Below are 57,671 nucleotides of genomic sequence, written 5' to 3'. Positions count from 1 at the left end.
ACCCAGACCCGCTTGCCAGTAAAATCAAAGGCCATTGCTTGTTGCTCCTTGCTCATCACCACACCATCTCCACGCTCTCTTCATCCTCGGCAAGCAGGCCGTCGAGGAAACGGCAGAAGTCGTCGAGACGCGGGTGATCGAACACGTCGGAGACCTTGACCTGCACCCCGAACTCGGCGCCGAGCCGGTTGACTATCTGGATGGTCTGCAGGGACTGGCCCCCCAGTTCGAAGAAGTTGTCCGTGGGCGCCATGGTGGCGAGCCCCAGGATCTGCTGCCAGATGGCGCCGACTCGGTTCTCGGTCTCACTGCCCAGGGTCAGGGCTTCGCCGCCCGCCTGGTAGGCGACCAGCAGGGCCTTGCGATCCAGCTTGTTGGAGCCGGTGCGGGGCAGCTGGTCATAGTGGCGATAGTCGGTGGGGATCATGGCGGCGGGCAACACCCTGGCGAGCTGCGCCTTGATGACCCGGCTGTCGCGCTCCGGCCCCGCCACGAAGGCCACCAGCCGGCGCACGCTGCCGATGCTCACCCCCTGCACGCAGGCCTCGTCCACCCCGGGCAGGGCCAGCAGCTGGGCCTCCACCTCGCCGGGCTGGATGCGATAGCCGCTTATCTTGAATTCGTTGTCGCGCCGACCGAGGTAGACCAGCCGGCCGGCCACCAAGCGCACCCGATCGCCGGTGCGATAGACGGGCATCTGCTCCGCGCCAACCCGCAGAGTGCCAAAGCTCCCTTGCACACCGCCCACGTAACCATTGGCCAGTTGTGGGCCGAGCAGCACCAGCTCTCCTTCCTCGGCAGGTTGCTCCCCCGCCCCCAGAATGAGCGCCTGCATGCCGGGCAGCGGCAGGCCGATGGGCAACTTGGCCTGGCTCGGGTCCTCCTGTTGCAGCTCATGGGTGGTCACCACCACTGTGGTCTCGGTGGGGCCGTAGGTGTTGAACAGGCGCACATCGGAGCGGCCCTGGCGCTGCCACTGGGCCAGTTGCTCGGGGTAGACAGCCTCGCCGCCGATGATGACGGTGGCCAGATTGGCAGGAATGTGGGCCTGACCCGCCGTCAGCGCCACCACCCACTCGTTCCAGAACGCGGTGGGCAGGTCGAGGTGGGTGATCCCCATCTGCTCCACCCCGGCCGCAAAGGCGGGCATGGATTCGAGCAAGGCGTCGGTGCGCAGCACCAGGGTGGCACCGGCGCTCAAGGTGGCGAACACCTCCTCGATACTGGCGTCGAAGTTGAAGGGGGCGAATTGCAACATCCGCGCCTCTTCATCCAGGTGATAGCGGCAGCGGGCGGCGGCGGCGAAGTGATCCAGCGCGCCGTGGCTCACCGCCACCCCTTTGGGCAGACCGGTCGAACCCGAGGTGAACATCAGGTAGGCGACGGCGCGGCCGGCGGCCGGCTGGTTGAGCCGATCACCGCTCACCAGATCCCCCGCCAGCAGGGTGCGCCCCTCAAACAGGCTGGCCAGCTTGTGGCGGTACTCGGCCTGGGTGATCAGGGTCTTGACCTCCCCCAGCCGCAGGATATGGCCCTGACGCTCCAGGGGCTGCTCGGGATCGAGCGGCACATAGACGGCGCCCGCCAGCAGCACCGCCAGCTGGGCGAAGATGGCCTGGGGGGTACGCGCCAGCATGACCCCCACCTTGTCGCCGGGGGCGACGCCTGCGGCCTGCAGGGCGGCCGCCATCTGTTCGGCTCTGGCCAGCAGCGCCTCATAGCTGAAGCGGGCCTCTCCCTGCTCCAGCGCTATCTTGTCCGGGGTCTGAGCGGCGAAGTGGCAGAGCGCCTCCAGCACCGGCCGCACCTGGAGAGCTTCATGGGAGGGGCCGGCGATCAGGGCGCTGGCTCGCTGCTCGGCCAGCCAGTCGGCCTTGAGGGTCCCCAGGGTCTGGGCGGGCTCGGCCAGCCAGCGGCCCAGCAGGGCAAACAGGGTATCGGCGATGGCTGCCAGATCGGCCTGCTGGTAGCAGCCGGGGTTGGCGTCCAGATCCAGTCTGGGCTGGCCATCGACGCCGACCTGCACCTCGATAGTGAGATCCTCCACCGGGCCGGCGCTGATGTTGAGAATATGGGCAGATAACGGCCCGAAGCGGCGAGCGTGATCGAACGGCATGATGTTGACCAGCGGGCCGAACAGGCGCTTGTCGCCCCCCACCAGGCCAAGGTCACGGCGCAGCAGTTCGTAGCGGTAGTGCTGATGTTTGCGCACCCCGCGCTTGGCCTTGGCCACGGCGCCGGCGGCCTCCGCCAGACTCAGCCCCTCTTCGAGCTCCAGAGCAAGGGGGGTGATGTTCATCTGCATGCAGGGCACGGTCAGCGACGCCGAGCCGATGCGGTTCATCATCATCAGGCCGAGCAGGGTCTTATCCTGGCCGCTCGACAGCGACAGCTGGGCAGAGAGGCCGGCCAGCAGCAGATCGGGCCAGCCCAGCTTGTGCTCGTCGGCAAAGCCGGTCAGGGATTGCCAGAGCGCCGCCGGCAGCGGGCGGCTCTCGCGGATAAATTCGGCGGCAATCGGTGCGCGGGTCTCGCCAAAGGACTTCACCTCGGGCCAGCCTTGCAGCTGCTCCTGCCAGAAGGCGCGGGCGGCGTCGTTCTTGCCGCTCTGCTCGCGGCTCGCCTCTTCTGCCAGCACTTCAGCCAACGAGCCGAAGGGAGATGGGGAGTTCATCTCACCGGCCAGCCCCTGTGCATACAGTTCGGCGATGCGCTGGAACAGCAAGGTGGTGCCAAAGCCGTCGAGGGCGATGTGGTGCACGCAGCTGTAGAGATAATCGCGTCCGGGGCCGCGCAGCAGGGCGAAACGGCAGGGCGCCTCTTGGGTCAACTCGAACGGGCGGCGCAGATCGGCCCAGGCCCAGGCGCGGGCCAGCGTCTCGTCATCGTGCTCGAGGGAGATTTCTTCATAGGCCAGGGGCAGCTCATGCGAGACGAAGCAGACCGCCTCCTTATCGTCTTCGAAGTGGCCCTTGAGCGCCTCGCACTCCCCTACCGCCTTGGCAAGGGCCGCGGCCAGCACGGCCGCCTCGACCTTGCCGTCGAAGGCGATGCACTCGGCGGTGTTGAACATCGCCTTGTCGTCGTTGAGCAGATGTCCGGACCAGAGCCCCTGCTGGGGGATGGTCAAGGGGAAGCGGTTCATGGGGTCACCTCCAGCGCCTGGGCTGCCAGCCTGGCCTCGATGAGGCGCCACCAGCCGTTGAGGGTCGGCAACTTGGCGAGATCCACGAAGCCGAGATCCACCCCGGCGGCGCGCCACTCGGTGAGCAGGGCCATGATCCGCACAGAATCCAGACCGTAGTCGATGAGGTTCTCGTCGGGGTCAAACTCATCTTCGTCCTCGTCGATATGACTCAGCAGCCGCGCCTTGAGCCCCTCGTAGGTCAGCAACGGATTGGTCAGCAAGGGATTGGTGGGCTGGGCGGCAGAAGCGGAAGCCGGAGCAAGGGTCAGCACCTCCTCGCAGCGGATCACCTTGCCGCAGCGGGTTGCCACGTAGTCGAGCGCCATCTGATGATCGGCCAGAGAGAAATCCGCCACCCCGTCCGCCAGGAAGAAGGGCTGGATGTCGCGCATGAAGGCGTCGCAGGCGGTCATCATGCAGCCGATATGGCCGTAGATGCCGCCGATGATCAGCTGATCCCGTCCCAGCGCTTTGAGCATCTGCTCCAGCTCGGAGCGCTGGAAGGCGCTGTAACGCCACTTGACCAGCACAGTATCGTCCCGCTCTGGGCGCAGGGCTGCCACCACCTGCTGCTGCTCGGGCCGCTTGTTGATACCCGGGCCCCACATGTCGTTGAGCAGGGCGCGATCTTCAGGGGATTGATCCTTGGGCTGGGCGGTGTAGAAGACCGGGATGCCGAGGGCCTTGCACTGCTTGCGCACGGCGGCCAGCTGCTCGGTGAGCGCCGCGATCAGCGGGCTGTTTTCGCCATAGAAGGCGGTGAAGTACTCCTGCATGTCGTGGATCAGCAGGGCGGCGCGTTTGGGCTCCAGGGTCCAGTCGACCTTGTTGGCCTTCCATTGGCTGGGCATGGCGTAATTGTTCAGGGTTGGGATAGCCATAACGTCATGATTCCTTACTAGTTTTTATGCTGTAGAGGCTGGTTGGCGGCGATGGCGTGCGCAATGCGCGCCCGCAGCCCCTGCTTGTCAATCTTGCCCACCGCCGTCATGGGCAGGGCGTCCAGAGTTTCGAAACGGTCGGGCAGCTTGAAGTCCGCCACCCCGCGCTCGCGCAGAAACTTGCGCAAGGCCAGCGGCTTCAAGGCGGGATCCGTGCTGACGATAAAGGCGCAGCTCTTCTCCCCCATGGCGCTGTCAGGCATGGAGACCAGGGCCGCATGGGTAATGCCCGGGTGGTGCAGCAGCTGGTTTTCCACCTCTTCCGCCGCGATCTTCTCGCCGCCCCGGTTGATCTGATCCTTCTGCCGCCCCACCACGGTGAGGTAACCATCGGCATCCTGTACCACCAGATCGCCGGAGCAGTAGAAACCCTCGGCATCGAACACCCGGGCGTTGTGGGCCGGGCTCTGGTAGTAGCCGCGGAAGGTATAGGGGCCGCGGGTGTGCAGGGCGCCAGGCTCGCCGGGGGCAACCAGATTGCCCGCCTCATCGAGGATGCGCACCTCGTCGTCCGGGCTCATGGGGCGGCCCTGGGTGTGAATGACCTTCTCGTCGGGATCAGAGAGCCGGGTGTAGTTGACCAGCCCTTCCGCCATACCGAACACCTGCTGCAGCCGGCAGCCGAGCAGCGGCCCAATCTTGCTGGCCACCGCCTCCCCCAGCTTGGCGCCGCCCACTTGCAGCAAGTCGAGGCTCTCGAGCTGAGTGCGCGCTGTGGGATCCGCTTCCGCTGCCTGCAGCCAGAGCGAGACCGCCGGCGGCACCAGCGAGGTGAGATTGACCCGGTGGCGGGCGATCAGCGGAAAACAGCTGATGGGGCTGGGATCGGGTGCGAGCACCACGGTGCCACCCACCTCGAACACCCCGAGGGCGCCAGGGGAGCTCAGGGGGAAGTTGTGGGGCGCCGGCAGGGCGCACAGATAGCGGGTATGTGGGTCAAGGCCGCAAATTTCGTTGCTGCGGCGCACGCTGTAGTAATAGTCGTCATGGGTGCGGGGGATGAGCTTGGGAGTGCCGGTGCTGCCGCCGGAGAGCTGGAAGAAGGCCACCTCGTTCGCCGGGGTCGGGGCAAAAGAAACGGATGGGGAGCTCCCCTCATCCCCCTCGCCGAACCAACGGGTCAGTCCCAGCGCCCCTGCGTCACCATCCAGCAGCACCAACTCGGCGCCGATGCTTGCCAGCAGCTCGCTCTCGCGCCCCTTGCTCGCAAACAGCGGATGAGCCAGCGAGCCGATAAAGAGGCGCGGTGTGATCTGCTCGGCATAAGAGAGGAGCTCCAGCCGGTTGTGGCTAAAGAGCGCGTTGACCGGCGCAATGCCGGCCTTGAGCAGGGCAAAGAACACCAGATAGAACTCGGCCACATTGGGGAGCTGCACCAGCGCGGTATCCCCCACCCCCAGGCCGTGGCGGGCCAGATTTGCGGCCAGCAGGCTCGAGGCGGCGTCCAGCTCGCCATAACTCAAGCGACGCCCGCCGCAGAGAATGGCCTCGGCGTCGGGGGCCAGCTCGCACTGACGCGCCAGCATGGCGGTCAGCGGCTCGCCGCGCCAATAGCCCTTGGCGCGGTACAGCTGGGCCAACTCTTCGGGCCAGCGGGTATAGGGCAGGAAGCGGTTGGTATCGCTCATTGCGCCACCTCCAAATCCAGGCCCAGTGCCTTGAGCATGGTGCCCAGCTTGGTGCCGGTCTCGGCCCACTCCATGGCGGGATCCGAGCCCGCGACGATACCGGCGCCAGCAAACAGCTCGACCTGATGGCCATCGAGCACGCCGCAGCGGATCACCACAGCCCACTCGCCGTTGCCCTGGCTGTCGCACCAACCAACGATGCCGCTGAACAGGGCTCGCCGGAAGGGCTCCTGCTCGCGGATGAACTGGCGGGCCAGATCAGTGGGATAGCCGCACAGGGCCGGGGTGGGATGAAGCTGGCAGGCCAAGGAGAGCACCGATGCCTCACCGCCGTGCAGCCGGCCGGCGATGGGGGTGCCCAGATGCCAGAGGGTATCCGTGCTCATCAGCGAGGGATGAGCGGGGATCGCCAGCTCGCGGCAGTGGGGGGTCAGCACCCGGCGGATCTCGTCGATCACGAGGCGGTGTTCATGCTGATCCTTGCGAGAAGCCAGCAGATCCCGGGCCACCATTTCATCTTGCGCCGGTTCGCTCGCCCGTCTGGCGGAGCCCGCCAGCGGATGGGTGAACACCTCTCCCCCGCTGACCCGCAGCAGCAGCTCGGGGCTTGCGCCCAGCAGGCGGCGGTCCTGGCCGAGCGGCAGGGAGAAGTGGAAGGCGTGGGGATTCTGGGCCATCAAACGGGCCATCACCTGCTTAGGATCGGCAGGCTGGTGCAGGGTAAGGGTGAGTTTGCGCGACAACACCACCTTGGCGAGCCGGCCTTGTGCAAACGCATCCAGCGCCGCGCTGACCGAGGCCTGAAATTCGCTGGCCGGCGGGGTGCTCTGCACCGAGATGACCCGGTTGGCCTCGGGGGCCTGCTCAGCCGCTGTCACCGATGACGGCTCTGTCGGGGCCAGTTTCTCGCCCCGCTCATAGCGGCCGGGCACATAGAGGCAGGAAGCCTCTGCCGGGTCGAACGCAAAAGCACCGATGAGCAGGGGGTTGCTCTGGCCGGCAGCCCTGGCTGCATCGAGGGCCAGGGTTATCTGCTGTGCCAGCAGGGGCCACTCGCAGGCGGGGGTGGTGATGGGTTGCCCCAGGTCAGTGGCACTGATCGTGCCCTGACCCGAGGTAAACAAGAAATCAGGCGACATCTTCGCCTCGGCAGGTGTGCCATTGTCCATTACTCGAGTCTTCACGTAACACCCTCAAAGAAGATTCAAAATGATAATGATTATCAATTTGACTTTGTGCGGCGGTAAAATACTCGCTTTGAAATCGCGGGGTCAATGGGATTTTGCATCGTTAAAACAGGAGCTTGTCTGTGGGTACTTCAGAGATGACGCCAGGGCGGGCCTGCTGGCGGTGAAGGGAAACAGCTACTCGAATGAAAACGGATTGCCATCCCCATATGGGGGATGCGACAGAAACCGGTCAGGGCGGCCCCACTGGCGGCCAACCCGCTTTGCCTCTAAGATGGCGCCACCTCTTGTGACAGCCCCGAAAATGGAACCCTCCCATGTTGAAACACCTGCTTCTGCTTCCCTTCGCCCTGCTGCTGGCGGCCTGCTCGCTGACCCAGTACAGCGTCAGCGAAGGGGAGATCAACCAGTACCTCAAGGAGCGAGTCGCCTTCGAGAAACAGCTGGGGATCCCCGGCATCATGTCGAGCAAGATCCGCCTCGATGACATGCAAAGCCGCATCGGCCGCAGCCAGGCCGACAAGGTCGAGCTGGATGCCGCCGGCGAGCTGCAGGTGGCGAGCCCCCTTGGCAGCCAGCAGATGAAGATCCGCCTCTCCCTGCGGGCACGCCCGGACTATGTGGCCGAGCAGGGCGCCATCTATCTGCGCGATCTCGAATTGCTCTCCGTCAAGACAGAGCCAGCGGACGTGGGCACCGCCCTCTCCCCGCTCTTGCCCACCTTCAACCAGTCCCTCTCCCTGTTCCTCTCCCAGACCCCCGTCTACCGGCTCGATGGCAGCCGCCAGAACGAGGCGCGGATCAAGGAGAAGGTCGAAGCCCTCAAGGTGGAGCCGGGCCGACTGGTCATCCCCTTCAAACTGATGTGACACCTGCCGCCGCGCCTCTCCTCTTCACCCCACCGGGGCGCGGTTTTTTTCTTCTCAAGCCCCGCCCTTTGCCCCATAATGCACACCATTCTCATTTAGATTCATGAGAAGCGTCATAATAAAATCAACAATATGGTGAGAAGGACATGAGAAAAACCGTACTGGTGCAGGCGATCGCCTGCGCACTCCTCAGCAGCGCCGCACAGGCTGCCGTCAAGGTGGAGGACAAGACGTTCAACACCGCCGCCAACATGCTGGCCTACACCGAATTCGAGCTCTCCGGCGAGCCGCTGGCCGAGGCCCTCGGTCTGGATCTGGATGTGCTGGACGCCAACCGCGCCGACGAGCCGACCCCGTTCGACTTCGCCGCCGGCATCGAATCCTATGAATACTCCGAAGAGGCAATGTACGCCCTCAACTACCAGTCCGGCATGGGCCCCCATCTGGTAAACGGGCCGCAAAACCAGGCCCGTGGCGGCACCCTGGCCGACCTGGGCAAACGGGTACTGGCCATGGCAGAGGCCGTCGGCTTCCCCGCCGATGAAATTCCCCAGGGCATGTATCCCCTCTCCCTGCCCTACGCCTCCGCCAACCCGGAGTTCGCCCAGGCCGTGAACGCCACCCCGGTCAACGGTGACCAGATCACCATCAAGACCGCCAAGGGCAACGAGAAGAGCGTCAAGACCCAGGTCCCCGCCTACTTCCGCGACTACGCTACCCTGCGCTGGAGCGGCAGTGACAACCTGCTGGTCCCGGCCGCCGTGGGCGGCATCCTGCTCAAGGAGGTGATGTGGTCCCAGGACTTCCTGGGGGGCATGCACGTGGCCGAGACCGATGAAGAGGTGGAAGCCGCGTCCGCCACCATGGATCAGGACGGCAAGCACAAGCTGGGGGTTTCTGCCGCCGACGGCTTCAACGGCATGATGCTGACCGAGCAGTCCATCGACAAGCTCGCCATCCTGCAAGGTCAGCTCGGCTTTGACGGCAAGACCCTGGGCGCCAAAATCACCCCGCAGTACGATCCGGCCAAGGGGGTTGTCTACTTCCCTCATCAGGTGAAAGTGACCGAGACCAGCAAGAACGACGCCGGTGCCATCGGCAAGCTGGAGGTCGTGGACGGCTCCGCCCAGTTGCGCGACGCCTGGATGCTGCTGTGGCCCCTCTCCGAGTTCTACGCCTTCAGCGATCAGCGCACGGCCAACACCAATCAGAACCCGGCCTTCCACGCCGTGTTTGACGGTGCCCCGTTCGCCGCCGCTCCGGCTGCCAACCAGACCAACGATCTGGGCAAGGCGGTGGCGGGCAGCGATGCCTTCTCCCTGGCCCTGAACCTCTCCAACCTCACCTTCAAGAACCTGCTGGCCCTGCACTTCGAGCCCAAGGCCGGCACCCTGGTCGACAGCTGGCAGGCTGGCAAACAGGCCGGGCACGTCACCACCTTCGACGCCGCCTACGCCCTGGTCGCCCTGCAGATCTTCCAGCGCGCCCAGGATGCGCTGCCGGTGGGTTACGCCGCCGGTGACAATGGCGAGCTGAACCTCAAGACCCCGCAGGGTGAGCAGGCGATCGCACTGGTCCGCAAGCAGGCTGATTTCATCCTCGCCAACCTCAAGGGCAAGAACGGCCTGGTCCATGACGGTCTGACCCTGGGCGGCAAGCTTGACGCCGGTCAGTCCATCGACGCCCAGTTCGCCGCCATCCGTGGCCTGACTGCCGCCTTCCTGGCCACCTCGGATGCCAAGTACCGCACCGCGGCGCGCGAGCTCTTCATCGCCGCCGACAAGGCCTACTTCAATGCCAAGGCCGGTACCTGGCTCGCCGGCAAGCAGGGTGAATACACCCCCTGGACCCAGGCCGCCATCTCCGGCGCCCTGCGCTCTGCCATGCTGAACCTGCGCAACGAAGGGGCCGAGAAGGCACCCGAGCTGGAGCTGGCACAGCTGACCCAGCGCTACGTGAGCTGGTTCCGCGGCACCGTCAACGGCGGCATGCAGATGGCCGAGTGGATCGGCGACTCCGGCGAGAACGTCATCGAGGGTGCCGGCAGCGACACCGACGAAGATGGTGTCCCGCAAGTGACCGCCGCCGGTGGCAAGCATGGCACCGCCATGGTGATGGCCGGCAAGGCCCTGGTCAGCGAGAAATAAATCGACCACCAATAGAAAGGGAGCCCAGGGCTCCCTTTTTTTGTCTGTGTCGACGAAGTTAGCCGAGCTTGGCCAGCATCGGCTTGGTCACCAGCACGATGCCCTGCTCGGAGCGGTAGAAGCGGCGTGCATCCTCGTCCGCGTTCTCCCCCACCACCAGGCCGTCTGGCAGCTTGCACCCCTTGTCCACCACCACCCGGCGCAAGCGGCAACCAGCCCCGATCTCGACCCCAGGGAAGATCACCGCCTGATCCAGGGTACAGAAGGAGTGCACCCGCACGTTGGTGAACAGCACCGAGTTGAGCACGAAGGAGCCGCTCACGATGGAGCCCCCCGCGAACATGGAGTTGATGGTCATGCCGTGCTGGCCGTTTCTGTCCTGCACGAACTTGGCCGGGGGCGACATGTTCTGGCTGGTCCAGATGGGCCAGTTCTCGTCATAGATGTCGAGCTCGGGCACCACGGAGGCAAGGTCCATGTTCGCCTCCCAGAACGAATCCAGGGTCCCCACGTCGCGCCAGTAGGGTTTTTGCCCCTCCTTGGCCCCGACACAGGACATGTTGAACGGGTGGGCAAAGGCCTTGCCCTCCCCCACGATGCGCGGGATCACGTCCATGCCGAAGTCGTGCTTGGACTCCTGGTTGTGGATGTCCTCTTCCAGCAACTGGTAGAGGTACTCCGCCTCAAAGATGTAGATGCCCATGGAGGCCAGCGAGCGATCCTCGCAGCCCGGCATGGCGGGCGGATTGGCCGGTTTCTCCACGAAGGCGCGGATCTTGCGTTGCTCGTCGATGTCCATCACGCCGAAAGCCGATGCCTCACAGCGCGGTACCTCGATACAGGCCACCGTCACTTTGGCACCGAGGCGCACGTGGTCCAGCAGCATGGCGGCGTAGTCCATCTTGTAGATGTGATCCCCTGCCAGCACCACTATGTACTTGGGACCGTAGTCACGGATGATGTCGACGTTCTGGTAGATGGCGTCTGCGGTGCCGCGATACCAATGCACCTCGTCCACCCGCTGCTGGGCGGGCAGCAAGTCGATGAACTCGTTCATCTGGTAGCGCAGGAAAGACCAGCCCGATTGCAGGTGGCGCAACAGGCTGTGGGACTTGTACTGGGTCACCACACCCACCCGGCGGATGCCGGAGTTGATGCAGTTGGAGAGCACGAAGTCGATGATACGGAATTTGCCGCCAAAGTGGACGGCGGGCTTGGCGCGGTTATCGGTCAACTGCTTCAGGCGGCTGCCCCGTCCCCCTGCGAGCACCAAGGCCATACTCTGATTCAATAGTTGCCGTGCTTTGGCGGTGTCTACGGGTTCTAGCAACATATCTACCTCTGCTCTGTTGGGGCTGTTTTCAACCCATCTTCGCTTTTTTTACAGACCATGAAAGTGTTTTCACTCACATTTAGTTGCATTCCGCCGGCGCTTTATCGTGGAGTTGCGTGAGTACTCATGTTTTGCGCCAGCGACTTGGTTAGAATTTCTACATCATGAACATCATCAAGGATGAAACGATGTTGAATAAACATGAGGGAAACCTGCTGCTGGTCAGCGCACTGGTCTGCATTCCCATGCTGCTGTTGCAGGGAGTGCTGCTCGCCCCCCCCGCCTCACCGCTCACCCTGCTGCTGGTCCTGATGACCACCCTGACGGGATTCGCCCTGCTGCTCTTTCTCACCCACAGCGTGCGCCGTGGGGAAAAGGCAAGGCAGGAGCAACGCTGGCTGCTGGCGCTGCAGCAGCGGGATCCCGCCATGCTCGACAGCGTACAGGCACAAACGGCTCTGCGCCAGCTCCTTGCGTCCTTCAATGAGGCCGAGATCGATGCCCACCGCCAGATCACCGAATTGCACAATCAGGCGACCCGGGACGAGATGACGGGCCTTGGCAACCGCCACGCCTTCCGGCGCGATCTGACCGAGCTGCTGCAACAGGAAAACACCCAGACCGCCATCCTGGTGCTCATCCGCGCCACCGAGCTCGGGACCCTCAACGCCCAGCGCGGCTTCCAGTCCGGGGATGCCTACATCCGGGACATCGCCGCCCTCATCAGCCACACCGTCAGCCGCTTCCCGGGCCACCGGGTCTATCGCATCTCGGGGGCCGATTTTGCCGTCCTGCTGCCTCCCCTGGCCCAGATCCCGCCCCATCTGCTGGGACGGGATCTGAAGCTCGCCTTCGATCGCTATCAGCACGATCACGAGCTCGAGAGCGCCGCCTACTCGGGCATGACCCGCTTGAGCAGCGAGCAGAAGATAGAGGCCATTCTGGCCCGGGCGGATCTCGCGCTGGCCCGCGCCCAGACGGAGGTGGTCAATGGCTGGGCCATCCAGCAGAACGACGAGGTGGTCGAGGTGCAGGGTCAGCGTCACTGGACCCAGGTGCTGACCGATCTGCTGGAGCAGGAGAGCATCAGCTTCACCTGCCAGCCCATCCAGCCCCTGCATCGCGGCATGCTCGCCTACCACGAGATCTATCCCCGTTTCAGCAGCAGCGACGGCACCGTGCTGCCAAGCGATACCCTGCTCGCCATGGCGCAGCGGCTGGACATGGTACTGCGCCTGACCCAGATGGTGATCCGCCATGTCATCCGCCAATACCGCGCCTTCGGAGGCCACAACAGCCGATGGGGTCTCAATCTGCCGGGCTCCCTGCTGCAAAACAGCGCCTTTCTCATCTGGCTGGATCACCAGTTGCAAAAAGACCCCGACATCGGGGCCAATCTGGTGTTCGAGCTCGACGAGGAGCACCTGGAGCGCAACCTGACCGGGTCCAGGCGGCTGTTCGAGCTGCTCAGGCGCCACGGCAGCCGCTCGGCCATCTGCAACTTCGGCAAGGGGATCGGCTCCTTCAGCCTGTTTCGCGAGCTCAAACCCGACTACATCAAGCTGGACCCCGGTCTCATCACCGAGCTGGAGCAGGATCTCACCAACCAGCAGTTCGTGCGGATGATCGTCGACGTCTCCCATCGCATGGGCTGCCTGGTGATCGCGGAAGGGGTGGAACAGATAGGCCAGAAGCAGATGCTGCAGAGCATGTATGTGGACGGCTTGCAGGGCTACCTCATCGCCCGGCCCCAGGAGCTGGGACCGGAGATCGGTCAGATGGGGATCTTCACGGAGACGGTTTCAGCTTCAACAGGGTCAGAATGATGTCGTTGAGCTGGCGATAACGCTCCAGCTCCTTCTGATCGTAACGGGTCGCCAGCATGGTCGGGTTGTGGCGATGTTTGAGGTAGCGGTTGATCTGCAGGCGGTTGAACCCGGCCACCTTGTAAATCTGGCCGAGCAGGGCATTGAGCTCGTCGTCCGCCAGCCCGGCCCGGGTCAGGTAATCGGGTTGAGACGGGCTCTCCTGGCGGGCCGTGACCTTCTCCAGCTGGCCACGCTCCTGCAAATAGGTGAGCCACTGCTCCACGTAAAGCGGCTTGCAGCCCCCCAGCAGATTGAAGTACCCCACGGCATCGCAGCGGCACCCGCTCAGCAGCACCAGGGCCAGCTCGTCGCTGTCACACTGAAAGCTCACCGGGCCGCTCTGGCTCCAGTCCAGCGCCTGCACCTGGATCCTCCCCTGCGCCCCCGCCTTCGTGGTCACGTCAAAGACAAACATGGCACCTCCCGATCGGCAAAGGGTTGATGATGACCCATCCCCGGAACGGGTGCAAAGGCAAATCGCCTTTCATGGCCCATGGCGGCCATAAAAAAACCGGCCCCCCGAAGGGGGCCGGTTCATCACAATCCGGCAGGACGGCAGGCTCAGGCGTCCAGTTCCACCAGCGCCTTGGCCAGCTCGATGGGCTCGAGCTCCTGACCTTCCAGATCGGCGTTCCAGTTCGGGCCGACCAGCACATCGTCCTCGTCCAGATCGTTGATCCAGATGTCCAGGAACTCTTCGAGCTCGATCACTTCCGGCTCGTAATCCGCCCACTCGTCCACGCAGTGCAGGCGGGCATCCCCTTCGGCGGACCAGAGCGGCATCACGTCCGCATCTTCGAACTCGGCGGAGCGGCACACCACCCAGTCTTCACCGTAGCGCAGACCCCACACCTGACCCGACTCGCGGACTTCTTCGATGAACAGCTGGAAATTGGCGTCAAGATTGTCAGTTAGTTTGCTCATGGGGTCTCTCTCTTGCAAAGCAATGGCAGGCTGTCGGCCAGGGCTGGCCGAGAATGGGGCAGATGGTGTCCCAAAAGCCCCCCAGACTCAAGCCTTATCCCGAAAAAGCGGGGATAAAGGCCGTCAGATGCGATATTTCGCCACCAGGGCCCCCAGCTCGTCGCAGGCCAGCGCCAGTTGCCCGGATGCCTGCTCGGTCAGCCGGTTCTGGGCCAGGGCATCCGCCGCCAGCTGGGTGATGGCCACCAGCCGCTGGTTGATCTCCTCCGCCGCCCGGCTCTGCTCCGCCGCCGCCGTGGCAATCTGCCCATTCATCGCAGTAATGGTGTGGACGGATCCATCGATGGCATTGATGGCGACATCCGCATCGCCGGCCCTGTCCGCCGTCGCGCGGGAGAGCTGCTGCAACTGGCTGATGCCGCTGACCACCTTGCCGGCCCCCTCCTGCAGCCGCTGGATCATCTGCCGGATCTCGTCGGTGGAGCTGTGGGTGCGGGTCGCCAGGGTACGCACCTCGTCGGCGACCACCGCAAAGCCGCGCCCCTGCTCCCCGGCCCGTGCCGCTTCAATGGCGGCGTTGAGGGCCAGCAGGTTGGTCTGCTCCGCCACCCCGCGAATGACGTCGAGCACGGAGCCAATCTGCTGAGTCTCCTGCTCGAGGCGGCTCACCGCCTGCACCGTCTCCACCATCTCGTCCGCCAACTGGCTGATGGACTCCCGGGTCTGGACCACCACCTCGCGGCCATGCTGGGCCAGATTGAGGGCCGAGTCCGCCGCGTCGGCGGCCTGGGCCGCGTGCTGGCCCACTTCGCGGCTACTCACCGTCATCTGCTCCATGGCGCTGGCCACCCGCAGGGTATCCTGCTCCTGGCCGGTGACGATGGCGCCTGTACGCTCCACCACCTCGGCCAGCTGGTGGGCATGCACCCGGTTCTGATCCGCTATATGCTGGCTGCGGGCCACCAGCTGCGCCATCTGGCTGGCGAAGAGGTTGAAGTTGATGCTGAGCTGGCTCAGCTCGTCACGCCCCGACTCCGGCAGACGTACCCGCAGATCCCCCTCCCCCCTGGCGATGTTGCCAAGGGCCGAGACCGAGCGGGAGAGGGGCACGACGATGCTGCGCACAATGAGGCCGACCACGGCAAACAGCAGGAGGGCCAGCACCAGCCCGATCCCCAGCAGGGTGTGCAGCACCTCCCGATACTGGGCCTCGACGTCGTCCACATAGACGCCGGTGCCGATGATCCAGTCCCAGGGGGCGAAGCGCTTGATGTAGGAGATCTTGCGTACCGGTTCGTCCACCCCCGGCTTGGGCCAGTAGTAGGCCACCTCCCCCGCGCCCTGGGCCCGGGCCAGATCGGCGAAGGCGACGAACAGCCTGAGCCCCTGCTTGTCCTCCACCCCGGAGAGATCCTTGCCGTCCAGCTCGGGTTTCATGGGGTGCATCACCATGGTGGGGTGGCTGTCGTTGATCCAGAAGTAGTCATCGTTGCCGTAACGCAACCCCTTGATCAGCGCCAGCGCCTCGGCCTTGGCGCTCGCCTCGTCCAGCTCCCCCTTGCGCACCCTGGCTTCCAGCCCCGCCACCAGACTGTAGGCGGTCTCCACCTGGGCCTGGGTCTGGCGGCTCTTCTCCCCCATCAACCCCTGCTGATAGATCTGCAGGCAGAAGAACAGCAGCAGTCCCAGCAGCGCCAGCACCATCAGGGTCACCAGCGACAGACGCCGACCGATACTCCATTGTCTCAACATACCCTCGCCCCGCAGCAGCTACATATCCTTAACACAAGGTATGCCGCCGCGACGCGGGCTGTCCACGATGTCAGCAAAAGCGATGCCAAAAACATGATCCAGCCCCAAAAACAAGAAAGGGTGCCCAGTGGCACCCTTTCTCGTGGTCGACAGGAAGAGGTATCACCGCTCCCAGTACACCTCTTCCAGGCTGTCTTCCTTCTCCGGCAACCCGCGGGAAAGGCGCGGGCTGCTCTGGGCCAGCACCTCGTAGCTCACCCGGTTGGCGTACTTGCACACCTGGGCCAGAGAGGAGTAGGTCAGGAATTCCGAGAGATGCTTGGCGGAGTTCGGCACGTTCATGCGGTGGTAGGCGTTCGCCACCATGTCGTGCAGCACGGCGGACAGCGCACCGTCCCCTGCCCCGTTGGTGTTCTTGATCTTCTCCGGGCCGCCCATGTAGGGGGAGATGTGGGAGTAGATACGCGCAGGCTTGCGGCACTTGTCCCGGGCCATGGGGCGGCTGAACTCGTACATGTTGAATTCGGGGATGACGCCGGGCAGCAGGGTGTGGGTGGTCTCGCGCTTGTAGTCCTCGTCGGTGTAGCTCGCCATGTAGAGGCCGATGGGGCCGGCGGTGCAGAGCACCATGTCCGCCCAGTCCAGCGCCTTGTCGGCCGCGCCGAGGGGATCCTTTATCCCGGTCAGGGCCTCCGCCTCGTCCTCGTTCATGGCGAGCACGGTCACGTTCTCGCTGATGAAATCGCGCCACCACTGGGGATTCTCGTCGATGACGAAGCGGGTGCCCAGGGTCAGCACCACGGGCACCCCGGCCTCACGGGCATAGCGCACCGCGGCCATGGCGGCCTCCTTCATGGGGGTGCCGTCGGCGCCGCGCACCAGGTAGGCGGTGATCACCAGGGCCGAGGCCTCCTTGATGATGGTCTCGGGGATGTGCGCCACGTCCAGGTGATCCATCTTGCCGGCGTTGATGCCAAAGCTGCGCTCTCCCCCTTCGGTGATGAAGGTGAAGCAGCGCCCGACCGGGCCGTCCACCGGCTGCAGGTAGTCGAGGTTGACCCGGGAGGAGGTGTTGCACAGATAGCGGTAGGCATAGCTGCCGATGCGGATGTCCTGGCTCATGACGCCAAGCAGGATGGAGTGGGAGTCCGCCAGCACGGAGTAGTTGTGCATGGTGTTGCCGATGGTGCCACCGGCAAATTCGCTCACCACCATGTTGTTGGCCTTGAGCTCGTCGTAGACCATCTCCGCCACCTCGTCGGAGATGAGCATGGAGTGGCCCTTGCTCAGGCCGTACCGGTTCAGGAAGTCTTCGTCCACATGGGCTTCGATATCCACCAGAGTCTGATCGATGCCCACTACATAGGCCTTGCCCAGTTCGGTGAGCTGGGAATTCTGCGGGATCAGGGGATCACGTCTGTCGACCGGGAAGTAGTGTTTGGACTTGCGCTGACCGGGAAATTTCATGGCAATCTTCTGTGCTCTGGGGAAAAGAGGGGCGGGATTTTAACACAATCCACCACGCCGAAAAGTCGCACGATTGAATTTTGAGGTCAGTATAGACAAGGGTTTGCGAGGAAAACGTTTGACTTGGCTGCCACAAAAAACCACCCCGTGGCGGGGTGGTGTTGCGGGATGACATTCAGCTTGCCGAGAGCCCCTGCGCCAGGGCCAGCACCGAGAAAATCCCCAGCGACAGCCAGAAGAAGAGGGTGCCGAAGAGGCGCGGCATGTTGGGAGCCCTGGGGATCTGGATGCCGATGGCATGCAGGATGCGACCCACCAGCAGCAGCACACCGCCCAGGTGCAGCCAGAGCGACCCGACCCCCGCCAGTTCGCACAGGGCCATCAGCAGCAGGGTGAGAGGCACGTACTCGGCAAAGTTGCCGTGGGCGCGGATCGCGGCCAGCATCTCGGGGGCTTCTCCCTCCCCTATCATCACCCTGAACTGGGCGCGGCGCTTGACCACCCAGAAGGAGAGCAGCAGGAACAAGAGCCCGAGCAGGCCGGCGTAAATCAGCGTGATATGCATCATCAGGACACTCCTTTATCGTTGAATCCGAACGTCCGCCACGTCGGGCGCCGGATGAGAACGGCCATCATGCCAGCTCGCGACAGATGAGGGAAACCATCATGCGGATATGGGCCTGATCGCTGTTGAGGGCCGGGATGTATTCAAACTGCTCGCCACCGGCGGCCATGAAGATCTCCCGGTTCTGCACCTGGATCTCCTCCAGGGTCTCGAGGCAATCCGCCGAGAAGGCCGGGCAGATGACATCGAGCCGCTTGACGCCGCGAGAGGGCAAGTCGCCCACGGTCAGGTCCGTGTAGGGCTTGAGCCACTCCTCCTTGCCAAAGCGGGACTGGAAGCTCGCGGTCCACTGCTCCGGGGCCAGCCCCAGCGCCTCCGCCAGCAGGGCGGCGGTGCGCCTGCATTGATGACCATAAGGATCCCCTTCCCGCTCGTAGCGCTCGGGAATGCCGTGGAAGGACATCAGCAGATGCTCCCCCTGGCCGTGCTGCTCCCAGTGGCGACGCACGCTCATGGCCAGCGCCTGGATGTACTCCGGGTGGGCATGGTAATCGCGGATGAGCCGCACCACCGGCAGATTGCGTTCGGTTTTCATCGCCCTGGCCCAGGCGTCGAATACCGAGGCGGTGGTACTGACCGAATACTGGGGATAGAGCGGCAGCAGGATCACCCGGTTGACCCCCTGGGCCTTGAGGGCCTGCCAGCCATCGGCCAGCGACGGGGCGCCATAGGTCATGGCGAGCGCCACCGGCACCTCGACCCCTTCCCGCTTGAGCTCGTGCTCCAGGGCCGCGCGCTGCTGCTGGCTGATGACCATCAGGGGGGAACCCTGCTCGGTCCATACCTGCTGATAGAGCTTGGCCACCTTGGGGGAGCGGGTCGGCAGGATGATGAAGTGAAGCAGGGGGCACCAGAGGTAGCGCGGCAGGTCGACGACCCGCTGATCGTGCAGAAACTGGCTGAGAAACGCCTTGACCGCCGCCGTGGTCGGCGCGGCCGGGGTACCCAGATTGACCAGCAAGATCCCGGTTTTCGTGGTCACGTTAGCATCCTGTCGTTCTGTGTCGTGGGAATGGAATGCAAGAAAGGGCCCGGTATGGACCCTTTTCTCACTCTCGTAGCCAGCCGGCGAACGGCTGCGTCCTGCCGGCCCTGAATGGCTTAACCGAGAATGGCGGCCAGTTGCTGGCTGACCAGATCCACCGGCTGGGTGCCGTCGATCTTGACGTAACGGGTGTTGCCCGCTTCCGCTTCTTTGCCGTAGAAACCGATGAGCGGCGCGGTCTGCTGATGGTAGACATCCAGACGCTTGCGCACTGTGGTCTCTTCGTCGTCGGCACGGATCACCAGATCTTCACCGGTCACGTCATCCTTGCCTTCCACTTTCGGCGGGTTGAACACCACGTGGTAGGTACGGCCGGAGCCGGAGTGCACGCGGCGGCCGCTCATGCGCTTGACGATCTCTTCGTCCGGCACGTCGAACTCCAGCACGAAGTCCACGGTCACACCGGCATCCTTCATGGCTTGCGCCTGGGGAATGGTGCGGGGGAAGCCGTCCAGCAGGAAGCCGTTGGCGCAATCCGGTTGCGCGATGCGTTCTTTGACCAGGCCGATGATGATGTCGTCGGAGACGAGCTGACCTGCGTCCATCACGGCTTTGGCCTTGAGGCCCAGCTCGGTACCCGCTTTGATCGCCGCACGCAGCATGTCGCCGGTGGAGATCTGCGGAATACCGTGTTTTTCCATGATGAACTGAGCCTGGGTACCCTTGCCGGCGCCCGGAGCTCCCAACAGAACAATGCGCATACACGCTCCTAGTTGATTGGTTATTCAATTCTTGAGAAGGCAAAAAACTACACGTTTTCGCCCGTATTAACAAGCTCGCCCCGTGTGAGTGGCCAGATTATCACCACACTCCCGCCCCGTCTCTGCGACCAAAGACGCAGACGACGACCACAAAAAATGATTGAAAATGCAGCAGCGCACCAGAGGGGAACGGCCAAAAAAAAGCCCACTGTCATGCAGTGGGCCAATCACAATCACATCACGCCTGGAGTAGCAGACGGTTGATACGGGAGACGAAGCTCGCCGGATCATTGAGACCGCCCTGCTCCGCCAGCTGGGCCTGCTCGTGCAGGAGGGAGACCCACTCGCCAAACAGGCTCTCATCCTCGATGGTGCCGAGCTTCTTCACCAGGGCGTGGTCGGGGTTGAGCTCCAGGATGTACTTCTGCTCCGGCACCGGCTGACCGGCGGCGCGCATCAGCTTGATCATCTGGGTGCTCATGCCGTGGGCGTCGGTGACGATGCAGGACGGCGAGTCGGTCAGACGGTGGGTGACGCGCACCTCTTTCACCGCCTCCCCGAGGCTCTTCTTGACCCGCTCAACCAGACCGGCGTTGGCTTTTTCGGCCTCTTCCTGCGCCTGCTTGGAGGCGTCGTCTTCCAGATCCCCGAGATCCAGTTCGCCACGGGTGACGGAGACCAGCTGCTTGCCGTCGAACTCGGTCAGGTGGCTCATCAGCCACTCGTCCACCCGCTCCCACATCAGCAGCACTTCGACGCCCTTCTTGCGGAAGATCTCGAGGTGCGGGCTGTTCTTGGCAGCGGCATAAGAGTCGGCGGTGATGTAGTAAATCTTCTGCTGACCTTCCTTCATGCGGCCAACGTAATCCTCGAGCGACACGGTCTGGGCTTCGCCCTCGCCGGCGGTGCTGGCAAAGCGCAAGAGCTTCGCGATCTCTTCCCGGTTGGCGTAATCCTCGGCCGGGCCCTCTTTGAGCACATTGCCGAACTCGCTCCAGAACTTGGCGTACTTCTCGGCATCCTCTTTCGCCAGCTTGTTGAGCATGGTGAGCACGCGCTTGGAGCAGGCCCTGCGCAAGGAGGCGGTCACCTTGTTGTCCTGCAGGATTTCACGGCTGACGTTGAGCGGCAGATCGTTGGAGTCCAGCACCCCTTTCACGAAGCGCAGGTATGTCGGCATGAACTGCTCGGCGTCGTCCATGATGAAGACGCGCTGCACGTAGAGTTTCAGGCCGTGCTTCTGTTCGCGGTTGTAGAGATCGAACGGCGCACGGGCGGGGATGTAGAGCAGGCTGGTGTACTCCTGGGCCCCTTCCACCCGGTTGTGACCCCACAGGAGCGGATCTTCGAAGTCGTGGGCGACGTGCTTGTAGAACTCCTGGTACTCCTCGTCCTTGATGTCCTTCGGGTTGCGGGTCCAGAGCGCGGTGGCGCGGTTGACCTGCTCCCACTCCCCCGGGGTGCCGACGATGGTTTCACCGTCTTCTTCCCGATCCGGCGTGCCCTCTTTGTACATTTCCACCGGCACGCTGATGTGGTCGGAGTATTTGCTCACCACGGAGCGCAGACGCCAGTCGTCCAGGAACTCCTCTTCATCGCTGCGCAGGTGCAGGATGACGTCGGTGCCGCGACCGGCTTTGGTCACGTCAGCCACGGTGAAGGAGCCTTCCCCTTGTGATTCCCACTGCACGCCCTGCTCCGGCGCGGTGCCTGCGGCGCGGGAGACCACGGTCACCTTGTCGGCCACGATGAAGGCGGAGTAGAAGCCCACCCCGAACTGGCCGATCAGCTGGGAATCCTTGCCCTGGTCACCGGAGAGGTGCTTGAAGAACTCGGCGGTGCCGGACTTGGCGATGGTGCCCAGGTGCTCGATCACCTGGTCACGGGTCATGCCGATGCCGTTGTCCGAAATGGTCAGGGTCTTGTTCTCTTTGTCCACCACCAGGCGCACGCGCAACTGGCCGTCGTTTTCGAACAAAGAGGCATCGGAAAGCGCCTTGAAGCGCAGCTTGTCCGCCGCATCGGAGGCGTTGGAAATCAGCTCGCGCAGGAATACTTCTTTGTTGGAGTAGAGGCTGTGAGCCATCAGGCTCAGCAGTTGTTTGACTTCAGTCTGAAAGCCGTGGGTTTCGGCGTGAACACTTTGGGTCATCGACCAGTCCTCAAAACGTCGGGTTGAACAGATTCCCAAGCTAGATGGGGTTGGCCTTTCAAATATCAAGGGGCTTGCGTGCAAACTTGAGAGCAAAATTGCACACCGGCCCCTCGCTTGGCCCACACAGGCAACCCCCTCCCGGCCTCCCCCTTCACAAGGGGGAGGTGCACTGCCATCCCCTGTCTGGCGAGGAGGGTCAGATTGGGATCGAGTGTGGAGCCAATAACGGGGTCAGCCTTGCTCTCCCCTGCCAAAGGGAGGACTGAGGTGGGGTTCGTTGCTTTCTCCCCTGCCAAAGGGAGGAGTGGAGCAAGATCCATTGCTCCCTCCCCTATCAAGGGGAGGGCCGGGTTGGGTTCGTTGCTTTCTTCCCTGCCAAAGGGAGGAGTGGGGCAAGATCCATTGCTCCCTCCCCTGCCAAGGGGAGGGCCGGGGTGGGGTTCGTTGCTTTCTCCCCTGCCAAAGAGAGGAGTGGGGCAAGATCCATTGCTCCCTCCCCTATCAAGGGGAGGGCCGGGGTGGGGTTCGTGGCGTCTTTAGCTCAGGCGCTGGCGCCCCATCAGGGAGTGGGAGAGCGTGGTGCCATCCACCAGCTCCAGCTCCCCGCCCACCGGCACACCGTGGGCGATGCGGCTCACCTCCACCCCGGCGGTGCGGGCCATGTCGGCGATGTACCAGGCGGTGGCATCCCCCTCGATGGTGGGGTTGGTGGCGAGGATCAGCTCCTTGATCTGCTCCTCCTTGAGGCGGCGCTCCAGGATATCGAGCCCCAGCTCCTCGGGGCCGATACCGTCAAGGGGCGACAGGTGGCCCATCAGCACGAAGTAACGGCCGGAGAACTGGCCGGTCTGCTCGATGGCGGCCACGTCCGCCGGGCTCTCCACCACGCAGAGCAGGCCGTTCTCCTCGCGCTTGGGATTGGCGCAGATCTCGCAGCGATCGTTCTCGGTAAAGGTGCGGCAGTGGCTGCAATGACCGATTTCGGTGAGCGCCCGGTTGAGCAGGGAGGCCAGACGCAGACCGCCGCTGCGCTCGCGCTCGAGCAGGGTGAACGCCATGCGCTGGGCCGATTTCGGGCCCACGCCCGGCAAGACCTGCAGCGCCTTCATCATCTCATCGAGCAGGGGACTGAATTTCATGGGGATATCCTTTAACGCCGCGCCGAAGGAGTGATTCGGCCCGCTTGCCTGACGCGGTGCCGACTCCTCCATCCGAACCTATCTTGTTGGCGCAGGACTATACCCGAGCCGGCCCCGGGCGCCAATGGCCGGATCCCCGTCGGGCGGAGCAGGGCAGCCTTGCACTCAGGGCTGACTCAGGTTCGCAAGTGACCCGTCGCAGCCACCAACAAGTACGGCACCCGATGCAGAAATCGGGATCCGCAGCCTAATGCCGTTATTAGGGAGAGAGCCTAGAGGGTTCTATATCACCGGCCGGTCACAACTATTGACGCGACAAGGTGATGAATTCGACACCCGGATGACAGTCCCTGCCCCATCGTGCGGCAGACCGCTCGACGACATGCCTACGACCCATTGATGAAATGGCGGCAACAGGGCGCAAGACAGCGCCAACAGGCCCTGGAGAAAGTAGATCGGCGACAAAAACGTTTAGTTTTTCTATTTAAAATGTGTAAGTCGTAAAGAAAAACAGAACAAAAAAGCTCCCCTGTTGACTCATTTGTTGAGCAAGGTCCGGTTTCCAACACCTCCCGCTACTGTTTTTTAATCGACGAGATAGCATGTCCCAGATGGCAACCAACTCTGCAACGAACATTTCCTCGCACGAATCTCTTAGCAGGGCGTTTTTTACATCGGAGTAAACATGGGATTTTATATAAGGAAGAGCATTGCTGTTGGCCCTTTTCGTTTCAATCTATCAAAATCTGGTCTAGGTGTTTCTGCTGGTATTAAAGGCCTAAGAATTGGAACAGGCCCAAGGGGAAACTATGTCAGAATTGGTACGAAAAATATTTACTACCGTTCCACTATTGCTAGTTCTCCATCTGAAAGCTCTTTGATTCAAGATATAAACCAGCACGTTACAAGTGATCCCCATCATTACACTCATGAACCGCTAAAGGAAATTGATTCCGCACATGTCACACAGATCGTTGATTCATCTTCATCAGAGTTACTCAACGAGCTAAATGATAAACGAAAGAAATATAGAATGTGGCCAATCGTTTTTATTACGTCCTTAGGGCTTACATATTTATTGAATAATATGGAGCTACCAAGATGGGTTGTGCTTTCCACATTAGTATTGGGTTTGTTTTTCACTTGGGTATCTCATACACGAGATATGCTGGCTAAGACAACTGTGTTGTTCTATGACTTTGAACCAGAAATGGAGACTACATATAATAAACTGTTCCAAGCAGCTGAACGCTTGGAGAAATGTAGAAAAGCTTGGCACATATCGGCCTCTGGTAAGGTCCTTGATAAAAAATACCATGCGGGTGCCAGTAATCTAGTAGACCGCAAAACAACAACAATTCAGATCTCTGAGCCTCCATATTTACAAACGAATGTAAAAACTGTCGCACTTGCCGTTGGTCGTCAGACTTTGCATTTCTTCCCTGACCGAGTTCTGGTTTACGATGCTGCAGGAGTCGGAGCAGTAAGTTATCAAGCACTCCTTGTGACGGTACGTGATAGGCGGTTTATTGAAGATGAAACCGTTCCAAGCGATGCATTGATTGTTGATAAGACGTGGAAGTATGTAAATAAATCTGGTGGGCCTGACCGCAGATTCAAAAACAATCACGAGCTACCAATCTGTTTATATCAAGAAATGACGTTTACCAGTTCTACAGGGCTTAATGAATTAGTCCAATTATCTAAACGTGGCCCTGCTGAGGACTTTAAAAATGCTCTTTCTGCTCTAGCAACCAGCCTGCCAAAGGAAACATAAGAATATTAATTTGTGAGATTCATTGGTCATAGAACATCGTATTTATTTTTTCGATTAGTGCCGTAGGGTGCAATAAGCGCAGCGCATTGCACCTCTTGCATTTTTTAATTAGTGGTGCAATTCACTTCGTTCATTGCCCCCTACATTCCCACCCTCTATTTATGCCCTCACTTTATAGTGGCTGTCTTTACTGCGGTCACTTCTCTTCCCGACGATTCTCCATCCAGCCGATGAAATAAAGACTCCATTGCTACCCAAGCCTTCCCTCTCTGTCGCTCCTGCCGATAATTTATTGGTCAACATTTTATCGCCCGTTTTTCAACCCGTTTGATTGAAAAGACTGGCTAAAAATGGCTGCTTAGCAAAAACAAACACTTGCTCGCTGCACGGGGGTCTATTTCAATCAAGGAGTAATTAATAACCTCGTTCAAAAGTCTTTTTTGATTATTTATACCTGAACATACTCCCACAGACTCTGTGTCATCATAAGCTGAATCGCAGATAAACAGACTGTGTCCATGATGAGCCTCCTATTTATATCCAGCTAACCCCCGCTCCCATCGCAATCCTGAAGATCCTCCCGAACGACTATCCGTGAACTCCCGGTAGTGCGGGGCCCCTGTGTTGGCAGCCATGCCACCGGCAATCTGACAAGATAATTTCATGAACTGTACTAACAAACCCGCCCTGTCCGGCGTCATGCTGGCGGCGATCGGCGTGGTCTATGGCGACATCGGCACCAGCCCGCTCTATACCCTGCGCGAGTGCCTCTCCGGCCAGTTCGGTTTCGGGGTGGAGCCCGCCTCCATCCTGGGCTTTCTTTCGCTTATCTTCTGGCTGCTGATCCTGGTGGTCTCGGTCAAGTACCTCTCCTTCGTGATGCGGGCGGACAACGCGGGCGAAGGGGGCATTCTCACCCTGATGTCGCTCGCGACCCGCAACACCCCGGAAAAATGGACGCCGGTGCTGATCATCCTGGGGCTGATTGGCGGCAGCTTCTTCTATGGCGAGGTGGTGATCACCCCGGCCATGTCGGTGATGTCGGCCATCGAGGGCCTGAAGATAGTGGCGCCTTCCCTGGACGCCTACATAGTGCCGCTCTCGGTGCTGGTGCTGACCCTGCTGTTTGCCATCCAGAAACACGGCACCGCCGCCGTGGGCAAGCTGTTTGCCCCCATCATGCTGATCTGGTTCCTGACCCTGGCGACACTGGGCCTTCGCAGCATCCTCCACCACCCCGAGGTGCTGGGTGCGCTCAACCCAATCTGGGCGCTGCGCTTCTTCATGACCTATCAGAGCGCCTCCTTCTTTGCCCTGGGCGCCGTGGTGCTGGCCATCACGGGGGTGGAGGCGCTCTATGCGGACATGGGCCATTTTGGCAAGAGCCCCATTCGCCGCGCCTGGTTCATGGTGGTGCTGCCGTCCCTGGTGCTCAACTACTTCGGCCAGGGAGCCCTGCTGCTCGGCAATCCCGAAGCCATCGCCAACCCCTTCTTCCTGCTCGCGCCCAAGTGGGCCCTGCTGCCCCTGCTGCTGCTGGCGACGCTCGCCACCGTCATCGCCTCCCAGGCGGTGATCTCCGGGGTGTTTTCCCTCACCCGGCAGGCGGTGCGGCTCGGCTATCTCTCCCCCATCCGCATCGTGCACACCTCTGAGCAGGAGTCCGGCCAGATCTATATTCCGGTCATCAACTGGCTGCTCTATCTCTCTGTGGTGATCGTCATCATGAGCTTCGAGCACTCCAGCAACCTGGCGGCGGCCTATGGCATCGCCGTGACCGGCACCATGGTGCTCACCTCCATACTGTCGTGCTCGGTGGCCCGCCACAGCTGGCACTGGCGCAAGCCGCTGGTGGCCACCCTCTTCGCCCTGCTGCTCGCCATCGACGTGCCGCTCTTTGCCGCCAACCTCGCCAAGATCTTCTCCGGCGGCTGGCTGCCGCTCACCCTGGGGGCCGTCATGTTCACCCTGATGACCAGCTGGAAGAGCGAGCGCTTCCAGCTTATTCGCCGCCTCAACGAGCACGGCAACTCGCTGGAGCCCATGATAGCGTCGCTCGAAAAATCCCCGCCGACCCGGGTGGCGGGCACCGCCGTCTATCTGTCGCGGGTGGTCAACGTCATCCCCCATGCGCTCTTGCACAACCTCAAGCACAACAAGGTGCTGCACGAGCGCGTCATCCTGCTCACCCTGAAGGTGGAGGAAGTGCCCTATGTCCACAACGTGCGCCGGGTCTGCATCGAGCAGCTCTCCCCCACCTTCTGGCGGGTGGTGGCGAGCTACGGTTGGCGCGAGACCCCGAACGTGGAGGAGATCTTCCACCGCTGCAACGCCGAGGGGCTGAGCTGCCGTATGATGGAGACCTCCTTCTTCATGGCCCACGAGTCGCTGATCATGAAGGAGCGCCCCTGGTACCTCTATCTGCGGGGCAAGCTCTTCATGCTGCTGCAGCGCAACGCCCTGCGGGCGCCGGATCAGTTCGAGATCCCGCCCAACCGGGTGATCGAGCTGGGATCCCAGGTGGATATCTGATGGCGGGCGCTGGGCCCAAGGCCATGGCACGCAAGAGGGAGGCAACCGCCTCCCTCTTTCATTGCTGATCGCCTCTCTCTTCCGCCCGGGATCTCGAGCCGCCGGGGGACGTGGCGCCCCTCACAGGATCGCAAAGAAGCGCCGCATCTGGCACTCAAACCGGTGCGAGATCAAGGTAATGGGGGCCACTGACCCGATAAACTTGGCCCCCGTGACAGGGCGAGGGCCTCCTCTGCCTGTCAAGGCTACGCCCCTTCTATCGCGACGCAGCCCGTTGCCCCCCGTTCGTTGCACCCGATGGCCCATGCCGTGGCGGCAGGCCAGTAGATGGGAGTTCGATATCGCATGACATCCCCCAGGATGATCGTCGGATGGCCGCCCCTGTCGGCCCTCCCCAGCCTCCCTGTCATGAGGGAGGGTTCCCTGCCCCCCGTTTATCAGGGAGGGGCGCTGGCCCCTCTTTGGATGGCGCCATGACCACGTCGACACGCCTTCGACTGCGCCGGGAATTTCATATAGACGGTATCGTGCAGGGGGTCGGCTTTCGCCCCTTCGTCTATGGGCTGGCGCTGCGCCACGGCCTTGCCGGCTATGTGTTGAACGATGCCAACGGCGTCACTATCGGCGCCGAAGGATCGCCCGAGCAGCTGGCCAGCTTTGCCCGCGAACTGCGGGAACTGGCGCCGCCACTTAGCCGCATCGATCATTTCAGCGAGCGGGAACTGCCCCGAGATCAGGATCCCGACTTCGATGACCAATTCCATGGTCAGTTTCGAATTAAAGCCAGCCAGCAGCAGAGCGCCGCCACGGTCGCCATCTCGCCGGATCAGGGGATGTGCGAGGCGTGCGCCACGGACGTGGCCAACCCCAACGATCGCCACCATCGCTACCCCTTTACCAACTGCACCCACTGCGGCCCGCGCTACACCATCATCCGCAGCCTCCCCTACGACAGACCCCATACCGCCATGGCAGGCTTTGCCATGTGCCCGCGCTGCGCGGCGGCCTATGAAAACCCGCTGGACAGACGCTACCACGCCCAGCCGGTGAGCTGCCCCGAGTGCGGGCCCCACCTCAGCTGGCGCAGCGGCCATGGCGAGGCGCTGGCCGAGCACGAGGATGCCCTGCAAGCAGCTGCCCGCGCCCTGCAAGCGGGCAAGCTTATCGCGGTCAAGGGGATGGGGGGTTATCACCTGATATGTGATGCCCGCAATGAACAGAGTGTGGCCAGATTGCGAACGCTCAAGCGGCGCGCGCGCAAGCCGCTGGCGGTGATGATGGGCTCCCTTGCCGAGGCCAAACTGCATGTCACCGGCAGCGAAGACGAGTGGAAGCTGCTCGCCTCTCAGGCCAGACCCATCACCTTGCTGCGCAAGCGCAAAAATGATGATCGGCTCTCAGAATCCCGACTGACAACCGCGCCGCTGGCCGAAGGGATCGCCCCCGGCATCCCCTACCTTGGCGTCATGCTCCCCTATACCCCGCTCCATCAGCTGCTGCTGGACGCCAGCGCCATGCCGCTGGTGGCCACCAGCGCCAATGGTCGCGGCAGCCCAATCCTGATCGACTGTGAGGCAGTAGTCAGGGAACTCGGCAGCGAGATTGACGGCATCCTGGATCACAACCGCCCCATCCTGCACCCGTGCGACGACAGTCTGGTGCAGTGGGCAGGCGGGCGACGCCAGACGTTGCGCCTCGCCCGGGGCTATGCCCCCTGCACCCCCAGCCTGCAAGAGGCGGTCGGGGTGCCGCTCTTGGCTGTCGGGGCGCAACAGAAGAACCAGCTGGCGCTCGCCTTCGGCCGCCAGCGCATCTACAGCCCCTATATCGGCGATCTGCACAGCCTGCCGATGCAGGAGCACTTCGAGCAGACCCTGGCGACCTTTCGCGAACTCTACGATCTCAACCCCGAACTGCTGGTCTCGGATCGCCACCCGGGCTATCTCAGCCATCAGTGGGCCAAAAGCTATTGCCAGAATCAAGGTACAACCCATCTCGAGGTGCAGCACCATCACGCCCACCTGCTGGGGGTGATGGCCGAGCACAACATCACGGGCCCGGTGCTGGGTGTTGCCTTCGATGGCACCGGCCTTGGCGATGACGGCACCCTCTGGGGCGGCGAGCTGCTGATCGCAGACGTTCAGGGATTTGAGCGGGTTGCCCACCTTGCCTCCTTCAAGCTGATCGGCGGCGAAGCGGCCATCCGCGAGCCGGTACGTCAGCTACTGGGGCTGCTGTTTGAATCGCATAGCCCTGAGGAGATCAGTGCCCTCGATATTCCGCTGACCAACAAACTGCCCCTTAAGCGGATCAGCAACCTGCACCAGCTCTGGCATCTCGGTCGCAACGCCCCCTACACCAGTTCCATCGGTCGACTGTTCGATGCGGTGGCAGCGATCTTGGGAGTGATCGACACCCCCGATTTCGAGGGCGAAGCGGGGCTATTGCTGGAGGCGGCTGCCTTGCAGCTGGCCCCCGATGAACAGTCCTTCCCCCTCGCCTTTGACCTCAGCCAATCAGCGGAAGGGCCACTGCAGATCGAGTGGGCCGAGCTCATCAATACCCTTGTCAGCGAGCGGCGCAAAGGCACCACCACCGCCAGCCTGGCCGCCGGTTTTATCCGCGCCATCAGCGCTCTGGTCATCGCCCTTGCCGAGCGCTTCCCCGGCTATCCGGTGGTACTCGGGGGCGGCGTCTTTCAAAACCGGGTGCTGATGGATCAGCTGGTGCCCGCGCTCGAAGCAGCCGATCGGCAGGTATTGACCAGCGAAACCCTGCCGCTCAATGACGGTGGCATCGCCGCCGGTCAGCTCTGGTTTGCCATCCACCATCTTGCCACGCACCAGCCTGTCACAACCGGTTGTGCCACCTTGTCGGAGTCCTGAAATCCATGTGTCTATCCATCCCCTCTCAGGTAGTGCAGCTGCACCCCGAAGATAACTGCGTCACCGTCGACACCCTGGGGGTACAACGGCGCGTCAGCTGCATGCTGCTCGAAGAGCCCCTCCAGGTGGGCGACTATGTGCTGCTCCATATCGGTTTTGTGATGAGCAAGATTGACGAAGAGGAGGCGCAGGCCAGCCTCGAGAGCTTCCGCCAGATGGTGGCCCTTATCCCTGCGCAGGATATCTTGCCATGCTGACCTTGAATGATCTCTTTCAGGGCTTTCGCCAGCCCGAGGTGATCCGTGCCCTCGCCGCCCAAATTACAGAACTGGCCAAGGATCTGCCCGAGCCGCTGCGGGTGATGGAGGTGTGTGGCGGCCATACCCACACCATCATGAAGTACGGCCTGCACCAGCTGCTGCCCGCCTGCATCGAGTTTGTCCACGGCCCCGGCTGCCCGGTCTGCATCATGCCAAAAGAGCGCATCGATCAGGCCATCGAGCTGGCTAGCCAGCCCAGCGTCATTCTGGTCACCCTGGGGGACATGATCCGGGTGCCGGGCTCCAAAGGCACGTTGGCCCAGCAGCGGGCCAAGGGGAGCGATATCCGCCCGGTCTATGACCCCCTCGATGCCCTGCGCATCGCCCGTGAGAACCCGGACAAAACCGTGGTCTTCTTCGCCATCGGTTTCGAGACCTCTACCCCCATGACCGCCGCCTTGCTGGCTGCGGCTGAAGCTGAGGGGATTGAGAACCTGCTGTTTCATATCAACCATGTGCTGGTGCCCCCCGCCATTCATGCGGTGATGGCCGACGGAGTGGCCAAGGTGAATGCCTTTATCGGCCCCTCCCACGTCAGCGTCATCACCGGCGCCGATATCTACCTGCCCATCGTCGATCGCTATCAGGTGCCTGTGGTGGTGAGTGGCTTCGAACCGGTGGATGTGATGGAGGCGTTCTTGATGATGGTGCGCCAGAAGGTGGAGGGTCGCTACGCGCTGGAGGTGCAATACAGCCGCGCCGTCACCGCCAGCGGCAATAAAGCCGCCCAGCGGCTGGTTGACCAATATTTTGAGACCCGCGAGCACTTTCGCTGGCGAGGCCTTGGGGATATCAACGCCTCCGCCCTGCGCCTGCGCGATGCCTTTGCCAAGCGCGATGCGGAGCGCCACTTCCAGCTTGATCAGACTCCCATCGATGACCACAAGGCGTGCCAGTGCGCCGATATCCTGCGCGGCCTGGCCAAACCGAACCAGTGCAACGTCTTTGGCCGGGGCTGCACCCCGACCCAGCCCATGGGCAGCTGCATGGTCAGCTCCGAGGGGGCCTGCAATGCCTACTACCGATATATGGGGATCCAATGAGAGAAATTCAGTTAAGCCACGGTGGTCGGGTGGTGAGGAGAGATGAACCAGCCTGTTTCTGCAATCTTGTGGAGAACCAGACCCGATGAGAGAAATCCAGTTAAGCCACGGCGGCGGTGGCGTCGAGATGAACCAGCTGATAAGCCACCTCTTCTTTCGCCACTTTGGCAACGAGATCCTGCTGCGCGGCGAAGATGCCGCCCTGCTGCCGGTAGAGGGCCCCGTCGCCTTTACCACCGACAGCTTTACCGTCTCGCCGCTCTTCTTCGAGGGGGGGGATATCGGCAAGCTGGCCATCGCCGGCACGGTCAACGATCTCGCCATGATGGGGGCCAAACCGGAATACCTCAGTTGCAGCTTTATTATCGAGGAGGGGTTCCCCTACGCCGATCTCGCCCGCATCGTCGAGTCGATGGCGGCCGAGCTTGCCAACAGCGGCGCCCGCATCGTCTGCGGCGACACCAAGGTGGTGCCCAAGGGGGCGGCCGACAAGATCTTTATCAACACCAGCGGGGTCGGCACTTTCCCGCTGCCCGAACAGAGCCGGGGCATTTCGGTGCGGAGCCTCAAGGCCGGTGACGCCATCCTGGTGTCGCGAGATATCGGCAGCCACGGCGCCTGCATCCTGATGGCCCGTGACGCCCTGCAACTGGGATCCGATCTCAAGAGCGACTGCACCACCCTCTGGCCGCAGGTCGAAGCGCTGCTAAAAGCGGGTATTACCCCTCACGCCCTGCGCGATGCCACCCGCGGTGGCCTTGCCGCCGTGCTCAACGAGTGGAGCAGTGCCTCCCAGGTGGCCATCGAACTGGAGGAGTCCGCCATCCCGGTGTGCGATCCGGTGCGGGGCCTGTGCGAGCTCTACGGTTTCGAGCCCCATGATCTCGCCAACGAGGGAACCATGGTGCTGGCCCTGCCTGCCGAACAGGCGCAGGACGCACTGGGCATCTTGCGGCAATTCAACCCCGCGGCAAGCCAGATCGGCGTGGTGCAGGCGAGCGATCGCCACAAGGTGATCCTGAGCAACCCTTGGGGCAGCCGCCGCTATCTGGAGCTGCCGCAAGGGGAGCTGCTGCCGCGGATCTGCTGAGCGGCCATGCCGTTCCGTCAATGACAGGGAGGAGTCACTGCTCCTCCCCATATCGGTTAAGGAGCCACCATGCACGAAATGTCTCTGGCCATGGCAGCCATCGATCTGGCGGCCGAGCAGGCCACCCAGCGGGGGTTTACCAAGGTGACCGCCCTCTGGCTCGAGGTTGGCAGCTTCTCCTGCGTCGACCCGGACACCATTGCCTTCTGTTTCGAGGCGGCCGCCAAGGGCACTGCCGTCGAAGGGGCCCAGCTTCACTTTCAGCACCAGGCGGCCGAGGCCTGGTGTTACGACTGCAACCAGACAGTCACCCTCACCGAGCGCGGGCAGGCCTGCCCCGAGTGTGGCGGATACAAATTACGAGTCGCGCAGGGTGATAGCCTGCGCATCACCGACATCGAGGTAAGTTGATATGTGTAGCGTATGCGGATGCGGCCAGGCGCGGATCGCCGGCCATGAGCACGATCATGAGCATCATCACGAACATGAACATCACCATGAACATGGTCATGAACACGACCATCATCATGCTCATGACGCCCATCACCATCATGATCACGAGCAGAGCGCGCCGCGCACCCTGATCATTCACCACCACTATCACCATCAGGGGGATGTCCATCACCACTACCACGGGGTGCGGGCTCCCATAAGCCACGAGGGGCATGATCACCCGCATGAGCACCACCATGATCACAGCCATGACCATGACCATGACCATGACCATGACCATGACCATGACCATGACCATCAGCAGGGTGATCTGCACTACGGCAAAGGGGAAGCGGGATTGTCGGTGCCCGGCATGGGGCAGCGCCAGCTGATCGCCATCGAGATGGATGTGCTGGCCAAGAACAACGCCTTGGCCGCCCACAACCGCGAACACTTCGACGAGGCGGCCCAGCTGGTGCTCAACCTGGTATCGAGCCCGGGTTCAGGCAAGACCACCTTGCTGTGCGAAACCCTGCGCCAGCTGGCCGACAAGCGCCCCTGCGCCGTGATCGAAGGGGATCAGCAGACCAGCGCCGATGCGGATCGCATCCGTGCCACCGGTGTCCCTGCCGTGCAGATCAACACCGGCAAGGGCTGCCATCTGGACGCCAAAATGGTCCACGATGCCTGCCACCAGCTGCCCGCCAATGAAGGAGGCATCCTCTTTATCGAGAACGTGGGCAATCTGGTCTGCCCAGCCAGCTTCGATCTCGGCGAGAAGTACAAGGTAGCGATCCTCTCCGTTACCGAGGGGGAAGAGAAGCCGCTGAAATACCCGGACATGTTTGCCGCCGCCCAGCTGATGGTGATCAACAAGATCGATCTGCTGCCCTATGTCAGCTTCGATGTCGCCCGCTGTATCGAGAACGCCAAACGGGTCAACCCCTATATTCAGGTGATCCAGGTCAGCGCCACTACAGGCGAAGGGATGGATGCCTGGCTCAACTGGCTGGCCAGTGCCTGAATCAGAACCGGTTAAATGCCGTTACCAGTGGCGGATAACAAGAGAGGGAGGCTGATGCCTCCCTCTCTTTTATCTGCGAACCTTGTCGGCCGTGCTATCTGTTCGGAGTCGCCAGCGTCCCCTCACCCTGACCCTCTCCCCAGGGAGAGGGAACCGGTTTGTGGATGCTGGCAATAAGTTCGAAGTACGCGCACTGCGAGCATAACAACCAGCTTGTGCCCCCAAGCTTGGGGAGAGTCACCGTCTGCTCCCTTCTCCCCTTGCGGGAGAAGGGCTGGGGATGAGGGGGAACCAACTCTCAAGCTGCGCTTTCGGCCAGCTCCCCAGATTCGGGTTGCACCTCACCAAAGCGCAGCACCCGATGGCAGATCTGGCGCAGCAGTGCCTGCTGGTGACTGAAGATGACCATGCCAAGCCCGCGCTGCTCGCATTCAACCATCAACTCCCGCCAGAGCTGGCGCTGAATCTGCGGATCCAGCTGGGCGGTCACCTCGTCGGCAATCAGCAGTCGGGTGCGGGGATCGAGGGCGCGCAGCAGCGCGATGCGGGCCAGCTCACCACCGGAGAGCTGGCCGGGTTTACGACCGAGCCATTCAGGCTTGACCATAAAGCGGGCAAGCATGGCGTCATCGGGGCGCCATACATCCCAGAGCGCCTGCCCGGTGGTGCGATAGGGATTGAAGGTGAGTTCCGGGTGCTGGGGTACCAGCTGGATGGGGTTATAACCTTTTACCTGTTGAGGTACTGGCTGCCCATCCAGCAGGATCTGCCCGCCGGCCCCAACCGGTTGCCAACCGGCCAATACTCGCCCCAGGGTGGTCTTGCCATAACCACTCGGGGCGGAGATACCGAGCCGTTCGCCCGCTTTCACCGTCAGCGATAACCCCTGCCAGAGGGGACGTTCCCCCTGCGCGATAGTGAGATTTCGTACTTCCAACATCAGGAAACCTCCGGCGCAGAGAAGAGCGCATTGAACTCGGGCAGTGCCTGCCAGTGGGCGCGGAGCATCTCGCTCCCCTGCCCCTGGCGCAGATGGTGGCAGCTCAAGGTATCGCTCACCTGCCCCTGATGCAGCGCCACGATGCGATCGGCAAAGCGCGCTGCCAGCGCCAGATCGTGGGTGACCCAGAGGATGCCGCTGCCCTGATTGGCCAATTCACGCAACTGGCCGAGCAGCAGACAAGCCAGCCCCTCGTCCAGCCAGGCGGTGATCTCGTCCGCCAGAATGTAACGGGCGCCGCCAAGCGCCGCAGTGCAGGCCAGAATGCGCTTGGCCATGCCGCCGGAGAGCTGGCGCGGGAATCTGTCCAGGGTGGTCGCGGGCAGCTGGTAGCGCAGCAGTTGCTCGCCGAGCCGCTCGCGAGAACCGCTCTGGCCGCAGAGGCGTGCCGCACGGCCCAGCTGGCGCTCCACCGTCAGCAGCGGATTGAGGGCGCTCACCCCCTGCGGCACATAGCAGAGGGTGTGACCGCGCAGACGGGCACGACTGGCATCGCACAGGGGCGTGCCATCGAGGGAGATTGTGCCGCGCATCCGCAGATTGTCCGGCAGCAATGTCAGGGCGCTTTGCAGCAGCAGGCTCTTGCCCTCGCCGCTTCCCCCCACCAGCGCCACTATCTCCCCTGGCGCCAGTTGCAGGCTGATATCGGTCAGCAAAGGCTGCCAGCTGCGCCGCCCCAGCCAGGAGTAGTGGGCTGCCTCTATGGTCACCTGATCAAAACTCAGCATGGTTCACTCCTGTGCCACAACAGCTGTTGCAACGCGCGGGTAGCCTGATCAAACAGCAGAACCAGCAGCAGCAACATCAGCCCCGGGAAGAGGGCCAGCCACCAACCGCCACCGGCCAGATAACGCAGGGCATCGGCCAGCAGCAGACCCAACGAGGCCTCGTGGGCCGCCAGGCCAAAGCCGAGAAAGCTCAAGGCCGCGCTGTGCAGCACCGCATGGGGAAACATCAGCAAGGTGCCGATAAACCACTGGGGCAACAGCCCCGGCAGCAGGTGGGTACGCCAGCGACGCAGCGCTCCCATCCCCTGACAGCGGGCCAGCACCACATAGTCGCTACAGGCGATCCGCCGCGCCTCGGCGCAGAGAATGAGCGCCAGCTTGGGCCAGTGGGTCAGCGCCACCGCCAGGATCACCCCGCGCATACCGCCCCCCACGGTAAAGCAGATCAGGATCAAGAGCAGCATATGGGGCAGCGCCAGCATGGCGTCGATCACCATTCGCACCGCAGCATCGCATCTGGGATGGATGAGCGACACGCTTGCCGCCACCATGGCCAGCAGGCCACTGCAGAGAGCCGTGCTGATGCCCAGCTCCAGACTGGTGAGGGTGCCCTGAAAGGCGCGCAACCAGAGATCCCGCCCCATCTGATCGGTGCCGAACCAGTGAGTCAGCGAGGGAGGTTGCTGGCGCGCCAGCAGATCCATTGGCACATCCTGATGAGAGAGGCTCCAGCCGTAAGTGGCCAGCAGCGCCAATCCGAGCAGGGCAAAAACCAGCCGCAGTATGGAGGGAAGCGGATTAAACAGCATGCTCCCCCTCCCAACCCCGATTGATACGGGCCAGCAGCAAACTGGCCACCGTGTTGCCAATAAAGACCAGCAGGGTGCAGAAGAGCACGATTCCCATCAGCAAGGGGATATCGCCCCTGAGCCCCGCATCCACGGTGGCCTGGCCGAGCCCTGGGTAGGAGAAGACCTTCTCTGCCAAGAGCGATCCGCCGATCAGCTCGCCTAGCGAGGCAAACTGCAGACAAATGGCTGGGGTCAGGGCATGGCGCAGCACGTGAAAGCGCAGCATGGGCCAGCCACCATCCCCCTGAGCGCGGGCGTAGCGAATAAAATCGCTCGCCAGCACCTCGGCCACCCGCCCCCGAGTATGCAGGGCAATGTTGCCTACCCCGAGCAGCGCCAGGGTAGTCACTGGCAGCAGCAGATGGCGCGCTCGCATAGCCCAATCAACCTCATCGGCCGCAAGCCCCGGCGTCCAGGCGCAGCAGACCGGCAACAGTGGCCAGTGCACCGCAAACAGGGCAAGCAGCAACAGGCCGACCCAGAAGGTGGGCAGGGAGGCGAGCAGGTAGGCAAAGCGGCAAATCAGGCGATCGGGCCAGCGATTGAGATAGCGACCGGCGCAGAGGCCCAGCAAAATCCCGAAAAAGCCGGAGAGCAGCCAGGCACCCGCCAGCAGCAGGAAGGAGGCGGCAAAGCGCTGGCCTATGACTTCACCCACAGGTGCGTTGTAGAGCATGGAGTAACCGAGATCCCCATGCTGCACCTGGGTAAACCAGTGCCAGTAGCGCAGCCAGAGCGGTTGATCCAGCCCCCAGCGAACGGCGATGCGGGCGTACTGCTCCGGCGGCACATGGAGCAGATCGTTGCCGATATAGGCTTTGATGGGGTCGATGGGGGAGTAACTCAGCAGCACAAAGGTGGCGACCGAGACCAGACATAACAGCCCTGCCAGACGCAGCAGGGCTTTTAGAGTGGCAGTCATCATAGTGGACGAACTTAACGGCACGTCCACCGCCAATCCTGCAGGTTGTTGAGGAGTGACCAGCTACCGTGGATTTCCGGCGCCCCCTTGCCAAGGTCGATGCAGCGATTGGCCAGATAGGTGTGCTGCACATTGAGCAGCCAGGCCCAGGCGGCATCTCCCTGCACTCCGGCGCCAGTTTTGCCATCCCACTCCACCTGCTGCCAGAACGGCACGGCCGCCTGCCAGTTCGGGGCATCCAGCGCCTGCTTGAGGTGACCATCCACCACCGGATTGCTGTAATAACCCGGGTTGTAGAACTCCACGCCACCGGAGCCGCTCTGGTAGTGGTGATAGAGCTCCATGGGATCCAGACTCCCCCACCCCATCAGCACCGGGTTGGCGTGCATCTCCCGCTCCACCTGCTCCCAGCTGCCGGACTTGAGGCTCACCTCGAGGCCAATGGGCCCCAGCATGGCCCGCACCGCTTCCGCCAAATCCCGGCGGGTGCTGTCGCCACTGGTGTACCAGAGGGTAAAAGCAGCGCGCAGATTGCCCTTGTGGCGAATGCCGTCACTGCCCCTCTTCCAGCCGGCCTCGTCGAGCAGGGTATTGGCGTGGGCAGCATCGCCATCCTTGAAGGCGGTGGCTTTGTTCAGCCAGGGCAAACCTTCCACCGCGCTGTAGGCGGGGATGGCATGTCTTTCCAGCAGCTGATCGGCCAGCAGCTTGCGATCGATGGCGTAGTTGATGGCGCGGCGCACCGCCACATCCGAGGTCACGTCGTTGCCGATGGGATAACCCTTGGCATCCTTGCCACCCGCCGGCGGAATAGGGAAGACGATGCCGCGATTCTCGACACTCGGCCGCACCCACAGCTTGAGGGAGGCAGGCACGGTGGGCGCCAGTGACGGGGCAATGCGCACTAGGTCGAGCTGGCTACTCTGGGCCGCGGCGTAGGCGCTCTCTTCATCGATAAAGACAAAGACCAGCCGTTTGAAGTCATTGTTGCCGCCGGCGTAATAGGGGTTCGCCTCCACCACCAGCTGTTGACCGGGCAGGAAGCTCACCAGCCGGTAAGGGCCGGCACCGACCGGCTTTTGGGCATAGGCTTTTGCGTCGTAATCCTTCTTCGACACTATCCCCAAGGATCCCAGCACGTTGACAAAGGTGCTCTGGGGGGCACTCAGGGTGATGGCAACCTCGGTGGGCGAGAGCACCTTGGCCGAGACAAAGTTGCCCATGTCGATCTTGCCGCCACCCTGGGCTGCGCTGTTGTAGGTGAAGGCCACATCCTCGGCGGTGAGGGGCGCGCCGTTGGAGAATTTCAGATCAGGCTTGAGGGTAATAAGCCACCCCTTGCCATCCGTGCTCGGGGTCACCGATTGGGTGAGCACGTTTTGCCAGCTGAGATCGGCGTTTTGTTTGAGCAACGGACTGTGCAGCAGCAGGTAGCTGCCGTGGCTCCAGCCGAGCAGAGGGTCAAACCCTTCGGTGGGCTCACTGCCGATGGCGAGCTTGAGTTCGGCGGGGACGGGCTGGGCAGCCAGCGCCATGGTAGAGAAACCGCCCGATAGCAGGGCCAGCAGGAGGGTGGCAACCACAGGGGCGCCATAAAGGCGAACCTGACTGCGGGGATGACGGGGGATGATCATAAGACTCCTTATCCATCTGAACCACCCGACGCAGGGGCGCCGGGCGATACATCGAACGAGGGGGCCGACAGGGGCCCCGAACTATGGCGGATGCGCCCTGGGGCCTAGGACTCGGTGGCGCCGAGTCCCAGGCCGCGACGGGCACCGAACAGGCGGCGCCGGCTCAAGTTCACGCCGCCCTCCCCCTGCTGCACCGGAAGCGAAAGCAGCATCTTGAGGGCGCTGCTCACCAGCGCCCGCCCCTCCTCGGCCCCCAGATGCGGGTCGATGGGGGACATGAGCGAGCAGGCCAGCAACTGCCCCGTCTCGGGCAACTCCCCCACCATAAAGGTCAGGTTGCCGCAGGGGAGCTGCAGGGCGAGGCGTTCGCTGCTGCTACGCACCGGCCAGAGCTGATCCGGCCCCGGCAGCACCACCACGCTCAGCATCCAGGGGGTGAGCACGCAGCCAAGCCACTGCCCTTCAAACAGGGTGCACTCTGCGACTATGGGCATGGCCGGGTGATAGAAGGGCAGCACCTGCATCTCCTGCTGCGCGATCCGCTCGTACTGGGCTACCAGCAGAGGCGCGGGATCGCTTGCAAAACCGGCAAACTCCTGCGCCGTCTCCGGTAATATTTCCGGCACTCTCTCAACCTCGTTCACAATGGATTGCGCCATGTGCCCTCCCGCGCTTGTTCAGCTTTCTCCTGCTCAGAGAGCGGGATGGCTGGGGCACCGACACTGGCCAGCAGGGTCAAGATCCGATCCGTCGCCTCCCCCAGCGCCGCCACCACCACGGGAGTGAGGCCGATGCGGGGCTCCAGGGATTCGGGCTCGACCCCGATCAGGGTGAGCCGCTTTGGCGACTCCCCCGTCATGTGCAGCGCCGAGAGCACATCCGCCAGCCCCAGCTGGTGCGGGGAGATCTTGCGGCCAAACAGGGTCGGGATCTCCTCATCCTTCAGGGTCACCACGGTACCCGGTGGATTGCCGCTGCGCACCGCGTCCGCCAGTATGATGTGGTCGCGACTGGCCATCGCTTCGAGCAACTCCATGCCGGCGGTGCCGCCATCAAGCAGCTCGATGCCGGGGGCGAAGCGGTAGTCGCGCTCCAGCCCCTCGACGATGCGCACGCCGACGGCCTCATCGCTCAACAGCAGGTTGCCCACGCCCAGGATCAGGGTGTTCATCACAGCACCTTCACCTGAGTTGTTTCACCACTCTGGGTATCCACCACGTGCACCGCGCAGGACATGCAGGGGTCGAACGAGTGGATGGTGCGCACTACTTCCAGCGGCTTGGCCGGATCGGCCACCGGGGTGCCTACCAGGGATTGCTCGTAGGGGCCGGGCTCGTCGTTGAAGTTGCGCGGGCCCGAGTTCCAGGTCGATGGCACCACCGCCTGATAGTTCTCGATCTTGCCACCCTTGATGACTACCCAGTGGGAGAGCATACCGCGCGGCGCCTCTTCAAAGCCCACCCCGCGAAACTCCTTGTCCGCCGGGATCTCGGTCTTGATGTAGGCGCTGAAATCCCCCTTGCCGATGTTGTCCACCAGCGCCTTCCACTGATGAGACAGGGTGTCTTTGAGCACGCAGCAGCGCACCGCCCGGCCGATGATGCGGCCCAGGGTGGAGTGCAGCTGTTCGGTCTTGATGGCTGAGCCGGTGAGCGCTTTATAGATGCCGTTCAGCTGGTCGAAGTGTGCCACCGTCTCCGGGTGCTTGGCGGCGAGCTTGACCAAGAGGTCTGCAAGCGGCCCCACCTCCACCACCTTGCCGTAGAAGGTGGGGGATTTGACCCAGGAGTATTTGCCGTCATCATGCCAGCCGGTGTAATCGGGCTCGGTCTTGCCCTCCCAGGGCTTGAGGGGGGCGTCATCCTTGTACCAGGCATGCTTGTTGCTCTCGGCGATGCCGTCCATCAGCCAGCCATCCTGATGGCTCTCGATGGGGCGATAACCAGCCAGATTGCCATTCTCGATATAGCCACCCGGCATCAGGAAGCTGCCGCCGTCACCGTCGGTGGGCAGCTCCGGCACGCTCAGATAGTGCTTGGCCCCCTGCCCCAGGTTCAGCCACTCGGGGTAGTGCGCGGCTATGATGGCGGCATCCACCTTGTAGACCTGCTCGATAAACTCGCCGAGCCGGTCGATAAAGCTCTTTACGTAGAGCAGCCGCTCGAGGTTGAGCACGCTCGGCGCATCCAGGTTGATGGGGTTGGCCACGCCGCCCACCGCCAGATTCTGAATGTGGGGGGTCTTGCCGCCCAAAATGGCGACGATGCGGTTGGCATCGCGCTGGCACTCCAGTGCCTGCAGATAGTGAGCCACGGCGATGAGGTTCACCTCCGGGCTCAGTTTCATCGCCTTGTGGCCCCAGTAGCCATTGGCGAAGATGCCGAGCTGGCCGCTCGCCACCAGGGCGCGGATCTTGGCCTGCACCTTGGTCAGCTCCTCGGCGCTGTTGAGGGACCAGGTCGATACCCCCTTGAGCATGTCCGCCGCTTTTTGCGGATTGGCCTCAAGGGCCGCGGTGATATCCACCCAGTCCAGCGCGGAGAGCTGATAGAAGTGGACGATGTGATCGTGGATGTTGTGGGCCGCAATGATCAGGTTGCGGATGTACTGGGCGTTGACCGGCACCTTGGCGCCGATGGCGTTCTCCACCGCCCGCACCGAGGCGATGGCGTGAATGGAGGTGCACACCCCGCAGATGCGCTGCACTATCATCCAGGCATCGCGCGGGTCGTTGCCCTTGACGATCTCCTCCATCCCGCGCCACATGGTGCCGGACGACCAGGCCTTGGTGACGACGCCGCCTTCGATTTCACAGTCGATACGCAGGTGACCCTCGATGCGGGTGATGGGGTCTATGGTGATACGTTGGCTCATACGTTGGCTTTCCCTCGGGCCTGATAATCTTGGTGAACACGTTCAAGTGATGGCAGTACCGGCAGCAGCCGGATCAGCAGCAAATAGGCACACACCTCGATGGCGACGAAGCCCAAGGAGATCAGCACTTCCGCCGCGGAGGGGAAGTAGTGGTAGCCATTGCCGGGGTTGAAGGCGAGCAGGGAGTAGTCCAGTCGCCAGAAGGCGGCGCCCAGCAGCATGCTGAGAGCTCCCAGGAACAACATGCGCGAATCGCGGCGGCTCTTGTCCCAGTGGAACACCAGCAGCGGGAAGATCATCAGCGCGATCTCGCTCCAGAACATCAAGGCATAGCGATTCCACTGGGAGAGGTACTCCGACTTGTCGTTGATGACGATCTCGGCAAAGCGCAGCGCCACGAACAGGATCAGGAAGATGTCGATCACCTGGGTCAGCTTGTAGAAGAGCGATTTCTCGTTGGGGCCGCGCCCCGCCAGCCCCGCCTGCACCAGGGAGCCTTCAAACACCACGATGGAGAAGCCCATGATGAAGGCGGTCAGAAGCGAAAAGACCGGCAGCAGCTCGTAGCTTTGCCAGAGCGGATGGATCTTCTCCCCCGCCACTATCATCAAAGAGCCCATCGAGGATTGGTGCATGGTGGGCAGCAGGGCCCCCAGCGCCAGGATGAAGAACATGACCTTGTTGAGCCGCGCCATGGAGACCTTCCAGCCGAACTTCTCCATCAGCACGGGGGCAAACTCCAGCGCCATCACCCCGATGTAGATCGTCATGCAGACCGCCGTCTCGAACAGCACCGAGGAGGTGTTGAAGAAACCCGGAATGTAGAAGTAGGGCAGGTTCCAGTAACGGCCGACGTCGATGGTGATGGAGAGGCCCCCCAGTGAATAGCCGAACAGGCTCGCCAGCAGGGCCGGTCGCACCAGGGGGTGATACTCGCCCCGGTTGAAGACGTAGACCGCCCAGGCCAGCGCCCAGCCGCCGCAGGCGAAACCGGTGCCGATCAGCAGATCGAACGAGATCCAGAGTCCCCAGGGGTAGCCGCCGTTGAGATCGGTGACCGAGCCCAGCCCGAAGATCAGGCGTTTGAGGATCAGCATGCCGCACAGGATGACGAACGGCGCCAGCACCATGACCGGCCAGCTGACCAGCCTGCCCCCCAGCGGATGTGCCTTGTGATTACTCATGATCCTTGCCTCCCGATTGCTTGTCATGGCCCGCGTGCGAGTCATGATCGTCGCCATCCTGATGATCCTTGGTGTTACGGCGAATGAGCACCGAGAGCCCGGTCAGCACCACCAGCGGCAGCACCATCCCCTTGTAGAGGGTGTGCTGGATGTGCTCGGAGCGCGCCCCGGAGGAGAGCTCCGGCAAGTCAGGCATGTCGAGCTTGGTGTAGGGCACCCCGGCCAGCACCAGCACCTGGGTGCCGCCCCCCTCCCTCTCGCCATAGACGTAAGGCTGGTAGTTGGGCACTTCATGCAGGTAGGGATCGTTGGCGCTGAAGGTCTGGCGCGGGTAGGCATATTCGCTGCCCGGGGTGGCCAGCAGCCGGCGCTTGGCCTCGGCCATCAGCGCCTCGCGGGTGCCGAAGATGACGGCGCCGGTGGGGCACACCTCGACACAGCCGGGCAATTTGCCCTGATCGATGCGCTCAAGCCCCTTCTGGTTGCAGAGCTCGCACTTGTGGATCGCCCCGAACGGGTTGTCGTAGTCATATTTGGGCACGTCGAACGGGCAGCCCACCATGCAGTAGCGGCAGCCGGTGCAGACGTCCGGGTCGTAATGGACGATGCCGGTCTTGGGATCCTTGGTCAGCGCCTGCACCGGGCAGACGGAGACGCAGTTGGGATCGACACAGTGCATGCACTGCTTCTTGATGTAGGCATAGCCATCCACCAGCTGATCCTTGTGCTCACCCGTGCCGCTCTTCCACACCTGAATGATGTTGTTGGTGTAGGGGCTCAGCTTGTCGTTGTTGGACCAGGTCGCTTCCCCGGCCGGATTGGCCGGGTTGCCGTTGAGGCGCTGGCACTCCGCCACACAGGCCTGGCAGCCGATGCAGAGGGTGGAGTCGTAGAGCATGCCGAGCGCGCCGGGAATGGGCGGCTTGTTCTCGGCCGCCGCCAGCGCGGTGCCGGAAACGGTGGTGCCCGCCGCCAGCGCACCGACGGAGGCGAATTTGAGGAAGTTGCGTCTGTTCACGGTCACTCCTCCCGTGAGGTGTGCTGCCCGGCTTCATGGCGCTTCTGCTGGCGACCGAGCTCGCGCACCGTCATCAGACTCACCCCGACCAGCACCCCGAGCGCCCCACCGATAAGGCCGGTGGCGGTGGGCGACATGTGCCCTCCCTCCTGAATGGCCACGTCGGGCTTGTTGACCCGCGGGGTGGGATTCTCCACCTTGGCGAGCTGGAAGATCCCCTTGCTGAAACCCACGCCCTGCTCGTTGCAGCCGTAGCAGGGATGGCCTATGCCCACCGGCCAGATCCCGCCACCCACATCGCAGAACTCCAGGGTCGAGCAGTTGCCGTAGGTCTCCGGCCCCTTGCAGCCCAGGTGATAGAGGCACCAGCCCTGACGGTGGCCCTCGTCACCGAACTCCTTGGCGAAGCGACCAGCGTCGAAGTGCGGACGGCGCTCGCAGTTTTCGTGGATGAGCCGTTCATAGGCAAACAGCGGCCGCTTCTTGGCATCGAGCGCCGGCAGCTTGCCGTAGGTGATGTAGTAGGCGACCGTGGTGAGGAAGTTGTGGGGATTGGGCGGGCAGCCCGGGATATTGATAATCGGCGTACCGAGGTTGCCGAGGGCCTCCTCCAGGCTGACGGCACCGGTCGGGTTGCCGCCACTGGCAGGCACCCCGCCCCAGGCGGAGCAGGAGCCGATGGCGATGACGGCAGCCGCATCGGCAGCCGCGCGGCGAATATGGTCGACAATGGGCTCACCGGCCACCATGCAGTAGACACCGCCATCCTTGAGCGGAATGGAGCCATCCACCACCAGCACATACTTGCCTTTATAGCGCTCGATAGCGTTGTGCTTGTTCTCTTCCGCCTGATGACCGAAGGCCGCCGAGAGCACCTCGTGGTACTCCAGCGAAATGGTGTTGAGGATCAGGTTCTCGATGGTGGGGTGGGTGGCGCGCAGCAGTGACTCGGTACAACCGGTACACTCCTGCGCCCCAATCCAGATCACCGGCGGCCGCTCCGGGCTGGTGAGCGCCGTGGCCATCTTGGCCACGGCATTCTGGCTTAATCCCAGGGTTGCGGCCATCCCGGCGCACAATTTCATAAAGTCACGGCGATTAATTCCATGAGCCGATAAAAAAGTATCCTCGACCATTCTTCTTATTCCCGTCAGTGAGCATTGTTTGACAAATGCTTAATTGCGGGAATGCTATGCCTCCCCTTCCCCCTTTATGTTGATCTCCATCAAGTTGAACCCTATTAATGCCTCTATCGAACTGGAGAATGAAATTAAAAAAGCTATATGCCACATGCATTTATTATTTGCTGAGCCCCGAAAACACCCACAAAGAGGTATTTCAAGAAAATACCTAATTAACACCATATAAATTACGTCTTTGTTTTCGGCATGAAATTATAAAAATGAAAGCATTGTCACAGAATCCTTACCCCATGAATGATAAGGCGGCTCATGAAATTATGATCATTGCTTGCTTGGGAAACAAGCGGAAATGTAGCAAGACATGAAAAATTAATCATCATGCTAGATTACTGAACATAAGTTGCAGGTGATCGCATCCGACAACCTCGTTTGCAAATACCACATTTCACTGAGTTTCGACCACCATGTCCAATGCCCCTCAGGAGATAAATGCTGCCAAGATCGGCCCCCTGACTCAGGAAAAAACAATAGAGGTAATGCTATAATAGATTTTGTGTAATTTTGTAAAAGCACCGGCCTTAAGCCGGTGTCACGCATAATAATTTAATATTAATCTTCATCTGCATGAAATAACAGCCAATTCTTTTCCATTCTGTGTGACTGAAATTTCGCCCTTTTCAGGAGATACATTGTAGCTAGTATTTTTATTTTTGAAAATAAACCTGTCACCAACTAAGGAGTAGTCATTGAGAGATATTTCTTTTTTCTGCTTACCATAAGCATAGGTTATATCTCCTGAAAATGGAGAGTAACATAAATTTAAATAACGCCCTGACGTGGTCTTACAATAATAAAAAACGCGATCTCCACTGTCACAAATTTTGCTTCCTGTGCTTTCTGACAGTTCATCTATCTCAATATATCGCATTTTACTGTATAAGTCAGGCACTTCACTATTTACATGAATATATGGGACATCTATTATTTTGCTTATGATGGCAGAATCCTCATCTGCCACCCCTTCCAAATTTATTTTAGTAATATCATTACCTTTATTTATCTCACCAATACCACTTACTCGCTCCTCGCCAGCGCTTGTAAATATAGATGCACTACCTATATAATTAATTTTCTCAGTCATATCAAAATAATATACTGCGCTCACATTAGGCCTATCAGCAACAACTGAAATTTTTATAATTCCATTATTGCTTACTTTTTTACATGAACTATTTTCCGATGTAAAAGGTACCGTAAATGATTCCACCTCCTCATTATATTTTATAGAAAGCATGCTAATCGGCTCACCGTTTTCAGTTTTAGTTTCAACTTGATGAGATATTTCATCTGAGCAGCCTTCAATAGCGTATACCCATGAAGGTAAAAGACCACAAATAGTCAATAAAAAAAAGAGAGGTGGATTATTCATTAACAGACTCCAGATCTTGATTCGCTTTCCTAACCATTGAACCATCTTTATACGCGCTATACCATTTAGAGTCTTTAAGAGCACTTTCAGAAAACTCAAACTTTTTAAATTTCAATTTGGAAAAGTCTACATTTCTACAATCTATGCTCTTGCTTAATCTCAGCAGTGACTCATTTCGCTCTTTTACATGATTAAAACCACCATTTACAGCAATAGTCACTTTCAAGAAATCGTTATTTTTCGTGAAACCTCTTATATCGCCCCATGCCGAGCCAGAAACCCAATACCATACAGAAGAGTACACTGCATGATGGATTTTACTTGCAATCATCTCGACCTTATCACTATCAATAGGCAGTAAATCAATTGACGCCAAATATTTCTCGTAATTTTTTTTATGTGTTATCTGTATTAGTCCTCGACCATGATAGAAACTTCCACCACCATATTCGCCCCATTTAGATGGAGTGGTGCCGTCTTTATTCTTATATTCTTCCGTTGTTCTGAAAAAGTCAGTCTCAACAAGACATTGTGCCAAGAAATGCATTTTATCAAGGCATGTTGAAACACCATAGAAATTCATAGCCGCATTAAGCTCTTTGAGGAAGATATCTGCAGAAATACTTGTAATACCAGCATATGATGACCGTGAAAATAAATTTTCCACTGAAGCCTTCCCTTCGATTTCACTTTCTAAATGTTTCAGTTCAATATCTCTACCACACAAACACTGATTGCCATTTAGCCGTGATAATGTTAATGGCTGAATATGCCAAACTGCCTTATCAAGCTTTAGCTTCGCTGCACTCTGCATCCACTCCAGCTTATCGATACGCTGTTTCTCGTGATCCACCAGCAGGTCAAAATCAGGCAAGCCAATTTTAGCCATCAGTTTTTCCAGCCACAGATAACTGCTGGCCGACGATTTTTCATACCACTCGCTGGGATGCTTGATAATAAGTTTGTGAAGTTGCTCTGCATTGCTGCTATTTTGCAGCGCGGTCTGTATCTCTTCACTGCTAAGTTCACCGCTCTTGTCGGTATCGAAACTGTTTACCAATTCGGTAAAGAAAGTAGGCGGCACATCCGGGTCCAGATAACCATCTGATCCTGAACCATCAACCTTTTTAAAGCCAATCTTAAGCCAGTCATGCTGGCTCAAAAGCTCCACTTGCTCTTTCTTGACATATTTTCCTGACGAAATGCTGACCCACTCCTGCTTGGCGGCATCTTTTTCAAACGTTGGTGATTCAACCAGCGCTTCCAGACTCTTGTCACCGGTTGCCACCCAGAGATCTTTACCATCCTGCTTTTTCTTCTTGTGCAAGATGAGTTCGGCCGGCACCTTGGCATAGCTGGCACCGCCTTTTGTATTAGCTTTGTTGGCCAATACATCGTCCAGTCTGGGATCCTGAGTGAAGACTTCAAGATGGACTTGATGCTTGCTCTTCTTGCCCCCGATAAGGGAACCCGGCGTATCCACCAGGCCGAGATAGCCTATGGTCTCACCGGCGGCAATGGCCACGGGAGATGGCGCTCTCCCTCTGCCCATAGCTAAAGAAAAATTGCCGGAGTGCTTCGCTCAAAATGGTGGATATCCTAGATTTATATTGTATTAGCGATATAAATAATCATATCTGGCAGAGTTGAAACTTTGTTTTTAGCTCTGCCTTTTAATGAAGTGAAATCACTTCTTAGACAATCGCCTTAATTTTGGTTGAATTTATTTAAGTAATCTATTCTGTCAACAGTCTTCCTAAGCTGACAGGTAAGGTATTCGATACCAAAACCCTCTCCTCCAGACCCCATACCTTGTGGATTTTAAAAATTACAACTCGAATCACGAAATTTAATCCAGTCACGCTGAGCTAACTTTAAGTATTTTGTTCTCGGTTCACCAATCCCTTCATAATCATTTTGTAAGTATGAAAAAAAGATTTTTATATACTTTATTTAGTTCTGCATCTGACTTGTTATACAAAGTTTCAACACACTTAAATTGCGCTGTTAAATCAAGCTCATCACATTGACTTACATCGAACATTGCTATCGATGATGCAAAAAAAATAGCCTAGGACTATCATGAATAGTTACACCTTATTTGATATCTATCCAGTATAACTATAACTCTACTATCTCTATATACACAACGCTTGTGAATAAAGCTATGTTGGGGGAGTGGCTGTCTCCCAACTATAATAAATAACCTATAAGATGTGGTGACACCTCAATTTATGAAGGCACTTCGGTTCGGTATTTCACAACCACCGTAATCAAAAACAATCCTCATAATTTTCTAATGCCTGAGAAAAATCAAATCTCTTTCCTTTAGCATTTATATAAAACACATTGTCAAAGTTAGCACCTTGGTAACCAAAGTGATACCGTCCATTTACCTTGCCATCAATTATTTCAACCCAGTCACTATTAACAGCATATGGTCGACCTTCATCATTCGTCTCTTCTTCATAATTCACTTGGACTATAGTTATTTTATCTTTGTTTTTCCCATATTGAACATATCCTCCAACCCAATCTACAGTGGAGGCCCACATCATTCGCATTTTAATTTTACCATTGGGACTAACAAAGCATCGATAGTCTACGCCAATATCTTCAGCACGGCAGACAGAAGACAACAGAATAAAAACCAAGACCAAATATTTATTCATTTAAGTTACTCTAGAGTTATAATACGCTGTTCAACAAAACCTCGCCAGTCTCGACAAAGCCGTCCATACCACTTTCCCCCCATCTCCTGCTGAGTAAATGGTTGAGCATCTAGCAGGGTCAAAAATCTTGGATGTCCCAGATTTTCCACCATATAGACTTACTGGATCAACGTCTCCCCATGATGGATGTCTAGACTGAATTTGTTACTGGATAACTACCAACCAAATTAAAGAAGCGACTTGGAAAGGCCGCTTCCTTCTATATTTTTTACCTAACATGCTGTTTTGTAAAAAACAGCTAATGTGCTACAAAACCATCTGATAGGCACAAAGCTGATGCAGGACCTTCCTTGGCAATCAGCCTTGCCTATCAAGGTAAATCATGAATGAATTGAATCTCATTATTCAAGAAAAATACTCTCTCCTTTGTCACATTCATAAGGCATTTTTTAATTTCTATCTGTTGAGCGATAGAACTGTCTTCAAAGAAAGTCCCCCTTGCGTTACACTGAGCGTCTCTGAGCTTAATCCAATTCCTTTGGGATTGAACCAGTTGACTCCAGTATTTTTCTTTAGATTGTTTATCATAACCACTAGATGACAATGTAGACTTTAAATTATTATATATTTTGTTTAACTCAGTATCAGCTTGTATTGATTTACTTTCATAACAAGCAGCAAGATTGGTAGCTGGCGCAGAGATATCACAATTACTATCTGTGCTTGAAAACACATTCAATGATATAAAAAATAGGAAAAAAGATAGTCTTTTCACAGTTATTCTCCAGTTAGATATTTAGCTCTTTTACGCCCTGGTTCATATTGGCTCAAGGTGGGGTTATTTTTGATGTAATCGGCGTATTTTTGTCTATCATTTAACATTCCATAGATCATGGGCTTGGGGCCTTTCGTAAAACCCTGATAAACTAAATCAACAATAACATCTTTAACCTTATCGTCTAAGATTTCCCAATTGATTTTATCAGATATAGATACACTTGGGATATTAGCATCGTTAATACTTTGAGCTGTAGTCCAGCGCTCATAGTTTGATTTTGCCCTGAGAACATAATCAGGGTATATTTTTTCAAATAAACGATGTTGTGACTTCCTAGTTATTAAGGTCGAGTTTTTATTTGCCAAAACAAAATTAGATGCAGCCCCCCCTTTTATTCCCGCACCATCGGATATTAATGAGGCGATATTATCAGGAACCCCTGAGCCAAATAAATCACGGTATACTTCTTCTTTTGAGCGACTTCCAATATCATATCCACGACCGATGGTTACACCAGACTCACTATTACCTGGCCAATGGATTCTTCTTGAGAAGAAAGTACTATTTTCAACATCATTTCCTTCTGCGTCAAATGTAAGCTGCCCCTTGGTAACTATGAGCCATTTTTCATCCATTTCATCATCAGAGACAGGATCAGCCACCAGCCCCATCATTCCAGCCGGATGAATAAACCAAGGTTTGGTATCACCCACTACTTCAGCAGCCTGCTCTATCCAGGCCATGTCATTGGTCACTTCCAGTACATATTTATACAGATTGGGCATGTTTTTTAGCTCTTGCTTGAGCCTTGGCCACGTATCGCGCTTTCCCCATTCACTTTCGTGCTTGATAAACAGCTTTCGCACTTTTTCTGCGACCATTTTTTCGGCCATCGCAGCCTTGATTTCATCGGAACTGATACTGCCATCACCATCCCGATCTGTCACTAGCTCTTCGTAAAGGGTACTGAAAAAGTCTCCCCCCTCCTTGCCATCAGTGTCAGCCTTGTCAAGGAATCCGTCGGGATCAGAGCCGCCATCAACCAATGTCACACCCAGTCTGGCCCACTCATGTTGACTCACCAATCGGGTATCACCACTGATAAGGACATGCTGATCTTCGGCCACCTTCACAAATTTGTCGGCACCATGGGTCACGATATCCTGAGTATTTATCGGCTTGGGAGCCTCCTGCGGGCCAAAGGCTCCCACCTTGCTGTAACCGAATTTATTATTCTCCTTGGTCAACTTATAAGTATCTGCCTGCCCTCCCTCTTTGAGCAGCAAATACTCTTGTCCCTTGACCAACTTCCCTTCATTGCTGATGCATTTACCAAGAGCCTCCTTGTCACTCTCTGCGACAAATATTTCCATATGTATGGCTTTACGATCTTCATTAAGCACAAAGCCATTGGCCGTCGGTTTCGGTGTCTCATGCTCCCCCCAATGCCCGACCACCTCACCACCCTTGACTGGAATGGGATTGGTATGTCGTAGCTCCACTTTGTCGTAAACAAGGGGGGTATGCCAAACGGCATCGCTGGGTTGACCCAACATCTCTTTGGCAATCCAATAACGATCACCCTTAGAGGCATTGGGCACAACATTTCCCTTATCATCGGTCAGCTTGCCTTGAGAAATATTCCAGACTTCAACCTCGAGATACTCCTTCATATTGGAAAATACGACAGGCTGAGCAGTGGTTCGTGCGACTTTACTCGTTTTTGGCAATCCCGCAGCCACAGCTTCACCCTGATCTTTGCTTTTACGCAGATAGCTGTTGCGGCTTATCGGATAGAGAGAAGGAATATCTTGCTTCGCCATCATCCAATCGGGCTCAACCTTGCGCTCTTCCTTGATAAATTGTGATGCTACATAAAACTCTGACGGATCACCGCCCTTTGGGGCCGCATAACTGACTAGCTGATAAGAGTAAGGTTCATTTCTCAGATTCCTTCGTTCCGAGGGAGCTCCAATCAAGGTAACCTCAGCCCCCTTGCGAGCCGTACCCAGCTTGTCCTCTTTCTGAAACTGCAGACTTGCAGTGGCCTTGTATATAGCGACACCGCTCCCTGTCAGCACATGCCGTTCAGGCTCACCCTGATAAGCGTTTTTACAGGCTATATGCATATAGAGGCAGTAGAAGGTAAGGGTATTGCGCTTTGGCTGCTGCTGTCCGGAAACTTCTTCTGTAGCCTCATAGCGATGCCGGATCAGGCAAAATGAAGGGGAGGTATGCAGAGTAATTGGCTCACCTGGCTTTCCCTCTTCAGGCTCCAACGTTACGGAAACGGGATCGGACGCGATGCGGTAGGCCACTATCTCTCCATCGGCAATAGCTCGTAAGGCGCCCCCTGGATCCCAACCCCCCTTGTCGCTTAAATGAATGCCGCCATGCCAAATACGGTTGCCACCTAGCAGGAAAGTGCCGCCCGGCTCACCATTGAGCATGCCGATGAACTCTTCAAGTGAGGCAACCTCTTTGGGCGCGTCACCGCCGCCCACTTGCATTGGATATAAGATTTTCATCTTCTTCTTTTCACTCGTAATCGTACAAGCTATGGCCCTTAGCGGGATGGCACAAAGAAGGTCTGTGCAGGCCCTTGCTCCTTGAGCAGCGCCTCCATCGCCTTCTCGGTGGCAATCGCCTTGACCAGTTCAACCAGTTCAGGGGCTTTCACCACCTCAACCCCCTTGGGCACTACGGGGGCCTTGCCAGCCCAGCCAGAGCCTGAGCCTGCGCTGCCGCCGGCATTGAGTTTGATGGCGGGGCCCACCAGCTTGATGCCACTCGGGTCCACTTTCACAAAGCTGCCGCCTCCCTTGAGGGTGATTTCAGAACCCGCTTCCAGCACCAGCTTGTCGCCCACCTTGATATGCACTTCCTGCCCGGCTTCCACCAGCAGGGACTGCCCCAGCTTCTGATGCAGGCTGGCATCCACCGTCAGCGAGTAGTCGGCTTTTATCTGGTCGCGCTTCTCGCCCTCTACCGTCAGGTGGTCGTTGGCCTTGATGCGCGTCACCCGCTCATTGTCGATATCGGTATGCTGGTCGTGCTTGATGTGCCAGGCGGCATCATTTTCGATAAGCACGTTCAGGTCTTTCTGACCGTGGATGTAAATCTCTTCCTGCCCCGCCTGGTCTTCAAAACGCAGCTCGTTGAAGCCCTCACCCTGGTGGGTCTCGGTGCGCAGCACAGTGCGGGTCTTGTTGGTCGGCAACTCGTAGGGGGGCCGGTTGGTGGCGTGGTAAGTGCGGCCGGTCACGATGGGCTGGTCGGGGTCCCCCTCCAGGAAACTCACAATGACCTCGTGACCGATACGGGGTATCGCCATCATGCCGTACTGACCGCCGGCCCAGCCTTGGGAGACTCGCACCCAGCAGGAACTCTGGTCGTTGGAGCTGCCATATCTGTCCCACGGGAATTGCAGCTTCACCCTGCCGTGCTCGTCGCAGTAAATCTCCTCCCCCTCGGGACCCACCACCATGGCGATTTGCGGGCCGTCCACCATCGGCTTGTGAGGGGCCTCCGGGCTGCCGATGCGTGCCCGCCAGGTGGTGCTGGCTTTCACCACGCCAAATTCGTTGTGGTAGACGGTGGGGCCGCTGTCCCCCTCCTCTTCCAGCGCCTGCGGCTGCAAGCCGATGTGCTGAATGCGCACGATTTGCCAGTCGGTATTGAGGCTGCCGTTGGGGTGTTCGGTGAGCGAGAAGCTCTGCCCCGGCAGCAGGGCCGCGCAGTTGGACTTAGCCTGGCCCGCCACAGCGTCATTGCGCAGGGCATCGAGCCGGTGCTGGGCAAAGGCCTTGCCGCTCTGGTCCGCTTTGTAGCGGCCCGGATAGTCGAAGTGCTGGTAGGTATCCCGTTGATGCGCAAGCTCCGTCCCCACTTTCTTGTGGGAGAGGCCATAGGCCGGCGTCTTGAAGCTGTAGTCTTTGAGCTCCACATCGCTCGAACGCACTGCCTCCCGATAGTGGAACTGACGGACGTAGGGCCCCTGTTCCAGGGAGCGGTTGCCGAGGTTGAAGAAGAGCTCGGGGCCTTGAGTCAATGCCGCCGCGTCGTCAGCAAACACGATTCGGTGCTTGCCCTGCTCGAATTCGTGGAAGTAGAACATCCCCTCTTCAGCGGCGAGGCGGTTCACGAAATCGAGGTCACTCTCCCGATACTGAACACAGTATTCCCGCTTGGTGTGCTCATTCTTGAGCGCAAAGGCATAGTCGGTGATGCCATGCTCTTGCAAAAGAATACTGAGGATTTCATCGGGCTTTTGCGCCTGGAAGATGCGGGAATTCTGGCGAAGTGACAGCCGCCACAGGGCCGGCTGCACCATGAACTGATAGCGGGTGCGGCGAAAACCGCTGTCACCCTGCGCGAAGTCACTGACCACCCCGCACACCCGACGCTGCAGCTCGCCGTTGTACCACACCAGCAGCTCGCACGGCTGGTCCAACACGGCGCCAAAGTCGATGTCGGGCTGGGCACTTGCCAGCTCAAGCCGCAGGTTGAACGGCCGGTTCAGCGCCTCATCCAGTGCAAACTCGGCCACCACGAAGGTACTCTCGGACAGAGCCCCCACCTTGACGGTAAATTGTAATCCTGTGCTGTCTGCCATGAAGCGCTCCTTAACCTGCCTGTCCGCTGCCTGAGCCAATCACCACGCCGCCGCAGCCGACGGCAGTGCCGGTCACGGCGATGGGCTTGCCGTTGACCAGCACAGAGCCGACGCCGCCCGAGATGCTGCGCGGATGGGGTGGATTGTTGGGTTTGTCGTGGGGGGCCAGCGGATCACCCTGGCGGGCCACCGGCTTGCCATCGAGGAACACATCTGGGCTGGCGGCAATCACGGGGGATGGGTGGAAACCATCGTGGTCGGTGCCGATGTCACCGAGCAATGCAATAGAAGGGCACATCTGGATTCTCCGTGGGGCAACCATGGTGCAAGCGCAGCCTGGTGCAGAGACAGTTGAAGCGGCGACCCAGCAGCCTCCATGCCATGGCAAAGTCGCCCACAATCACATTAAAAATCAGTCAATTACGATTCAAGCTCGCGGCATCAGACCAATCTGCTGCAATCTATTGCGCAAGACAGGGCAAGTTTCCCGGCAAACCTTGCCTTGCCAGTCAAACTCACCACACCTTGCGCAATTTTTTGCTCAGGGCGGCATTTTCAGCTACCAGAAACGCCCTGTTGCAGCTGATAGAGGCGGATGTTGAGCGCTTTCAGATCATTTTCCAGGCTCTTGAGCTCGGCGGCCGTGATGGGCTCCTGGGAGGCTTTTCTCGCCTCCAGTTCACCGAGGCGCAGACTGAACGGGATGTTCTGCATCAGGTTCTTCTGCACTTCGTAGAGCTGGGATTTGAGGTAGGAGATGGTCACCGTCTTGCGCTGGCGCTCCAACTCCAGCAGCTGATCGAGCAGGGCATCCACCCCGGCGCGGGCATCCAGGTAGGTGGGCACGCTGATGACATCCCCCTGCTGACCGCCAAGCTGCACCTGCCACTGCTTGTCCAGCGCCTTGACCGCCAGCGAGTCGGGATAGAGCATCGAGAGCGAGTTGCGCAGCCCCTCGCCGTAGCGATACCAGTAGAGCGGCGACGTCTGCTCGAGCCGGGTCAACTGGTTCTGGTAACGGGCCACCAGATCGCTCTCCATGTTCTGCAGAGTCTGCTCCCCCAGCACGATGCGGGCCTGGCGAATGTCGTCGTAGCTGAGGGCTCGGGGCAGCTCGGCGGCCGGCTGCACCAGACGCTGGGCCGCCACGGTTTTCTCCTGCTGATGTTGCTGCCAGCCCAGCCACCCCATCACCGGCAGGGCGCAGCTGAGCAGGCCGCAGCCAAACCAGAACCAGGCGGGACGCTGCCGGCGGTGCTGCTCAATCTTCAGCACGGTGGGCTTGACCTGCCCCTTCTCGCGCCCCACCAGAATGCTGCCCTGGGGCAGGTGCGGGGTCGATGCCGAAACCGTGCCGCCGTGATCACTCTCCATGTCGGACTTGAAGAACACCATGGGCGGGATCTGCAGATCCTCCTTGAGGCCTGGCTCGTCGGAGACGATGACGATCTCGGTCTCATCGAACAGGTGGGTATATCCCTCGATGAAGTGCACCAGATTCTCGACCCGGGGAATGCGGCTCAGATCCGCGTTGTGCAGCTTCTCGCTGATGAGTTGCAGCGCCCGCTCGCAGCGATAGATCAGCCGCTTGTCCTCGTGGCTGATCTGGTACTGGCGAATGACGTCGCTGATGCGGGCGATGAACCAGTCGAGCATCTCGATGCGGGCCCGCTCCTGATGAACCGGCGGCCAGAAGCTCTCCCACTGGGTGACGATGAGGTTGGCGAGAAACTCGCACCCTTCGGTAAAACCGCTCAGCCCCTGCAGGCGCGAACGGGCCAGGGTGAAGTAGATGGCGGTCTGCAGATCCACCCCGTGTTTTTCGAAGATAAGGCTGGCAAGCTGATGGATCCGCTGCCAGTCCACCTCGGGGCGCGAAGCGTGGCTGAGCTTGTTGATCTCGGCCCGCAGCGCCTCGTACTCCGGCAACATCCTGGGGTCGCGCCCCACTTTCAGGGCCTGCTGACCTTGTTGATTCTGTGACATATGGACTTCCAACGCAGGAAGGGGGCACAACGTGCCCCCGACGCGATCAATAGAGGGATTCGGGCAGTCTGAACTGGCTGAACAGGCCGCCGGTGAAGGGGTTTTGCGCGCTGTCGGTGTAGACGCGATAGGTCATGGCCCCCTGATCCACCGGGAAGCGCACATCGAAGGTGGCGTCATTGACCTGGGTCAGCTCCCCCTTGTCCATCAGGCGGAACATGGCCCAGGGGCCGACGAAGCCTTCGCTGCGCGGTGAGCGCTCGCGGGCGGCCGGCACCAGGGTGATCTTGCTCTCGGCCCCGTCGCGCATGGTGTTGGGCCATACCAGCGGGATCTTGGTACGGCGGCCATGGGCGTATTCCAGCAACTGGCCGTCCAGGTTCAGCACGCTGCGCCGCTTGTTGGCAGTGAGCTCGATGGGCTCGAGGGCGAACTGCACCTCCAGGTTGCCCTGCTGACTGAAGAAGATCTGACGGATGCGAGCCGCACGGTCCAGCTGTTTGACCAGCTCGGCCTGGATGGGGGAGCTGAACTCCCCTTCCATCAGGCCGCTCTCCACCATAGGCTTGAGGTTGACCTGATAGAAGCTGTCCAGCGTCCCGTTAGGTGCGAAGAAGCGCTCCATCTCCGAGAGGGGCACATCCTTGTTCGAGCTCGGATCAAACGGATAACGACCGGCCAGCTGGCTGTTGAAGGGGGCCAGCACCTTGTCCTGCCACTCCTGATTGAGGGAGGACATGGCCAGGTCGATTACCAGCCGCGAGCTC

48 protein-coding genes (2 of these 48 cut by a window edge) are annotated in these 57,671 nt (G+C 59.8%); 11 read left to right on the top strand and 37 right to left on the bottom strand.

Annotation, left to right across the window (positions count from 1 at the left end; translation table 11 throughout):
• The 5 genes in view from amoA to ACVDHI_RS05430 are tightly spaced (at most 20 nt apart) and all read right to left on the bottom strand, a layout consistent with a single transcriptional unit that may run on beyond the window.
• Positions 1–35 carry the start of an amonabactin biosynthesis protein AmoA gene (amoA, locus tag ACVDHI_RS05450; RefSeq protein ID WP_447211825.1) on the bottom strand. Its footprint begins 715 nt before the window's first position, so only the first 35 of its 750 coding nucleotides appear in the window; the start codon lies at positions 33–35; its stop codon lies beyond the left edge, outside the window.
• 20 nt (positions 36–55) lie between these two features.
• Positions 56–3,145, bottom strand: a complete 3,090-nt coding sequence (amoF, locus tag ACVDHI_RS05445; protein WP_447211824.1) for an amonabactin biosynthesis non-ribosomal peptide synthetase AmoF — start codon at positions 3,143–3,145, stop codon at positions 56–58.
• A complete protein-coding gene (gene amoB, locus ACVDHI_RS05440) occupies positions 3,142–4,068 on the bottom strand; it encodes an amonabactin biosynthesis bifunctional protein AmoB (protein ID WP_447211823.1) in 927 nt (308 codons plus the stop codon). The genes amoF and amoB overlap by 4 nt, the downstream gene beginning before the upstream one ends.
• 17 nt (positions 4,069–4,085) lie before the next feature.
• The gene (locus ACVDHI_RS05435) at positions 4,086–5,756 is read right to left on the bottom strand and encodes a (2,3-dihydroxybenzoyl)adenylate synthase (RefSeq protein WP_447211822.1); all 1,671 of its coding nucleotides are present in this window, start codon (positions 5,754–5,756) and stop codon (positions 4,086–4,088) included.
• A complete protein-coding gene (locus tag ACVDHI_RS05430) occupies positions 5,753–6,940 on the bottom strand; it encodes an isochorismate synthase (protein ID WP_447211821.1) in 1,188 nt (395 codons plus the stop codon). The genes ACVDHI_RS05435 and ACVDHI_RS05430 overlap by 4 nt, the downstream gene beginning before the upstream one ends.
• Positions 6,941–7,260: 320 nt before the next feature.
• On the opposite strand from ACVDHI_RS05430, the gene ACVDHI_RS05425 reads away from it, so the two are divergent.
• Together ACVDHI_RS05425 and ACVDHI_RS05420 are read left to right on the top strand one after the other, a co-directional pair.
• Positions 7,261–7,812: a lipoprotein gene (locus ACVDHI_RS05425; protein ID WP_039038906.1), complete on the top strand. Its 552-nt coding sequence runs from the start codon at positions 7,261–7,263 to the stop codon at positions 7,810–7,812.
• Between the two features lie 146 nt (positions 7,813–7,958).
• Complete coding sequence (locus ACVDHI_RS05420; RefSeq protein ID WP_202007125.1) at positions 7,959–9,959, top strand: hypothetical protein; 2,001 nt, start codon at positions 7,959–7,961, stop codon at positions 9,957–9,959.
• A gap of 58 nt (positions 9,960–10,017) precedes the next feature.
• Here the strand turns inward: ACVDHI_RS05420 and glgC are convergent, their stop codons facing one another.
• Positions 10,018–11,292 (bottom strand): glucose-1-phosphate adenylyltransferase, encoded by a 1,275-nt coding sequence (glgC, locus tag ACVDHI_RS05415; protein ID WP_039038908.1) that lies wholly within the window; start codon positions 11,290–11,292, stop codon positions 10,018–10,020.
• A gap of 188 nt (positions 11,293–11,480) precedes the next feature.
• Here glgC and ACVDHI_RS05410 point away from each other — a divergent pair, with 188 nt between their 5' ends.
• Positions 11,481–13,118 (top strand): EAL domain-containing protein, encoded by a 1,638-nt coding sequence (locus ACVDHI_RS05410; protein WP_103254841.1) that lies wholly within the window; start codon positions 11,481–11,483, stop codon positions 13,116–13,118.
• Here the strand turns inward: ACVDHI_RS05410 and ACVDHI_RS05405 are convergent.
• The 9 genes from ACVDHI_RS05405 to recR form a co-directional block, all read right to left on the bottom strand.
• Positions 13,081–13,575 carry a hypothetical protein gene (locus ACVDHI_RS05405; protein WP_010674428.1) on the bottom strand — a complete coding sequence of 165 codons (495 nt, stop codon included), beginning with the start codon at positions 13,573–13,575 and terminating at the stop codon, positions 13,081–13,083. The two genes, ACVDHI_RS05410 and ACVDHI_RS05405, sit on opposite strands and share 38 nt — an antisense overlap.
• Before the next feature lie 146 nt (positions 13,576–13,721).
• Positions 13,722–14,084 carry a DUF2750 domain-containing protein gene (locus ACVDHI_RS05400; RefSeq protein WP_010674427.1) on the bottom strand — a complete coding sequence of 121 codons (363 nt, stop codon included), beginning with the start codon at positions 14,082–14,084 and terminating at the stop codon, positions 13,722–13,724.
• Between the two features lie 123 nt (positions 14,085–14,207).
• Entirely contained in the window at positions 14,208–15,836 is a 1,629-nt protein-coding gene (locus ACVDHI_RS05395) for a methyl-accepting chemotaxis protein (RefSeq protein ID WP_042017275.1), read from the bottom strand.
• 162 nt (positions 15,837–15,998) lie between these two features.
• The gene (locus ACVDHI_RS05390) at positions 15,999–17,303 is read right to left on the bottom strand and encodes an inosine/guanosine kinase (protein ID WP_447211820.1); all 1,305 of its coding nucleotides are present in this window, start codon (positions 17,301–17,303) and stop codon (positions 15,999–16,001) included.
• 175 nt (positions 17,304–17,478) lie between these two features.
• Positions 17,479–17,871, bottom strand: a complete 393-nt coding sequence (locus ACVDHI_RS05385; RefSeq protein ID WP_069784834.1) for an MAPEG family protein — start codon at positions 17,869–17,871, stop codon at positions 17,479–17,481.
• Positions 17,872–17,935: 64 nt separating this feature from the next.
• Positions 17,936–18,910: a ferrochelatase gene (gene hemH / locus ACVDHI_RS05380; RefSeq protein ID WP_042882436.1), complete on the bottom strand. Its 975-nt coding sequence runs from the start codon at positions 18,908–18,910 to the stop codon at positions 17,936–17,938.
• 119 nt (positions 18,911–19,029) lie between these two features.
• On the bottom strand, positions 19,030–19,674 hold the full coding sequence (gene adk, locus ACVDHI_RS05375) for an adenylate kinase (RefSeq protein WP_010674422.1): 645 nt from the start codon (positions 19,672–19,674) through the stop codon (positions 19,030–19,032).
• 238 nt (positions 19,675–19,912) lie between these two features.
• Positions 19,913–21,826, bottom strand: a complete 1,914-nt coding sequence (gene htpG / locus ACVDHI_RS05370; protein ID WP_447211819.1) for a molecular chaperone HtpG — start codon at positions 21,824–21,826, stop codon at positions 19,913–19,915.
• 539 nt (positions 21,827–22,365) lie between these two features.
• Positions 22,366–22,968 carry a recombination mediator RecR gene (recR, locus tag ACVDHI_RS05365; RefSeq protein ID WP_039038914.1) on the bottom strand — a complete coding sequence of 201 codons (603 nt, stop codon included), beginning with the start codon at positions 22,966–22,968 and terminating at the stop codon, positions 22,366–22,368.
• A 685-nt stretch (positions 22,969–23,653) separates the two neighbouring features.
• Here recR and ACVDHI_RS05360 point away from each other — a divergent pair.
• The 7 genes from ACVDHI_RS05360 (at position 23,654) to hypA (ending at position 33,026) form a co-directional block, all read left to right on the top strand.
• Entirely contained in the window at positions 23,654–24,745 is a 1,092-nt protein-coding gene (locus ACVDHI_RS05360; RefSeq protein WP_323939895.1) for a DUF4236 domain-containing protein, read from the top strand.
• 663 nt (positions 24,746–25,408) lie between these two features.
• Positions 25,409–27,277: a low affinity potassium transporter Kup gene (gene kup / locus ACVDHI_RS05355; RefSeq protein ID WP_447211818.1), complete on the top strand. Its 1,869-nt coding sequence runs from the start codon at positions 25,409–25,411 to the stop codon at positions 27,275–27,277.
• 473 nt (positions 27,278–27,750) lie between these two features.
• On the top strand, positions 27,751–30,162 hold the full coding sequence (hypF, locus tag ACVDHI_RS05350; RefSeq protein WP_447211817.1) for a carbamoyltransferase HypF: 2,412 nt from the start codon (positions 27,751–27,753) through the stop codon (positions 30,160–30,162).
• 5 nt (positions 30,163–30,167) lie between these two features.
• On the top strand, positions 30,168–30,419 hold the full coding sequence (locus ACVDHI_RS05345; protein WP_042648489.1) for a HypC/HybG/HupF family hydrogenase formation chaperone: 252 nt from the start codon (positions 30,168–30,170) through the stop codon (positions 30,417–30,419).
• Entirely contained in the window at positions 30,413–31,525 is a 1,113-nt protein-coding gene (gene hypD, locus ACVDHI_RS05340; RefSeq protein WP_447211816.1) for a hydrogenase formation protein HypD, read from the top strand. Before ACVDHI_RS05345 ends, hypD begins: the two co-directional genes overlap by 7 nt.
• An 85-nt stretch (positions 31,526–31,610) precedes the next feature.
• On the top strand, positions 31,611–32,615 hold the full coding sequence (hypE, locus tag ACVDHI_RS05335) for a hydrogenase expression/formation protein HypE (RefSeq protein WP_447211815.1): 1,005 nt from the start codon (positions 31,611–31,613) through the stop codon (positions 32,613–32,615).
• A gap of 69 nt (positions 32,616–32,684) precedes the next feature.
• Positions 32,685–33,026, top strand: coding sequence for a hydrogenase maturation nickel metallochaperone HypA (gene hypA, locus ACVDHI_RS05330; protein ID WP_024944968.1), 342 nt, complete (start codon positions 32,685–32,687; stop codon positions 33,024–33,026).
• Here the strand turns inward: hypA and ACVDHI_RS05325 are convergent.
• Complete coding sequence (locus tag ACVDHI_RS05325; RefSeq protein ID WP_447211814.1) at positions 33,004–33,384, bottom strand: hypothetical protein; 381 nt, start codon at positions 33,382–33,384, stop codon at positions 33,004–33,006. The two genes, hypA and ACVDHI_RS05325, sit on opposite strands and share 23 nt — an antisense overlap.
• Between ACVDHI_RS05325 and hypB the strand changes: the two genes are divergently transcribed.
• Positions 33,265–34,071, top strand: a complete 807-nt coding sequence (hypB, locus tag ACVDHI_RS05320) for a hydrogenase nickel incorporation protein HypB (protein WP_447211871.1) — start codon at positions 33,265–33,267, stop codon at positions 34,069–34,071. The two genes, ACVDHI_RS05325 and hypB, sit on opposite strands and share 120 nt — an antisense overlap.
• 298 nt (positions 34,072–34,369) lie before the next feature.
• Here the strand turns inward: hypB and ACVDHI_RS05315 are convergent, their stop codons facing one another.
• The 21 genes from ACVDHI_RS05315 to tssM form a co-directional block, all read right to left on the bottom strand.
• Complete coding sequence (locus ACVDHI_RS05315) at positions 34,370–35,011, bottom strand: ATP-binding cassette domain-containing protein (protein WP_447211813.1); 642 nt, start codon at positions 35,009–35,011, stop codon at positions 34,370–34,372.
• Positions 35,011–35,799 (bottom strand): ATP-binding cassette domain-containing protein, encoded by a 789-nt coding sequence (locus tag ACVDHI_RS05310; protein WP_447211812.1) that lies wholly within the window; start codon positions 35,797–35,799, stop codon positions 35,011–35,013. Before ACVDHI_RS05310 ends, ACVDHI_RS05315 begins: the two co-directional genes overlap by 1 nt.
• The gene (locus tag ACVDHI_RS05305) at positions 35,793–36,608 is read right to left on the bottom strand and encodes an ABC transporter permease (RefSeq protein ID WP_201910018.1); all 816 of its coding nucleotides are present in this window, start codon (positions 36,606–36,608) and stop codon (positions 35,793–35,795) included. Before ACVDHI_RS05305 ends, ACVDHI_RS05310 begins: the two co-directional genes overlap by 7 nt.
• Entirely contained in the window at positions 36,598–37,602 is a 1,005-nt protein-coding gene (locus tag ACVDHI_RS05300) for an ABC transporter permease (protein WP_447211811.1), read from the bottom strand. Before ACVDHI_RS05300 ends, ACVDHI_RS05305 begins: the two co-directional genes overlap by 11 nt.
• Complete coding sequence (locus ACVDHI_RS05295) at positions 37,587–39,206, bottom strand: ABC transporter substrate-binding protein (protein ID WP_447211810.1); 1,620 nt, start codon at positions 39,204–39,206, stop codon at positions 37,587–37,589. The genes ACVDHI_RS05300 and ACVDHI_RS05295 overlap by 16 nt, the downstream gene beginning before the upstream one ends.
• 104 nt (positions 39,207–39,310) lie before the next feature.
• Positions 39,311–39,865, bottom strand: a complete 555-nt coding sequence (gene hybE, locus ACVDHI_RS05290; RefSeq protein WP_339331670.1) for a hydrogenase-2 assembly chaperone — start codon at positions 39,863–39,865, stop codon at positions 39,311–39,313.
• Positions 39,847–40,377: a HyaD/HybD family hydrogenase maturation endopeptidase gene (locus ACVDHI_RS05285; protein WP_447211809.1), complete on the bottom strand. Its 531-nt coding sequence runs from the start codon at positions 40,375–40,377 to the stop codon at positions 39,847–39,849. Before ACVDHI_RS05285 ends, hybE begins: the two co-directional genes overlap by 19 nt.
• Positions 40,377–42,080 carry a hydrogenase 2 large subunit gene (hybC, locus tag ACVDHI_RS05280; protein ID WP_447211808.1) on the bottom strand — a complete coding sequence of 568 codons (1,704 nt, stop codon included), beginning with the start codon at positions 42,078–42,080 and terminating at the stop codon, positions 40,377–40,379. Before hybC ends, ACVDHI_RS05285 begins: the two co-directional genes overlap by 1 nt.
• A complete protein-coding gene (gene hybB / locus ACVDHI_RS05275) occupies positions 42,077–43,264 on the bottom strand; it encodes a Ni/Fe-hydrogenase cytochrome b subunit (RefSeq protein WP_447211807.1) in 1,188 nt (395 codons plus the stop codon). The genes hybC and hybB overlap by 4 nt, the downstream gene beginning before the upstream one ends.
• Positions 43,257–44,282 carry a hydrogenase 2 operon protein HybA gene (gene hybA, locus ACVDHI_RS05270; RefSeq protein WP_101149545.1) on the bottom strand — a complete coding sequence of 342 codons (1,026 nt, stop codon included), beginning with the start codon at positions 44,280–44,282 and terminating at the stop codon, positions 43,257–43,259. The genes hybB and hybA overlap by 8 nt, the downstream gene beginning before the upstream one ends.
• Positions 44,283–44,284: 2 nt before the next feature.
• The gene (hybO, locus tag ACVDHI_RS05265; RefSeq protein ID WP_324047802.1) at positions 44,285–45,418 is read right to left on the bottom strand and encodes a hydrogenase 2 small subunit; all 1,134 of its coding nucleotides are present in this window, start codon (positions 45,416–45,418) and stop codon (positions 44,285–44,287) included.
• Between the two features lie 622 nt (positions 45,419–46,040).
• Positions 46,041–46,853 (bottom strand): hypothetical protein, encoded by an 813-nt coding sequence (locus ACVDHI_RS05260; protein WP_141651341.1) that lies wholly within the window; start codon positions 46,851–46,853, stop codon positions 46,041–46,043.
• Positions 46,846–48,378, bottom strand: coding sequence for a hypothetical protein (locus ACVDHI_RS05255; RefSeq protein ID WP_447211806.1), 1,533 nt, complete (start codon positions 48,376–48,378; stop codon positions 46,846–46,848). The genes ACVDHI_RS05260 and ACVDHI_RS05255 overlap by 8 nt, the downstream gene beginning before the upstream one ends.
• A 296-nt stretch (positions 48,379–48,674) precedes the next feature.
• Positions 48,675–48,755, bottom strand: a complete 81-nt coding sequence (locus tag ACVDHI_RS05250; RefSeq protein WP_409070733.1) for a lysozyme inhibitor LprI family protein — start codon at positions 48,753–48,755, stop codon at positions 48,675–48,677.
• A gap of 371 nt (positions 48,756–49,126) precedes the next feature.
• On the bottom strand, positions 49,127–49,525 hold the full coding sequence (locus ACVDHI_RS05245) for a hypothetical protein (RefSeq protein WP_316286979.1): 399 nt from the start codon (positions 49,523–49,525) through the stop codon (positions 49,127–49,129).
• Positions 49,526–49,895: 370 nt separating this feature from the next.
• Positions 49,896–50,300 (bottom strand): lysozyme inhibitor LprI family protein, encoded by a 405-nt coding sequence (locus tag ACVDHI_RS05240; protein WP_324062612.1) that lies wholly within the window; start codon positions 50,298–50,300, stop codon positions 49,896–49,898.
• 2 nt (positions 50,301–50,302) lie between these two features.
• Positions 50,303–52,831, bottom strand: a complete 2,529-nt coding sequence (locus ACVDHI_RS05235) for a pesticin C-terminus-like muramidase (RefSeq protein WP_324062614.1) — start codon at positions 52,829–52,831, stop codon at positions 50,303–50,305.
• A gap of 38 nt (positions 52,832–52,869) precedes the next feature.
• Entirely contained in the window at positions 52,870–54,918 is a 2,049-nt protein-coding gene (tssI, locus tag ACVDHI_RS05230) for a type VI secretion system tip protein TssI/VgrG (RefSeq protein WP_447211805.1), read from the bottom strand.
• Positions 54,919–54,928: 10 nt separating this feature from the next.
• Positions 54,929–55,216, bottom strand: coding sequence for a type VI secretion system PAAR protein (locus tag ACVDHI_RS05225; RefSeq protein WP_017411057.1), 288 nt, complete (start codon positions 55,214–55,216; stop codon positions 54,929–54,931).
• 257 nt (positions 55,217–55,473) lie between these two features.
• On the bottom strand, positions 55,474–56,904 hold the full coding sequence (locus ACVDHI_RS05220) for a VasL domain-containing protein (protein WP_447211804.1): 1,431 nt from the start codon (positions 56,902–56,904) through the stop codon (positions 55,474–55,476).
• A gap of 46 nt (positions 56,905–56,950) precedes the next feature.
• Positions 56,951–57,671, bottom strand: the 3' portion of a protein-coding gene (gene tssM, locus ACVDHI_RS05215; RefSeq protein ID WP_447211803.1) for a type VI secretion system membrane subunit TssM. Its footprint extends 2,765 nt past the window's final position; the window shows 721 of its 3,486 coding nt (coding positions 2,766–3,486); its start codon lies off the right edge, out of view; the stop codon is at positions 56,951–56,953.

It is taken from the genome of Aeromonas sp. 25-248, from assembly GCF_053005425.1.
This window is presented reverse-complemented; position numbering and strand designations above follow the sequence as displayed.

Excerpts from the sequence above, each read along its gene's own strand:
- ACVDHI_RS05245 (WP_316286979.1), bottom strand. The coding sequence starts at position 49,525 with ATGAATAAATATTTGGTCTTGGTTTTTATTCTGTTGTCTTCTGTCTGC.
- ACVDHI_RS05360 (WP_323939895.1), top strand. The coding sequence starts at position 23,654 with ATGGGATTTTATATAAGGAAGAGCATTGCTGTTGGCCCTTTTCGTTTC.
- recR (WP_039038914.1), bottom strand. The coding sequence starts at position 22,968 with ATGAAATTCAGTCCCCTGCTCGATGAGATGATGAAGGCGCTGCAGGTC.
- hypD (WP_447211816.1), top strand. The coding sequence starts at position 30,413 with ATGCTGACCTTGAATGATCTCTTTCAGGGCTTTCGCCAGCCCGAGGTG.
- hybE (WP_339331670.1), bottom strand. The coding sequence starts at position 39,865 with ATGGCGCAATCCATTGTGAACGAGGTTGAGAGAGTGCCGGAAATATTA.
- ACVDHI_RS05315 (WP_447211813.1), bottom strand. The coding sequence starts at position 35,011 with ATGTTGGAAGTACGAAATCTCACTATCGCGCAGGGGGAACGTCCCCTC.
- ACVDHI_RS05385 (WP_069784834.1), bottom strand. The coding sequence starts at position 17,871 with ATGATGCATATCACGCTGATTTACGCCGGCCTGCTCGGGCTCTTGTTC.
- ACVDHI_RS05395 (WP_042017275.1), bottom strand. The coding sequence starts at position 15,836 with ATGTTGAGACAATGGAGTATCGGTCGGCGTCTGTCGCTGGTGACCCTG.
- tssI (WP_447211805.1), bottom strand. The coding sequence starts at position 54,918 with ATGGCAGACAGCACAGGATTACAATTTACCGTCAAGGTGGGGGCTCTG.
- kup (WP_447211818.1), top strand. The coding sequence starts at position 25,409 with ATGAACTGTACTAACAAACCCGCCCTGTCCGGCGTCATGCTGGCGGCG.
- ACVDHI_RS05305 (WP_201910018.1), bottom strand. The coding sequence starts at position 36,608 with ATGCTGTTTAATCCGCTTCCCTCCATACTGCGGCTGGTTTTTGCCCTG.
- ACVDHI_RS05410 (WP_103254841.1), top strand. The coding sequence starts at position 11,481 with ATGTTGAATAAACATGAGGGAAACCTGCTGCTGGTCAGCGCACTGGTC.
- ACVDHI_RS05235 (WP_324062614.1), bottom strand. The coding sequence starts at position 52,831 with ATGAAAATCTTATATCCAATGCAAGTGGGCGGCGGTGACGCGCCCAAA.
- ACVDHI_RS05425 (WP_039038906.1), top strand. The coding sequence starts at position 7,261 with ATGTTGAAACACCTGCTTCTGCTTCCCTTCGCCCTGCTGCTGGCGGCC.
- htpG (WP_447211819.1), bottom strand. The coding sequence starts at position 21,826 with ATGACCCAAAGTGTTCACGCCGAAACCCACGGCTTTCAGACTGAAGTC.
- ACVDHI_RS05260 (WP_141651341.1), bottom strand. The coding sequence starts at position 46,853 with ATGAATAATCCACCTCTCTTTTTTTTATTGACTATTTGTGGTCTTTTA.
- ACVDHI_RS05220 (WP_447211804.1), bottom strand. The coding sequence starts at position 56,904 with ATGTCACAGAATCAACAAGGTCAGCAGGCCCTGAAAGTGGGGCGCGAC.
- hypE (WP_447211815.1), top strand. The coding sequence starts at position 31,611 with ATGAGAGAAATCCAGTTAAGCCACGGCGGCGGTGGCGTCGAGATGAAC.
- ACVDHI_RS05295 (WP_447211810.1), bottom strand. The coding sequence starts at position 39,206 with ATGATCATCCCCCGTCATCCCCGCAGTCAGGTTCGCCTTTATGGCGCC.
- ACVDHI_RS05405 (WP_010674428.1), bottom strand. The coding sequence starts at position 13,575 with ATGTTTGTCTTTGACGTGACCACGAAGGCGGGGGCGCAGGGGAGGATC.
- glgC (WP_039038908.1), bottom strand. The coding sequence starts at position 11,292 with ATGTTGCTAGAACCCGTAGACACCGCCAAAGCACGGCAACTATTGAAT.
- ACVDHI_RS05310 (WP_447211812.1), bottom strand. The coding sequence starts at position 35,799 with ATGCTGAGTTTTGATCAGGTGACCATAGAGGCAGCCCACTACTCCTGG.
- ACVDHI_RS05285 (WP_447211809.1), bottom strand. The coding sequence starts at position 40,377 with ATGAACACCCTGATCCTGGGCGTGGGCAACCTGCTGTTGAGCGATGAG.
- hybB (WP_447211807.1), bottom strand. The coding sequence starts at position 43,264 with ATGAGTAATCACAAGGCACATCCGCTGGGGGGCAGGCTGGTCAGCTGG.
- hypF (WP_447211817.1), top strand. The coding sequence starts at position 27,751 with ATGACCACGTCGACACGCCTTCGACTGCGCCGGGAATTTCATATAGAC.
- amoF (WP_447211824.1), bottom strand. The coding sequence starts at position 3,145 with ATGAACCGCTTCCCCTTGACCATCCCCCAGCAGGGGCTCTGGTCCGGA.
- adk (WP_010674422.1), bottom strand. The coding sequence starts at position 19,674 with ATGCGCATTGTTCTGTTGGGAGCTCCGGGCGCCGGCAAGGGTACCCAG.
- ACVDHI_RS05225 (WP_017411057.1), bottom strand. The coding sequence starts at position 55,216 with ATGTGCCCTTCTATTGCATTGCTCGGTGACATCGGCACCGACCACGAT.
- hybC (WP_447211808.1), bottom strand. The coding sequence starts at position 42,080 with ATGAGCCAACGTATCACCATAGACCCCATCACCCGCATCGAGGGTCAC.
- hybO (WP_324047802.1), bottom strand. The coding sequence starts at position 45,418 with ATGGTCGAGGATACTTTTTTATCGGCTCATGGAATTAATCGCCGTGAC.
- ACVDHI_RS05390 (WP_447211820.1), bottom strand. The coding sequence starts at position 17,303 with ATGAAATTTCCCGGTCAGCGCAAGTCCAAACACTACTTCCCGGTCGAC.
- ACVDHI_RS05435 (WP_447211822.1), bottom strand. The coding sequence starts at position 5,756 with ATGAGCGATACCAACCGCTTCCTGCCCTATACCCGCTGGCCCGAAGAG.
- ACVDHI_RS05345 (WP_042648489.1), top strand. The coding sequence starts at position 30,168 with ATGTGTCTATCCATCCCCTCTCAGGTAGTGCAGCTGCACCCCGAAGAT.
- ACVDHI_RS05400 (WP_010674427.1), bottom strand. The coding sequence starts at position 14,084 with ATGAGCAAACTAACTGACAATCTTGACGCCAATTTCCAGCTGTTCATC.
- hypA (WP_024944968.1), top strand. The coding sequence starts at position 32,685 with ATGCACGAAATGTCTCTGGCCATGGCAGCCATCGATCTGGCGGCCGAG.
- ACVDHI_RS05420 (WP_202007125.1), top strand. The coding sequence starts at position 7,959 with ATGAGAAAAACCGTACTGGTGCAGGCGATCGCCTGCGCACTCCTCAGC.
- amoB (WP_447211823.1), bottom strand. The coding sequence starts at position 4,068 with ATGGCTATCCCAACCCTGAACAATTACGCCATGCCCAGCCAATGGAAG.